Raw genomic sequence first — 56608 nt, forward strand, 5'->3', positions numbered from 1 at the left:
CGATCTGGGCGAGGTCGTGCCTGCCGTGCCGCTGCACGCAGGTGCGCGAGAACTCGGCTTTCAGGTTCGACACGAGAAGGCCCAGTGCGGAGAGAACCCCCGGGGCGGGCGGGATGAGGATCGTCTGGATGCCCATGATCCGTGCGATCGCGCTTCCATGCAGCGGCCCGGCACCGCCGAACGGCACCAGGACAAAGTCGCGTGGGTCGTAGCCGCGCTCGACGGAGAGCACGCGAATGGCGCCGGCCATGTTGTTGTTCGCGATATCGAGAATGCCGCGGGCAGCATGTTCCACCGACAGGTTCAGCGGCTTGGCAACTCGCTCCTCGATGGCGCGGCGGGCTGCCGCCTTGTCCAGGCGCAGCGCGCCGCCCAGCAGGTACTCCGGAAGGTGGCCCAGCACGATATGGGCGTCGGTGACCGTCGGCTCGGTGCCCCCACGGCCGTAGCAGGCCGGACCGGGCACCGCGCCGGCGCTGTGCGGACCCACAGCCAATGTCCCCGTCGATGTCACACGCGCGATCGATCCGCCCCCGGCGCCGATGGTGCTCAAGTCCACCATCGGCAACCCGACCGGCCAATCGCCGACCCGGCCGCCGACGGTCAGTCCCAACTCGCCCTTGTTGATCAGGCTGATATCGGCCGACGTGCCTCCGATGTCGATGCCGATCAGGTTGCGGCAACCGGCGCTGGCGCCGATGAAGTTGGCGCCGACGATGCCGGCCGCGGGACCCGAGAGTGCGGTCTCCACCGGCACCCGGCGGACGTTGCGTGCGCTCGTCACTCCGCCGCTTGACTTCATCAGCAGCAACGGTGACGCGACCCCTATCTCCTTCAACCGGGATTCGAGGCGAGCGACGTAGGTCGAGACGGATGACATGACGTACCCGTTCAAGTTGGTCGTCATGCTGCGCTCGTACTCCCGGAACACAGGCATCACATCGCTGGAAAGAGACAGCATCGCTTCGGGATGCTCCTCCAGCACGATGCGGCCCGCCCGCCGTTCGAACTCCGAATTGGCGTAGCTGTGCAGGAATACGATGGCCACGGCCGTGATGCCTTCGGCCTTGATGGCGCGCGCCGCTGTACGCACTGCCTCTTCGTCCAGCGCATCGATGACCCGGCCGTCCTGGTCCACGCGGCCGCCGATCTCCCAGATGTCCTGCGGCGGAACCGGGCGCTTCGGCTTCACCCAGGCGAGCAGGTTCGAGCCGCGCGGCACGTCTTGGCGCGCGATTTCGAGCACGTACTTGAAGCCGTCGGTCACCAGCATCCCCACCCGTGATCCCTTTTTCTCGAGGATCAGGTTGGTGGCCACCGTCGTCGCGTGAAGGACGCGTCCGATGTCGACGCTCTCGAGGCTCGCGACTTGCATGCCCTTGGCGACGCCGTCGGCAAAGCCGCGTGAGGGATCGTCGGGTGTGGAGGATGTCTTGGCCGTCCAGATGCGGCCGGTTTGCGGATCCAGGACCGTGACGTCCGTGAAGGTTCCGCCGGTGTCGACGCCGATGATGGCGCCTTGCGATGCTTGATGATTCATGATTTCAGCTTCTCAAGCGAGGGATTCGACGTAGTCGCCGCGGTGGAAAAGCTTGGTGCCAGGGCGGTCCGAGCGCACAGACCGGGTCGCTGGCTCGTCGACGCTGCGGCCGTCGGCGGCAAGCACGACGCCATAGTCGCGACGCGCACTCTCGCGACTGACGAAGCCGCCCAGCACATCCTGCAGCACCTGATGGGTTTCGCGGTCGTAGGGATGGCCCCAGCCGCCGCCACCCCCTGTCTCCAGGCGCACGACGTCGCCGCGCTTCACGATGTTGCCGTCGGAGAGCGGCTTGAGCACGCGTTCGTCGGGCCGCCCGGGGTTGACCACGCAGCGGCCGGTGCGCGCGTTCATGCCGCCGTTCGTGCCCCAGGGCGGGAAGACGACGCTGTCGATCCGCATCGAGACCATGGCCTCCGGGGCCAGCACTTCCAGTTCGCGGATCACGCCGCAGCCCCCGCGCCAGCGCCCCGGGCCGCCGCTATCGGGGTTGATCGCGTAGCGGCGAACTCGCAGCGGATACGCGGCTTCGACGAATTCGGCCGGATAGTTTTCGTTGGCGATCAGGTAGATGGCGTCATTGCCGTCGGTCGTTGGGCGCGCGCCATAGCCGACGCCGATCCCGTCGGACATCAGGAAGGTCTTGCCCTCGTCGTCCTTGCCACGGATGTAGTAGATGACGTATGCCGAGTGCGAAGCATTGGCCTGGCCCTTGGTGGCCACGTTCAGCAGGCCCAGGCAGGCCGCAACGTTGCGCATCAGCAGGATGCCGCGGAATCCGAGAGCGGCCGGAAACTTCGGCTGCAGGACGGAGCCGGGCCGCAGCTTCACCTCGTCGATCGACGTGTAGCAGCCGAAGTTCGACATGAAGTTGGCTTCGTGCCGGTTGATGTAAGCGGCCATCACCATCTGGGGGGCACGCGGGCTCATCAGAAAATTGACGGGTCCCTTGGTCTGGTCGCCCGACTCGGTGGTGTCCAGCACGAAGCGGTCGCCCCGCACCTGCAGCTTGTAGCGCAGCCGGATCGGCGCGCTGCCCTGTCCGTCGGAATCCGCCGTTTCGCAGAATTCGTAGTCGCCCTCGGGGAACAGTTTGCGCATCTCGGCGCGAACGGTCTCGGCCAGGTTGCCGATGATCAGGTCGAAGGCGCCGCTGAGCATGGTGCGTCCGAATCGCTGGCCCAGCTCCTCGATGCGGCGTTTGCCCAGGCGCAGGCACGCCATGACGGCCCGCACGTCGCCGCGCAGCATGGCCGGGAAGCGCGAGTTGCGATAGAACATGCGCAGCAGGTCTTCGTTGGTCTCGCCCTGCGACACGACCTTCACCGGCGGCACGATCACGCCTTCCTGGAATACCTCCGTGCAGTCGGCCGACAGCGAGCCCGGGCGCATGCCGCCGACGTCGTTGAAGTGGGCCCAGGTGAGCGCGAACGCCGTGAGCTGGCCTTCACAGAAAACAGGGGCGATGAAGAGCTGGTCCGGCGTGTGCGAAATCGCGCCCTTGGTGGCGTAGCAGTCGTTGGTCCAGTAGATGTCGCCATCCCGCATGGTTTCGAGCGGAAACTGTTCCACGAAGGCCGGCAGCATGTCATTGCCGGAGGGCATCGCGGTGCCGGCGACGAGGCGGCCCTGGCCGTCGTAGATCGCGGCGAAATAGTCCTTCTTCTCGCGGATGAAGGGCGACATCGCGGTGCGCTCCACCACGGCGTCCATCTCGCGCTGGACAGAGCGCAGCGCCCCTCGCACGATTTCCACCGTGATCGGATCGCACTTCGCTGCCAGTCCATGCTGTTCGGGCATCGTGGTCGTGTTCATGCTCTGGCTCCGTTGTTCTTGAGGTGCTTGAGCAGGCCGCCGGCTTCCAGCGTCTGCATCTCGCTTTGGGCGAGGGGCTCGAACGGCAGTTCGATCCCACGGGTGAGGTTGCGCACACGGCCCGCTTGCCAGTCGACCTCGAGTTCCTCCCAGCGGCTCACCGCCTCGAGGATGCCTGGGCAGCTCACCTGCGGGAAGCCCTTGGAGATTTCGCCCAGCCAGTAGCCAGGGGAAAAGGATTCGCCGATCACTCCGGCGATGCCGAGGTGCCGCATCGCGATCATGCAGGGATAGTGCGGATGCCCGTACCCGAAGTTGCGCCCCGCGACAATCAGGTCACCCGGCCGCAGCCCGGCTTCGAATTCGGGGCCGCACCACTGCAGCGCGAACTTCGAGAGCTGGACCGGGTCGGTCACCTTGAGATTGGCGATGCCGGTGATCTGGTCGACGTCGAAGTCGTCCTCGGGCAGCAGGAGCGCGGCGCGTCCCTTCAGATTCTTCAGTGCCATGGCTGTGGGAATGGAAAAGGTCGGAGCGAGAGGTCAGAAGAACGCGCGCGGGTCGGCAACCGCGCCGTCGATGGCTGCCGCCGCCACGGACGCCGCGCTGCCGATGTAGATCTCGGAGTCCACGCTGCCCATGCGGCCGCGCACGTTGAGTGTGCCGGTGGAAAGCGCGCGTTGCCCGGCCAGCATCCCGCCCAGTGCGCCGTAGCAGAAGCTGCAGGTCGGCGAGGAAATGAAAGCGCCTGCCTGCATCAGCGTGGCGAGCAGGCCTTCCTGGGTGGCCTGGAGCATGATCTCGTTGCTGGAGGGCACGACGTTGAGCTGGAAGCCCGGCTTCACCCGCCGGCCTTTGAGCACCTGGGCGGCTGCACGCAGGTCCTCGATGCGCCCTGACGCACAGGAGCCGATGTAGCCCACGTCGATGTGCAGGCCGAGGAAGTCTTTCAGCGGCCGCGTGTCGGCGGGGCTGGGCGGCACCACCAGGACCGGCTCGACTCCGTTCAGGTCGATGTGATGGACCGCGGCATAGGTTGCGTCCGCGTCGCTCCAGACCGGGTCGATCTTGATCTTGGCGCGGGGAAGTGCGTAGGCCAGGGCCTCCGGCGTGGGATTCACGATGGCGCCGACCGCACCGGTGAACATGGCCAGGCCGGTGATGCCCTGCAGGTCCCCGATGCTGAACTCGGAAAGGCTTTCGCCACCCAGCTCCATGATGGTGTTGCGGCAGGCGCCCGCACCGAGCTTGCCCACGATGTGGTGAAACACGTCGCGCGCCATCACGCCGGGACCGAGCTTGCCGCTGAATTCGATCCGGGTGGTAGCGGGCACCTTGATTGGGATGTCCGGGCGGACGAACGCTTCCAGGATGTTGAAGCGAATGCCCATGGCAAGCGTGCCGAGCGCGCCCAACTGAGTCACGTGGCCGTCGAAGTGGACCGCAAACGCCCCCGGCGTGCCGTAGCCCACTTCGGCAGCCACGAGGTGACCGATCCCTTGCCGTTCATAGAGCGCGACGCCTTGCTTCAGGCACCACTCGCGGGTGGCCTGATGCATCTTCTCGTTCTTCTCCGTGGTGGCCGGAATGTTGTGGTCGATGAAGATGGCGTAGCGCTGCGGATCCGGCAGTTGTTCGACGCCGAACTCCTTCTTGATCGTCTCGAGATACATCTCGGCATAGCCGACCGCCGCGTAGGCGAGCACGAAATCCGGCGTCACCCTGAGCTCGTCGCCCGCACGCACGGGACGCCCAGCCAAGCGGCTGAGGATTTTTTCAGTGATGGTGGATGCCACAGGACCTCAAATATTGACGGACAGTCCGACTACAATATGGCGACTAGCGGGTTCTGTCAACCCGCCCACATCCTATTTGGTGACATCAAAACCATTTGACGAATGTTCTTTGTCGGACAAAAATATCTCATGCGCTCTCCCGAAGTCTTCACTGCCGAGTCCGCCTCGCTGCCGGCCGGTGTGCAGCTGGCCCCTCCTGGGGCCCCGGCTCCGCACGACTGGTCGCGCGTAGGCGATTACTTGGCGGCATGTGGCTTCCCGCTCGACCCGGGGTTCACTCCACGCCGCTTTGCCGGCGGCTTGGCGAATCTGAATTTTCTGCTTCGGATGCGCAACGGGGAATGGGTTGTCCTGCGGCGCCCCCCCGCCGGCCCGCTGCCTCCTGGCGCTCACGACATGGCCCGGGAACATCGCATCCTGGAGCGTCTGTGGCGACAGTTGCCGCTGGCGCCGCGCAGCTATCACCTGTGCGAGGACCTGGCAATCGCCGGTGCACCGTTTCAGCTGCTTGAATATCGTTGCGGAATCTCCATCCGGGGGGATTCTGTGGCGCCGTTGGCCGAAACCGCGCAGACGGGAGAGGCGTTGTCACGCCTGCTGGTGGAAGGTCTGGCGTCGATCCACTCGGTCGACCCCGCCGAGGCAGGGTTGGCCACGCTGGGCAAGCCCGAAGGCTTTCTCGCCCGTGCCGCGCGCGGCTGGATTTCCCGGGCCGGCCTGGTTTGCGATCCAACTTCGCCGACGGTGTCGGGACTTGCCGCGTGGCTCGAGCAGCACACCGCCGGTCTCGGCGGCGACGGCACGCTGCTGCACAACGATTTCAAGCTCGACAACCTCCTGCTCGACCCGGCCACACTTTCCCCGGTTGCGGTGCTTGACTGGGACATGGGAACACGCGGGGACGCCTTGTTCGACCTCGCGACGATGTTGAGCTACTGGAGCGAGGCAGGCGACCCCGAGTGCATGACTCAGCTCGCGCAGATGCCGACCGCGCGCCCGGGCTTTCTCACGCGCGAGCAGGCTGCTGTCGCGTACAGCCGGCGCACGGGCCGTCCGCTTTCGGATTTCAAGGCGTACCGCGTGATGGCCATGTTCAAGCTGGGGGTGGTCTTTCACCAACTGTATTCGCGCTATCGCAGCGGCGAAGTGCAGGACGAGCGCTATGCGGGATTCGGCCGGCTTGCCGATGGCTTGCTGGAGTTCACCCAGGCCATCGCCGACGACAAGTATTTCTAGGAACGCGTCGATATGGACTTTGCCCTCAGCTCCCGCATGCAGGACCTGCGCGATCGCACGCGCGCCTTCATCGCCGAGAAGATCATCCCGCTCGAAAAGGACGCCCGCCGGACCTCGCACGGCCCGACCGATGAATTGCGGCTGGAGATGAACGCCTTGGCGGGCGCTGCCGGCCTGTTGAGCCCGCACGTTGCCGAGCAATGGGGCGGACTCGGCCTGAATCACCAGGAACGCGCCATCGTTTTCGAGGAGGCCGGCTACTCGATGCTCGGTCCGGTGGCCATGAATCTGGCCGCGCCCGACGAGGGCAACATGCACATGCTGGCCGAAGTGGCTACGCCGCAGCAGCAGGAGGAATACCTGCGCCCCCTCGCGTCCGGGCGCAAGCGTTCCTGCTTCTGCATGACCGAGCCGTCGCCCGGCGCCGGGTCCGACCCGTCGGCCATGCAGACGACGGCGGTGCGCGATGGCGACGACTTCGTCATCAATGGCACCAAGTGGCTGATCACCGGGGCCGACGGTGCGGGGTTCGCCATCGTGATGGCGCGCACGATCGTCGACGGCAAGGACGTCGGCGCCACCATGTTCCTCGCCAACCTCCCGTGCCAGGGCTTTCGCATCCACCGGCTGATCGACAGCATGGACTCCAGTTTCACCGGCGGCCACGCGGAAGTGCGCCTGGAAAACATGCGCGTGCCCGCGAGCAGCGTGCTCGGGGAGATCGGCGCCGGATTCCGGTATGCCCAGGTACGTCTGGTGCCGGCGCGCCTGACCCATTGCATGCGCTGGCTGGGCGCCGCGCGGCGCGCCCATGACATTGCAGTGGAGTACGCCGGCCGTCGCGCGGCGTTCGGGCAACCCATCGCCCGGCACGAGGGGATCGGATTCATGCTCGCCGACAACGAGATCGACATGCATACGACGCGGCTGGGCATCTGGCATGCGACGTGGCTGCTCGACCACGGTGGGCGGGGCAACAAGGAGAGCAGCATGATCAAGGTGCATGCGTCCGAAGCGATCTATCGCGTCGCGGACCGCTGCGTCCAGGTGCTGGGCGGCCTCGGGTTGACCGCCGATACCGAAGTGGAGCGCATCTTCAAGGACGCACGCGCATTCCGCGTCTACGACGGTCCCTCCGAAGTGCACCGCTGGAACATCGCGCGACGCCTCGCGGACAAGGCGGCTGCATGACACAGGGCGCGGTGCCGGTTGCTCAGGGCGCGGCGTTCGACTTCACCGGGCGGGTGGTCGTCGTCACGGGCGGCGGCCGCGGGCTCGGCCGTGCCATTGCCGAAGGCTTCGCGCACGCGGGCGCCAAGGTGGCCATCGCGGGGCGCGGCGCCGGCATCGAGCAGGCGGCCGCGGAAATGGGGCCGGCCGTGCGCGGCTACGCGTGCGACGTGGCCAACGAAGAGGCCTACACGAATTTCGTGTGCAGAGTGGCGGATGAGCTGGGCGTGCCGGATGTTCTGGTGAACAACGCGGGCGTGAATCCCTGGTACAAGCGGCCGGAGGATACGCCGCTTGCGCAGTGGCAGGAGATCATCGGCGTCAATCTAACCGGCGTGTTCCTGGGCTGCAAGCTGTTCGGCACCCAGATGCTCGCGCGGGGCAGCGGCTCGATCATCAACATCAGCTCGGTGGCCGCCCGCTCGGGCCTGCCGCGGACGGCTGCGTATTGCGCGGCCAAGGGCGGCCTGGAAGCGCTCACGCGTTCGCTGGCCGTCGACTGGGCGGAAAAGGGCGTGCGGGTCAACAGCGTCGGACCCGGATATTTCGAGACCGACCTGACCTCGGGCCTGCGCAGCAACGACAGCCTCTCGTCGATGGTGCTCGCCCACACGCCCATGCGGCGCTTCGGCAGACCGCAGGAGCTGGTGGGCATCTGCCTGTATCTCGGCTCTGGCGCGGCCAGCTACGTCACGGGTCAGTCGATGATGGTCGATGGCGGTTGGACGGCGCAATGACGAACAACACGGGCAGCAGAAAGAAGAACATGGCAACAATGGCACTCGAAGGCATCAAGGTCCTGGACCTCACCCGGCTGCTGCCGGGCGCGTTTTGTTCGCAGATCATGGCGGACCTCGGCGCGGAGGTGATCAAGATCGAGCAGCCGGATGGCGGCGATTACAACCGCGCCTTCCTTCCGCTTGCAAAGACGGAGTCCGGCTCGTTCCTGCTGCTGAACCGCAACAAGAAGAGCGTGGCGCTGAACCTGAAGCACGAGGAAGGCAAGGAGATCCTGCGCCGGCTCGTGCGCGATGCGGACGTGCTGCTCGAGGGATTTCGACCCGGTGTGATGGAACGCCTCGGGCTTTCCTACGAAAAGCTCGCCGAGATCAACCCCAAGCTGGTCTACTGTGCGATCTCGGGTTATGGGCAGAACGGCCCGCTTCGGCTGGCGCCGGGGCACGACCTCAACTACCTGGCGATGGCGGGCGCGTTGCAGCTGTTCGGCAAGGCGGGGGAGGACCCGATCGTGCCGGGCCTGTCGATCGCCGACGTCGGCGGCGGCTCCCTCATGGCCTCCACGGGAATCATGGCCGCGCTCATTGCGCGAGGCAAGACGGGTCGCGGCCAATTCGTCGACATCTCGATGTTCGACGGGGCCGTTTCCTGGCTCGCGTATCACGGCGCCGACTACCTGTTCGGCGACATCGAGCCGCGCGGCGGCGAGCGGCCCTTCATCGGACAGGCGGCTTGCTACAACGTGTACCGCTGCGCGGACGGCAAGCATGTGGCGTTGGGCATCATCGAAGAGCACTTCTGGCATCGCTTTTGCGACGCCGTCGGCATGCCGCAGCTGAAGGAGAAGCAGTGGCCGACGGGCGAAGAAGCAAGGCAGCAAAAGGACGAGCTCGACGGCCTGTTCGCGCAGCGCACGCGGGACGCGTGGCTCGAGTTCCTCGCGCCGGCCGACATTCCGTTTTCGGCGGTCTTCGACATGCAGGAAGCCTTTTCACAACCGCACTTCAAGGCGCGTGAGTTGCTGCAAAGCGTGGAGCATCCGGTGGAAGGCACCGTGCCTCAACTGGGCTTCCCGATCAAATTGTCCGCAACGCCGGCCAGTATCCGTACGCCGCCCCCGCTCCTTGGGGAACACACGGCCGAGATCCTGGGCGGCGTCGGGTACACGCGCGGCGACCTCGAACGCCTGGAGGCAGGTGGTGTGGTGAAGTCGCCGGAACGAGACCTGCAGGAGACCTGAAATGGGCCAGAACGACATTCGCGACTACGCCAGCGAATACCGCGCCTTCCGCTGGCAGGTGCCGGCGCAATTCAACTTCGGGGCCGACGTCGTGGACCACTGGGCGCGCACCGCCGACGGGCCCGCGCTGGTGTGGTGCAACGCCGCGGGCGAGGAGCGGCGTTACTCCTTCTCCGATATCGCGCGGTTGACCGCACGCCTGGCCTGCGGTCTGCGGCAGCGCGGCGTGCGCAAAGGCGACCGCGTGGTCGTCATGCTGCCGCGCATCCCGGAGTGGCAAGTCGCCATGGTGGCCTGCATGAAACTCGGCGCGGTGCCGATTCCCTGCATCGAGATGCTGACCACCAAGGACCTCGCCTACCGCATCGACAACGCCGGGGCGGCGGCGGTCATCGCCCGGGCGGATCACGCGCACAAGTTCGAATCATTGCTGGGTCAGCTGCCGGTGCGCGTGAGCGTTGGTGACGCCAAGGGTTGGGAATCCCTGGACAGCGTGATGCGGGATGGCCGAGAGGACTTCGTGCCGGAGAAGATCGCGTCTGAAGACCCTGCACTCCTGTACTACACGAGCGGGTCCACCGGAAACCCGAAAGGGGTGCTGCACGCGAGCCGCGCCATCCATGCCTGGCGCGAAGTCGCGCACACGTGGCTCGATCTCGGCCGTGACGACACCATCTGGTGCACGGCCGACACCGGCTGGAGCAAGGCGGGCACCAGTATCCTGATCGGGCCATGGAGCATGGGCGCCTGCGCATTCTTCCACGACGGCCCATTCGATCCGAAAGAGCGCCTTCGCCTTCTCGCCAAGTACAGGGTGACCGTCTACTGCGCGCCGGGCACCGAGTTGTTCCGGCTCGTCGACGAGGATATCGGCAGCTTCGACCTTGGCGCGCTGCGCCACGTGGTCTCCGCCGGGGAATCGCTGAACCCCGTGGTGGCGCAGCGCTGGGAACAGGCGAGTGGCGTGCCCGTGGCCGAGGCCTACGGCCAGACCGAAACGCTGATGACGCTCGTGAACGTGCCGCGCACGCCTTACAAAGTGGGCTCGATGGGCGTGCCCAACGTGGGTTCGGTCCTTGAAGTGGTCGACGAGCAGGGCAACGTGTTGCCGCGCGGCGAGGAGGGCGACGTCGCGCTGCTCACCCCCAATCCGCAGCTCATGCTGGGTTACTGGAAGGACGAGTCCCGTACCGAGCAGTCGTATCTCACCGCCCCCGACGGTCGCCGCTGGTTCATCACTGGCGACCGCGGGGTCCGCGACGCGGACGGGTTCTTCACCTACCGTGGACGGCGCGACGACGTGATCAGCTCCGCGGGCTACCGCATCGGCCCGTCGGAAGTGGAGAACGCGATCCTGGACCATCCGTCGGTGCTGGAAACCGCGGTGATCGGCGTGCCGGACCGCGAGCGCGGTGAACTCGTGAAGGCTTTCATCGTGCTGCGGCCCGCCTTCACGCCCTCCGATGCCCTCAAGAAGGAGCTGCAGGAACACGTGAAGCGAACAACGGCGCCCTACAAGTACCCGCGCTTGATCGAGTTCATCGGGGAGTTGCCCAAGACGATGACGGGCAAGATCCAGCGGGTGGCGCTTCGTACAATGGAAAGAGAACGGGCGGCCGCCAAGGCGGATTGACACGGATTGAGAAAGACGGAGCAGTAATCATGGCACTGAACCTTGGCAAGATCCAGGCGGAACGCACGTACCAGATGGTTGCGCGCTCCATCGAGGAAGAGATCCTGAGCGGCCGGGTGCCGCCTGGCGAGTCGCTTCCTTCGGAGGAGAAACTGGCTGTGCAGCTGGGTGTGAACCGTTCGACGGTGCGCGAGGCCCTGCGCGTGCTGGAGCAGCATGGCCTCGTTCGGCGCGAACCGGGCCGCAAGAAGCTGCTCGCGAGCATTCCGCGCCACAGTGAAATCTCCAAGCCGTTGTCGGCGGCAATGATCCTGCACCAGGTGACCTTCGAGGAGTTGTGGCAGGCGATGCACGCGCTCGAGCCCGCCACGGCGGCCGTTGCGGCGACCAAGGTGACGCCTGCGTTGCTCGCCTCGCTCGATACCAACCTGCAGGCCACTCGCAAGGCCATCGCGGACGCCGACAGCAACGGCCTGGTTGCGCTCGACATCGAGTTCCACAACCTCATCGCCGAAGCTTCGCAGAACCGGGCGATCCAGCTCGCGCGCCAGCCACTCAGCGAATTCTTCTATCCGGCCTTCTACGCCGTGATGACGCGCCTGAATGCGGGTGAGCGCCTGCTGGTCGCCCACGAGCATATCGTCAACGCGTTGAAGAACCACGACGTGCGAGATGCCACCTCGTGGATGGACAAGCACATTGCCGACTTCCAGCGTGGGTTCGAGCTGGCCAACCTGGACATCACGCAGCCGGTGGCACGGCGTGAGGAGAATGGCGACGTTCGTCCATTCCGAGACGCTCCCGCAGCAGGGGCCGAGCCGGCGGCGAACGAGCCAAGAGTCGAGCTGGCCTGAGCGGCGCATCTCGAAGGCTCCACTCACTCGGGCTTGTAGCCGCTTTCCTGGATCAGGCGCTGCTCGCTCGCATAGAGGCTTGCAGCGTAGGCCCGATACGCATCGGGTGACAGGTTCCGCAACGGGTAGCCGTTCGATCGCAGCAAGCGCAGTTGCGATGCCCGAGCACTGCCCGGGTGGCCGCAAGCGTCATGGGTTTTGGGCCGCCAGTCGGACGGGAATGGTGTTTTCCTAGCTTGACACTTCAGAGGTAATCGCCAATTATAGTCGTACTGTCCGACAATTAAAGGTAAGCCATGACCCATCCCCGTGTGCAAGGCAGGATTGCGATCGTGACAGCGGCCGCCAACGGGATCGGTCGAGCCACGGCGCTGAAGCTCGCGCAGGAAGGCGCCGCGCTGGTCGTCGCCATCGACTTGGCGCCTGAGCTGGAGGACGCTTGCGCTGCCATAGGGGCGGCTGGCGCCGAAGTGCTGCCCGTTCGCCTTGACGTCACCGACGAAAGTGCGGTGTCTCTCGCGTTCGAGGGCATCCTTGCTCGAACCGGACACATCGACCTGCTGGCAAATTGCGTGGGCGGTGGCGCCCGCGAACTCGCGACGGAGTTTCATCTCTCGCAGCCGGCCACGTGGCGCATCGTGATCGACCGGTCCCTCGTCAGCACGATGCTTTGCACGCGCCAGGTCGTCGGCGGCATGCGGGAGCGCAAGTACGGAAAGATCGTCAGCGTTTCGTCGACCCAGTGGCTGGTGCCTTCTCCGACGATGGTCGACTACGGCACGGCCAAGTCCGCGCTTCTCGGCTTCACGCGCAGTCTTGCCATGGAAGTCGCGCCGCTCGGGATCAATGTGAACCTCGTCTCGCCCGGACCCATCCGCACTCCGGGGTTCAACAAGGCGATCCCGCCGTGGCAGCAGGAGCTGAATGCTTCGCGCGTGCCAATGGGGCGCCTCGGCGAGCCCGAGGAAGTGGCCAACGCCATCGCCTTTCTGCTCAGCGACGAAGCCAGCTACATCACCGGCCAGCATCTGCTGGTGAGCGGCGGCAAGGGCCTCAACTGACCCGCCGCGCGCCTCGCGTTCCTCAACCTGGAGACCACCCCGTGCCGAATCGTAGAACCGCCCTTGCCGAACTGTGTGCCGCCATTGGCGCGGCCGTGTTCCCCGAAGCCGTGCTGGCCCAACCGCAAGGTTGGCCGGATCGGCCCCTGCGCCTGATCGTCCCGGTGCCCCCCGGGGGCCTCGCCGATATCCTGGCGCGGTCCCTGGCGCTGCGGCTGGGCGAGACATTGGGTCAGACCGTGATTGTCGAGAACAAACCCGGTGCCGGAAGCCTGATCGGCACGGACTATGTGCTGAAGCAACCGGCCGACGGGTACACGATGCTTCTCACCTGGACTGCCATCGTGCAGAACCCGCTGCTGCTGCCGAATGCCCACTACGACCCGGTCAAGGACTTTGCGCCCGTGGCGCGCCTCGGCGGGATCAGTGCAGTCTTCGCAGTCGGCAGCCATGTCAACGCGAGCAACTTGAAGGAGTTCATCGCTTTGGCCAAGGGTCCGCAGGCCATCACCTATGGCGTGCCCGGCATTGGCTCGGCGGCACACTTCTACGGCGAGATCATGAGCCGCACGCTGGGATTGAACATGAGCCACGTGCCGTACAAGGGCGATGCGGAGATGGTGCCGGACTTGCTGAACCAGCGCGTCGACGCCGCGTTCGTGCAGGCTTTGTCCGTGGATCAGCATGCGAAGCAAGGCAAGGTGAAGGTGCTCGCCGTCACGGGGCCCAAACGCATCAATCTGATGCCTTCGGTGCCGACCTTTCAGGAGCAGGGCGTCCCGGGATTGGACGACGACCGGTGGTTCGGCATCTTCATGCGTGCGGGCACGCCTCAGCCCATCGTGGACCGAATCTCCGCAGAAACCGAAAAGTGGGTGGCGCTGCCCGCGACACAGGAGCGCATGCGAACGGCGGCCATGGATCCTGGCGCAATGAACGCGGCGGACTTCACGGCCGCTGTCGCGAAGAGCCAGCAGCAGTGGCGCGACATCGTCAAGCGCGTGCCGATCAAGCTGAATTGATCACGGCGGCGGTATCGCGGGCTGCCCGGGTTTGCTGTCGTGTTCAAGTTCGACCAGCAGTTCGCGAAAGCGCCGCGCCGCGGGCGGCTCGGTGGTGGGGTGCGTGGCGACGGCGATGGCCACCGCAAGCCTGTCGCCGCTGCCGGTGAGGGCCCGAAACACCAGGCTGCGGGAGGCCTGCGATTGGCAGGAAGAAGGCACCAGCGCCACCCCGAGGCCACTCTCCACCAGGCTCAGGATCGTCTGCACTTGCACGGCTTCCTGTGCGATCGCCGGAGTGAAGCCCGCAGCCTGGCAGGCGGACAGAACCTGCGCGCGCAGGTTGAGCGCAGCAGTGCCTGCATAGGCGACGAAGGGCTCGTGCTCGAGATCTTTCAGCTGCAAACGCCTGCGCGTTGCGAGTCGACTGCCCGACGGCATCACGGCAACGAGCTGGTCGTGCTCCACGGGCAGCAGGTCGGCGGACGTGTCCTCGATCACGGGGTAGCGCACCAGGCCGACATCGAGCACCCCTGCCTCGATCTCGCGCAGGATTTCGCGTGTGGTGCGTTCGCGCAGGTCGAGGGTCACGCGCGGATAGCGCGTCCTGAACGCCGGTAGCACGCGCGGGAACAGCCTGTAGGTGGCGGAGCCGATGAAGCCCACGCGCAGAACGCCGCCAATCCCGTCGGCGGCATCGGCTGCCGCCTTGCGCAGTTCTTCGGAGTGGAAAGCAATCTGGCGCGCGTGGGCCAGGATGGCTTCGCCCGCGGCCGTCAGCCGCAGCCCCCGGCGTTGCCTCAGGAAGAGCGCAGAGCCAAGGTCCTCTTCCATGCGCTTGATCGAAACCGACAGGGGTGGCTGCGCCATGTGCAGGCGCTCGGCGGCCTTGCGGAAGTTCAGGGTTTCGGCCACCGCGAGGAACTGTCCGACCTGGCGCAGATTCATCGACGGAAATCGTATCACCAAACCGAAAAAACGGTATTGGACTCGTATGGCTGCCGATCCTATATTCGACGCTGTCCACCCGCTCGACCGCCCCTTTGGAGACACCATGACCGACGACCGCGAAGAAACCCTCGAACTGCTGGTGGAGGCGTGCCGACGCTTCGCTCGCGAGGTGCTCCTGCCTGCGGAAAAAACCGTGCAGGAGACGAACGAGATTCCGGACCATGTGGTGCGCGGCCTGCGCGAGCTGGGCCTGTTCGGCATGACGGTGCCGGAGGAATATGGCGGGCTGGGCCTCAGCGTGTACGAGGAAGTGCGCCTCGTGTTCGAGATCTGCTACGCGCAGCCGGCTTTTCGCTCCTTCTTCGGCACCACCAACGGTGTTGGCACCCTGGGCATCATCCACTACGGGACCGAGGAGCAGAAGCGCAAGTACCTCCCCAAGCTCGCGAGCGGCGAGATGATGGCTTCGTTCGCTCTCACGGAACCCGACTCCGGGTCCGATGCCGCATCCCTCACGACCAAGGCCGTGCGCGACGGTGACCACTACGTGATCAACGGCACGAAGCGGTTCATCACCAACGCGATCCATGCGGGCGTGTTCACCGTGTTCGCCCGCACGGCGCCGAAGGAAGCGGGCTCCGGCGGCATTTCCGCTTTCCTGGTGGAGCGCAACACCCCTGGCTTGAGCGTGGGCAAGCCCTACGAGAAGATGGGTTTCGCGGGCTCGCACGAATCCGACGTGATGTTCGAGGACGTGCGTGTTCCGGCCAGTGCGATGCTCGGTCCGGAGGGCACGGGCTTCAAGAACGCGATGAAGTCGCTGGACCATGCCCGCCTGCACATGTCGGGCGTGGCCACCGGCTTGTGCCAGCGGCTGCTCGACGAAGGCATGCGGTACGCAACGGAGCGCAAGCAGTTCGGCAAGCCCATTGCCCAATTCCAGCTCATCCAGGCCCTGCTGGCCGACAGCCAGGCCGAAGCCTACGCTGCCCGCGCCATGGTGGAACGCGCGGCGCGCGACATGGACTCCGGCAAGAAGATCACCAAGGAGGCGGCGTGCTGCAAGTACTTCGCCACGGAGGCCGCGGGCCGGATTGCCGACCGCATGCTGCAGATCCATGGCGGCAACGGCTACATCAAGGAGTACCCGATCGAGCGGCTGTACCGCGATGTGCGGCTGCTGCGCATCTACGAGGGCACGAGCCAGATCCTGCAACTGATCACGGCGCGCGAGATGCTGCGCGAGTTCGAAGGCTGAGGCCATGAGCGGACCCCTCGCCGGCATCCGGGTGCTCGACCTCACCTCCGTGGTGATGGGGCCCTACGCCACGTCCGTTCTCGCCGACTACGGCGCGGACGTGATCAAGATCGAGCCGCCCGATGGCGACGTGATGCGAAAGTCCGGGCCGATGCGCAACACCGACATGGGGCACTTCTACCTCGCCCTCAACCGCAACAAGCGCTCGGTCGCGCTCGACCTGAAGAAGCCGGAAGGCCGTGCCGTCCTCTTGCGCATGGTGAAGGACGCCGACGTCCTCGTCTACAACATCCGCCCGCAGGCGATGGCGCGCCTCGGTCTGGGCTACGAGACCTTGAGCGCGATCAACCCGGGGCTGATCTATGCAGGCGCGTATGGATTCAGCCAGAAGGGGCCGTATGCCGCGAAGCCGGCTTACGACGACCTGATCCAGGGCATGTGCGGCATCCCGTGGCTGTCGCAGGAGGCCGGCGCGGAGAAGCCCCGCTACGCGCCCATGGTGCTCGTCGACCGCATGGTGGGGTTGCAGTTCTGCACGGCCATCACGAGCGCACTCGTGCATCGCGGACGCACGGGTCGTGGCCAGCAGGTCGATGTGCCGATGTTCGAAGGCATGCTGTCGGTGGTGCTGGGCGAACACCTGGCCGGCCATCAGTTCGTGCCGCCGCAAGGCAAGGCAGGCTACCAGCGGAGCCTGGCGCACGACCGTCGGCCGTATGCGACCAGCGACGGCCACATCTGCGTGCTGGTCTACAACGACAAGCACTGGCGCAGCTTCTTCGACGCCATCGGGCGGCCCGAAGTCTTTCGCGACGACGCTCGCTTCCAGAGCCAGAACCAGCGCCTCGAGAACATCGACTACGTTTATGGTTTCCTCAGCGACATCATCGCCACCCGCAGCACGGCCGAATGGCTGGCGCTGTTCGAGAAAGCGGACCTGCCGGCCGCCCGCATGTACGGCATCGACGACATCCTGAACGACGAGCACGTCGTCACCACCGGGTTCGTGCAGACCGTGAAGCATCCGACGCAGGGCGAACTGCGGATCACCGCGATCCCGACGGAGTGGTCCGATTCGATTCCGCAGAACCGGTATCACGCGCCCGAGGTGGGCGAGAACACCCGCGAAGTCCTCACGGAGTTCGGGTATTCGGAAGACGAAATCGGTCGCCTGCGAGCAAGCGGCGCGATCGATCGAGGAGCGCGCAAGTGATCGCAGAGATCAGAACCTACATTGCCAATCGCGGCATGCTCGACGGCCTGATCGCCACCCTGAACGAAGTCGTCTTTCCGAATCACGCGGCATTTGGAATCCAGGTGGTCGGCCTTTGGGCCGACCGCAAGCAAAACGAGGTGACCTGGATTCGCGTCTTCGCATCGCCTGAAGACCGCGACGCACGCCTGGCGGCCTACGAGAGCTCCGACGGGCGCAAGGCCAACTTGCCGCGCATGGTGTCGCACCTCGCTCGCCCGCCGGAGGTGAGAATCATGGAAGATGTATTCGCCCTCGGCACGATGACCGAAGCGGGAAACGCAAGGCCGGGTTGAGCGAGGTCACGCGATGCTGAGCACGACCTTGCCGAAACCCGCGTTGGATGCCACTCGCTGGTGCGCGGCCTCGGCCTGCGTGATCGGGAAGACGGCATCCACCACCGGTTGCAGCCTGCCCGTTGCGAACTCTGCAAGCCAACGATCGGCAAACCGTCTTGTCATGGCGCACTTCTCGGCCAAGGGGCGGCTCTTCATCACCGTACCCATGATCTTGAGGTGGCGGGATACGAGGCGGCTCATCGGCAATGGCTGGCTTGCGTTTCCGTCCATCAGACCGGCCTGAACGAGGCGCCCGCCGTACGCGAGCGAGCGGATGTTCCGCTCGACATACGAGGCACCGACAAAGTCGAGAATGACGTCGACCCCCCGGCTTTCCGTCAGGGACGCGACGACAGGCTCGAAGTCTTCCGCGCCGCGATCGATGCAGTGGCTGACGCCGAGCTCCATCAGGCGCGCGTGCTTCGAGGCGCTGGACGTTGCAATGACGCGCGCGCCGATGGCACGGGCGAGCTGCACGGCCGCCGTCCCCACGCCGCTCGCTGCGGCGTGCAGAAGCAGGGTTTCGTCCTGTCGAAGCTCCCCCAGGTGGCACAGCGCTTGGTGCGCGGTGATGAAGACCTCGGGAATGGCCGCCGCCTGGATGTCGTCCATGCCTGCGGGAATGGGCATGAGCATCCGATGGTCCACCCGGGACAGTTGTGCATAGCCGCCGCCTCCCACGACGGCCATCACGCGATCGCCGGTGCGCCAACCCGCGACATCGGAGCCCAGGGCAACGATTTCGCCCGCCACTTCCAGTCCGATCAGGGGCGAATCGCCCCAGTCGGCATCGCCATGAGCGCCACGCCGCAAGGAGAGGTCCGTGCGGTTCACGCCGGCCGCGCGATTGCGCACCAGGACATCGGAGGGGCGAAGAATGGGGTCCGGAGTGTGGGCGAAGCGCAGCACGCTCTCGGGACCGACATTGTCGACGTGGATGGCCAGCATGCTCGGCTTCAGGTTGGGACGGGGGTGCGTCAGGCGTGCTCGAGGAAGAGTTGTACCAGGCCCTCAGGCAGGGTCACCATGGCGTCGTGCCCCGTGGGCAGCGTCTCGTACGCAGTCCATCCGGCTTGTTGCTTCACCTTGGCCTTGAAGGCATTGACCGAGCCCATTGCGGGCTGGTTGCAGTCGATGTAGACCTTGGGGACACCATTGCCCAATGGATTGCGCAACACCAAGGGCTGGTCGAACGTGTGCACCGGCTGCAGGGTGAGGCGCGGCGCCAGCCATGCCTGGTCTTGCGGCTCGAGCACACCGAACGCCTCCGGAGGAAGGGCAGGCAACCCCAGGCCCCGGCCTTGCTCGCGCACGGCTTTCAGACGGTTTTCCCAGCTGGCGCCGCTCAATGCCGCAATGCTCTGGCCGCTGTCCAGGACCAGTGCGTCGAGATAGATCAGCTTTCGCAAGCGCGGTGCAATGCGATCCGCCACCCCGCTCACGACGAGGCCGCCGTAGCTGTGGCCGACCAGCACCACGTTCTGCAGTCGGCGCGATTCGATGTACTGGACGACGTCGGCGATGTGCGTCTCGAGGTTGACGTCGGCCGACAACTCGGCGGCCCGTTCGCCTTGACCCGGCAGCGTGGGTGTGAAGACGCGATGCCCTGCCTGCCGCAGGATCGGAGTGACACGGTCCCAGCACCACGCGCCATGCCAGGCACCGTGGACCAGCACGAAATCAGGCTTGGTCGAGGGAGTGGCACACCCGACGGTCCAGGTGGCGGCCCATGCGGCGGCGGCCGTGAGTGCGACGCGGCGATTGCAGACCATCAGATCTCCTCGATCAGTCAATGTTTCAAATAATCGTACCACTGTCCGACAAAAGGGAATAAAATTTTTGCGGATGGGAGGCTCGGACGGGGTCGGCCGGCCCTCTCGACCCAACCCATCGAACGCGCCGGCATTCCGGGGGACAGCGTCGCCCTGCGTTCGCGCGGCGCAACTCGTGGGTCGCTTCGCTCTGCATCGGCGGTGGCGAGGCGACGGCGATTGGCGTCGAACTGCTTTGATTCAGCAAGGAAAACCAGATGACCGTTGCAGCCGCAAAACCCAGGATTCATTCCGAGCCCATCGTGGGGCCGAGCGTGTGGGGCGCATCGAACTTCAGTTCGGAAGAGGAACTCCGGATTCCCACGCCGCCGCACGTCGTGCGCGAGTTGCTCGACGCGATCGCGCAAAACGGCAACAGGCCATTCCTGGAGGTCACGGCCAACACCTTCCACTTGCCCCGAACCGCGGCCATGATGGCTCGTGTGCGCGACGAACTCTGGAACGGACGGGGCTTCGTGATCACGACGGGGCTGCCGGTCGAAGGCCTGAGTGTCGAGCAGATGGAGCTGTGCTACTGGCTCCTCGGCCTGCAGATGGGAAAGCCCGTTTCGCAAAGCGCGGCGGGTGAGCGCATCGCGCACGTCAAGGACCGCACCCAGCCCGGCCAGCAGCAAGCGGCCCGGGGCTACACGAGCAGGCGAGAGCTTCCGCTGCACACGGACCAGGGCGACTACATGGGCCTGTTCTGCGTGAACGCCGCGAAGAGTGGCGGGTTGAGCCTGGCTTCGAGCGTCCACGCGGTCTTCAACACGATCCTCGAGCGTCGTCCCGACCTGCTGGAGCCACTGTTTCGCGGGTTTCCCTACCACCGGAAGAACGAGCAACCCGACGACCAGCCGGCGATCACGCCCTTCGACGTGCCCGTGCTGGGCTATGTCGACGACCGTCTTGCGGGCCGGTATGTCCGCGCGTCGATGAACGTCGCCTACGACGCGATGGGCAAGGAATGGGCACCGAAGGATCGCGAAGCGCTCGACATGTTCGACGACGTCTCGTGGGACGACGAGCACCTGATCAAATTCCAGCTGCGCCGCGGCGAGATCTACTGGGCGAACAACTGGTTGACCTTGCACAGCCGCACGGAGTTCGAGGACTACGAGGAGCCGGAGAAAAAAAGGCTGTACCTGCGCATGTGGCTGCAGCGCGAGAACCCGCGATCGCGCGTCCCCGCCGAGATGTGCAACTGGCAGAACCCATCCGGGGATCTCGGAATCGATGCCAAACCCGGGGGCAAGCCGGCGGACGCGGAGTTCCTGCGCACATTCAAGCAACGCACGCTATGACCGCGGCTCGATCCGGCATGGCGGTCGGACTTGTCGGCCTCGGCGCGATGGGCGCACCGATGGCTCGCAACATCCTGAAGGCGGGGCTGCCACTGGTGGTCTATGACATCGATGCCGCCAAGTGCGAAGCGCTTCGCGCGCTTGGCGCAACAGTCGCAGCGTCGTCCTCCGATCTCGCCGGCCAGGCCGCGCGGATCATCTGCATGGTGGAGACGACCGCGCAGGCGCGCGCGGTCGTCACCGGCGCTGGTGGGCTTGCGGAAGGCGCCGTGCCAGGCCACCGCATTGCCTGCATGAGCACCATCGCACCGAGGGACATCCGCGAGATGCAAGTCGAGCTGGCGGCGCGGCAGGTGGGGTTCATCGACGCGCCCGTCAGTGGCGGCACGGAGCGGGCCATCGCGGGCAGCCTTTCGATCTTCGCCAGCGGCGAGGACGCCGTCATCGATGCCTTCGAGGATGTCTTCGCCGCGGTCGGCAAGACGGTCTTCCGGCTCGGCGCGATCGGACAGGGCACGATCGTGAAACTGATCAACAACATGCTGATGCAGGTGAACGCGGTCGCCGTGGCCGAAGGCATGGCCATGGGCATGAAGGCCGGCATCGACCCGCAGATGCTCCATGAGATCGTGAAGGCCAGCACGGGCTACAGCGTGGCGTGGGAGATGCGCGCGCCCCGGATGATCGCGCGGAATTTCGCACCCGGCGGCACCATGGACATCTCCTACAAGGACCAGGAGCTCGAAACGGCCCTGGCCAAGCAGCTCGGTGTGCCGGTGTTCCTCGCGGCGGTGTCCCAGCAGGTGTACCAGATGGGCCGCAACATGGGTTATGCCAAGGAAGATGGCTCCGCGCTGATCAAGGTCTACGAACAGCTGGGCAACATCGCGAGCTGAAGCAGCCGCACTTTTGGAAGGACAAACGATGTCGACATCCCGTTTCACCCAGGAAGACCTGCACGCGCGCGGCGAGGCGGTGCGCCGCGAACTCGTCGGCGAAGAACGCTTTGCCAAGAGCGGCTCGGGGACCTACGCCGATCCGATGATGAAGGAATTCCTTCACGTGGCGACCACCTCCGTCTTCGGCAACATCTGGGCGCGGCCAGGACTGGACTTGAAACTGCGGGTGTTGATCGTCTGCATCTCGGACATCGCCACCGGCGCTTTCGACGAACTCGAAATCCACTTGCAGATGGCGATCCGTCAGGGCTGGACGCGCGAGGAACTCATGGAAGCGATCCTCCAGCTGCTTGGCTACATCGGCGCCCCTTCGACCCGCGAGGCCATGAAGGTCTGCAGTGAAGTGTGGCATCGGCACGAAGCGGGCACGCCCAACCTGGACTGAGGCGCCCAAAGGCCCGGCCCGAGCCCCGCGCGCCGCGCCCTCGTCACTCCGGCTTCAACCCTGCGGCCCGGACCACCTTGCCCCACTTGGCGTAGTCGTTGCGGATGAAGGTCTTGAATTCGGCCGGCGACATGGTCCATGGCTCGTACGCCATGGTCTTGATCGTCTCGATCATCTCGGGCTTTCGCACGGCCTTCAGCGTTTCCGCATGAATGCGCTCCAGCAAGGCCGGCGCAAGGCCTGCAGGGGCGACGATGCCGAACCAGAGGTCGCTGCCCGCTTCTTCGAAGCCGGGGTATCCCGCCTCGCGCAAGGTCGGCACGTCGGGCAGCGCGCTGCTGCGGCGAGAGCTGAGGATTGCGAGCGGCCGGATGCGGCCGCTCTTGGCGTGGGGCATCACCGTCACCGGGATGTCGAACATCGAAGCGATGTTGCCCGCCACGACATCGGTCATCGCCGGGCCGCTTCCCTTGTAGGGCACGTGCACCAGTGGGGCCCCGGTGAGCACCTTCAGCAGCTCGCCCGCGAGGTGATTGGTGGTTCCGTTGCCGCCGCTGCCGTAGGTGGCTGCATTCGGATTCGCCTTGGCCCAGGCGACGAACTCCTGCACGTTCCGGGCGGGCACCTTCTCGTTGACGACCAGGACGTTGGCGTATGCAACGATGGGCGTGACCGGCGTGATGTCCACCAGCGGGTCATAGGGGTACTTGGCCATCACGTGCGGATTGATCGCCGTGGTGCCGGTGTGCGCGAAGCCGAGTGTGTAGCCATCCGGTGCAGCCTTCGCCACCGCATCGATGCCGATGGCCCCGCCCGCGCCGCCGCGGTTGTCGACGATCACCGGCTGGCCCAGATTCTCGGACAGGCTGCGAGCGAAGGCGCGGGCCAGCACGTCGCTGGGGCCCCCCGCGGCGAACGGAACGATCAGGCGCACCGGCTTCTGGGGCCAGGCCTGCGCATGCGTGGCGAACGGCAACGCGGCCAAGGCCACGAAGGCCGCGAACACGCTGCGGCGTATCAAAGTCGACATGCGGGAGCTCTGCATGGGGTTTTCCTTTCGATTTCAGGTGAGGCGCCCGCCGGTCACGTACATCAGGTCGCCTGTGATGAAGCCGGATGTGCGCGAAGCGAAGAACAGCATGCCGTTGACGATATCCGAAGGCTGGGCGGCACGCTTGATGAGCTGCCGCTGCTGGGCCCGTTCGTTCAGGCCTTCATACCCGGGCTGTGCGAGAACTCGCTCGGTGCGCACGATGCCGGGGGCGATGGTGTTCACGGTGATGTCGTGCACGCCGAGTTCGACAGCGAGAGCGCGGCTCAGGCCCAGCACACCGGCCTTGGCGGCGCAGTAGTTGGCCTTGTTGACCTCGCCCAGATGCGCGCGCGATGCGATGTTGATGATGCGCCCGTACTTCTGCGCGATCATGGTCGGTGCCACGGCGCGAGCGCAATAGAAGGGGGCGGTCAGGCAGACGTTGAGCACGCGGTCCCACTGTTCATCCGTCATGTCGACAAGCGGTGCGTCGTCGCCGAAAGCGGCATTGTTGATCAGCACATCGATGCGGCCGAAAGCTTCGAGCGCTCTCGCGACGCCCGCTTCCACTTCCTGGCGGACGCCAACCGACCCGCCGAGCGCCATTGCCGTGCCTCCAGCCTTCGTGATGCCGGCGACGACCTCGTGCGCGAGCTCGACGTCCTTGTCCCAGGCCACGACCCGGGCGCCTTCCGCGGCGAACGTGAGGGCGGCTTCGCGCCCGATGCCGCGCCCCGCGCCGGTGATGACGACGACCTGATCCTTCAATCCCAAATCCATGTGGTGTTCCCCGTTTTCGCCCGCGCTGAGGGAGAGGCGCGCAGGTTGACGGCGCCGGCGCGGGACGGGTATGATCTTAAAACGCGAATTATCAATTCGCAAGTCAAATTGAGGAGACTGCGGATGAGAAGCGTCGTGCTGGCCGTGGCGGCCACAGGGTCTGTCGCCGAGGGCGGGACACAGGCTGAATTCACCCGCTTCGTCGAGTCGCGGAAGCGGCGCATCTCGCCCGTGGTCCAGGCGGCGAACATCCGGGCCGACTGACCCGTGAGAACCGAATTCGCGGACGTCATCGTCGTGGGCGGCGGCGGCTCGGGCATGGCCGCCGCCATATCGGCCGCCGAGTCCGGTTTGAAGGTCGTCGTGCTGGAGAAGAACCCCCATCTCGGCGGAACGACGCGACTGTCGGTCGGATCCATCACCGCCGCGGGCACGCGCTTCCAGCGGGCCAAGGGCATTCACGACACGCCGGACGAGCACTTCAACGACATGTCGCTGTTCCTGCCGCCGGAACTCCAACCCAAGGAGAACCTCGAGCTGCGCCGCATCCTCGTGGACAACGTGCCCGAGACGCTGGAATGGCTGATCCGCATCGGGCTGGCCTTCTACGGCCCGATGCCCGAGCCCCCGCACGGCAAGCCCCGCATGCACAACGTGCTTCCCAACTCGCGGGCGTACGCCTATTACCTCGAGAAGGAGTGCCGTCGCCTGGGCGTCGACCTCCGCCTGAACGTGAGGCTTGGTGACCTCGTCGTCGAGGACGGCCGCGTCACCGCGATCGTCGCCGACGCCGGCGATGGCGAGACCGCGTTCAAGGCGACTTGCGGGGTGGTGCTCGCGACGGGGGACTTCAGCGCGGGTGCGCCGCTGAAGGCGATCCACGTGCCGCATGCCGCTCACGTGAACGCGATCAATCCGGCCAGCACCGGCGACGGCCACGTGGTGGCCCAGAAAGTCGGTGGCTGGATCCGCAACGCGGAAGTGATGTGGGGCCCCAGCATGCGCTTCAAGGCACCCCCGGTGGAAACGCTGCTGCGGAGGCTGCCGCCTTATCGATGGCTCACACGGCCCATGCAGTTCGCGTTGACCTATCTGCCGATGTGGATGTTCCGCCCCTTCATCACGCGTTTCATGACCTCTTCGCTGGCACCGGAGCCTTCGATGTTGCGTGCCGGGGCGATCCTGGTGAACCGTGATGGCCGCCGTTTTGGCGACGAGCTGGCCAAGCCCGAGTTGAAGGTGCCGCACCAGCCGGGCGGCGATGCCTTCCTCGTTTTCGACGAGGCCGTGGCGCGCCAATTCCGGGCTTGGCCGAATTTCGTCTCCACCGCGCCCGGCATCGCCTATGCCTACCTCGATGACTACAAGCGCACGCGGCCGGATCTTTATCACCGGGCCGAATCACTCGATGCCTTGGCGAGGTCGCTGCGCGTGCCGGCCGAGGCGCTGAGGAACAGCGTGGCGGAATACAACGCGGGCCTGGCGGCAACGGCCCCGGGCGGACGGCAGGCGATCGGCGGCGGTCCGTACCATGCGCTCGGCCCCGTGCAGAGCTGGATCGTCTTCACGGAGGGAGGACTCGCGGTGTCGTCGCGCCATGAAGTCATCCGCCGCGACGGCACCCCGGTGGAGGGCCTGTACGCCGTCGGCTCGGCCGGACAGGGGGGCGCCATTCTCGCAGGCCACGGCCACCACATCGGCTGGGCAATGACATCGGGGCGGCGCGTGGGGCGGATCCTCGCGGCGGCCCATGCCTCGCCGCGCAAACCTACCTTGGCAATGACACCATGAGGGATCCGTCGGACAGGCAAATCGACGAGGTCGACCTGCTGGTCTTCGGGGCAGGCGCGGGCGGAATGTCCGCAGCGCTCGCGGCGGCCATCATGGGACTGGAAGTCCTGGTGTGCGAGAAGTCGTCGCAAGTCGGTGGGACCGCGGCCACTTCGGCAGGGACCATCTGGATTCCGGAAAACCGCCAAAGCCGCGAGGCGGGGTTTCACGACACGCGCGAAGCTGCACGCCGCTACTTCCGCGAGTTGCTGCCCGACGGTGACGACGGGCAGGCACTGCGCGAGGCCTATCTGCAGGACGGACCCGACGTGGTCGACTGGTTCGAAGCGAATTCCGAAGTGAGGTTCGTGCCTTCGGGCATGCATCCGGACTACCAGGACCTCGATGGTTCCGCGCCTTCGGGGCGGGCGATGTCGCCACTGGAGTTCGACGCGCGTGTCATGGGGCCGGCATTCAGTCATGTTCGCGCGCCGATCCCGGAGTTCCTCGTGTTCGGCGGCATGATGGTGGGCAAGGCAGACATCCCGCGCCTGGTCGGGCGGTTCGAGTCGGCGGGCAACTTCCTGCATGCGGCCAAGCTGTTCCTGCGCTTCGTCGCGGACCGCTTGCGCTACCCGCGCGGCACGCGCCTCGTCATGGGCAACGCGTTCGTGGCACGCCTGTACCACAGCCTGCGGCTGCGGCACGTGCCGGTGCTCCTGGAAACGAAGCTGGAAGAGGTGGTGATCGAGGCAGGCCGGGCGACAGGGGCGATCGTGTCATGCGGTGGCCGCCGGCGGATGGTCCGCGCGCGCAAAGGCATTGTCCTGGCAACCGGCGGCTTCGCGCACAACGAGGCGCTGCGCAAGGAATTCATGCCGGCGCCCACGCCGATGGACTCGATGGCTGTTCCTGCCAATCAGGGCGATGGGATTGCCGCCGCCACGCGTATCGGCGCGTCGACGAAGCCGGCGCACCATGGCACGGGCGCGTTCTGGTCGCCGGTATCGCGCACCGGCTCCGGCGAATGGGCGGGCCTGTTCCCGCACCTGTCGCTCGACCGTGCCAAGCCGGGTTTGCTGGCTGTCAACGCCGCGGGCAAGCGCTTCGTCAACGAAGCGGTTTCGTACCATCACTTCGTCGAGGCGATGTTCGAGTCACACAAGACCACGCCGACGATTCCCGCATGGTTGATCTGCGAGAGCAGCTTCGTACGCAAGTACGGCTTGGGCAACATTCGCCCGGGAACAACCCGATTGGCGCCGTTCGAGCGCGACGGGGAGTTCGTTTGCGCTCTCACGCTCGACGAACTCGCACACAAGACGGGCGTCGACACGGCGGGTTTGAAAGCGACCGTGGCGCGCCACAACGGCTTCGCCGCGACCGGAGTCGACCTGGACTTCGCCAAGGGCACCACGCAGCTGAACCGGTTCAACGGTGACCCCGCCCATGGCCCCAACCCCTGCATCGGACCGTTGGGCAACGGGCCGTATTGCGCGATGGCGGTGTGGCCGGCCGAGATCGGCTGCAGCACGGGGCTGGAAACCGACGAACATGCGCGGGTGCTGGACGCGGGGCAACAACCGATTCCCGGCCTGTACGCCTGCGGCAACGACCTGGCGTCGATCATGCGAGGCACGTATCCGGGTCCGGGAACGACGCTGGGGCCCGCGCTCGTCTTCGGCTACCGGGCCGCGCTGCACGCCCGAGGCGCCGGCGCGGCCCCTGGAAGTCAGACCACCAGCGGCGTCACCGCTCCGTCCATCGAAACGATCGCGCCGGAAATGTAGCTCGCCCGCGGCGAACACAGGAAGAGCACCGCATTGGCGATCTCTTCCGGCGAGGCAACTCGCCCCAGCGGCATGCGTGCGCTCGCCTTCGCGAGCGCTTCTTCCTTGGTGATGTTGTTCAGCCGCGCATCGGCCGCCAGGCCCTCGTCCATGCGTTCGGTGAGGGTCAACGCGGGATTCACCGCATTCACGCGCACGCCCTTGGGGCCGTAAGCCGCGGCCAGGCCCGCACTCATCAGCATCAGTGCGGCGTTGGCCGATCCTCCCGCGAGATGGGTAGGACTGGCCACCTTGCCGCCCATGCCCACGATATTGAGAACCACGCCGGCGCCGCGCTGCGCCATGCGCTTGACGAGGGGATCCGTCATGTTGACGTAAGTGAAGAACTTGGCGTCCATCGCGTCGCGCCAGTGCTGCGGGGTGAGTTCGGCCGGCGGCGTGCGCCGGGCAGCGCCGGCGGAATTGACGAGCACATCGACGGGCCCCATCGCCTGCTCCGCGTCCTCGATGGCGGCGAGCGCGGCCGCGGCAACCTTGAGATCCGCGCTGCAGACATGCACCTTGCCGCCGGGAAACGCTTTCAGCAACGAGTCTCGCGCCGCGTCCAGCGTGGTGCGGTCGCGCGATACCAGCGTCACGTGCGCGCCTTCGGCCAGGAAGCCGTTGGCGCACGCCAGGCCGATGCCCTTGCTGCCGCCGGTGATGAGAACGTGCCTGCTCGCGAGCTGGAGGTCCATGAGGGGTGCCCCTGGTGAGTGAAGTCGGCCGATGCAGGCGCCGCTGCGATGGTGCGCGTTGACGACGCAAGGCGTGTGGGATGGGATCATAGCACCTGCAAATAGATAATTTGCAGTGCAAGTAGCATCGCGAGGCACGAATGCGATTTCGGGATCACCGGCCAGACTACAACGCCTCCTTGTCGGGCGGCGCCGCAGTCTCGCCGCCGCGCAGCGCAGGGAGCAAGCCTTGGCCCATCACGCAGGCGCCGTTCCACGCGCTGGAGATCGCGGCGGGCATCACGTACACCATGGGCGGCATCGCGACCGGCGCGAACGCGCAGGTCCTGGACACGCAAGAGATGCCGATCGAGGGCCTCCATGCGGCCGGGACCTGCGCCGGCGGGCTGGAAGGCGGTGGATTTGCCGGCTACTCGGGCGGGCTCACCAAGTCCAGCGTCTTCGGGCTGTTGAGCGGCGAGCGATCGCCAAGGCTAACCTCGCGCAGGCCTGAAGCGGCTCAGGGCTGCCTGGCCGCCAGGCTCGGGACGCCTTCGCGCGGAGCCGATGCGGGATGCACGTCGGCCGTGGCAAGCATCATCGCGACGAGTGTGTAGTAACCACACACGCCGACCAGGTCGATGAGCTGACGCTCGCCCAGGACGGAACGGGCCCGCTCGAACGTGGCGTCGGACAGGCGATGACGGCTTTGAAGCTCGGTCGCGACTTCGAAGACGATGGCCTCATCGGCCCTCATGCCGGCGGGCGTGTGGCCGGCGTTCACGCCATCGACCACTTCCCTCGCCAGGCCCGCATCGAGCGCCGCAGCGCAATGTGCGTGCCACTCGAAGTCGGAATCCCAATGCCGGGCGACCACGAGGATCGCAAGTTCGTTCAGGCGCGGAGGCAAGGCGGTGCCGTCTCTGAAATAGTTGCTCACGGCGCCCAGGCGCCCGGCCAGTTCGGGGCTGCGAAGCGTGGCGTCGAATGGCCCTCCCAGGCTGCCGTCGGCATTGGCGATCGTGGTGCGCCATCCGGTTCGATAGCTCGAGGCGAGGTCGCGCTGGGCGGGTGTCATGTCGTTCGGCGCGACAGGCGGAAATCTCATGAGGCCCACTTTCCTTGTGCGCGTTCCACGTTCTTGGTCATCTTCGTCCTGAATCGTCCGCGCCAGGAAACCACGGCCCAAGTGCGCTTCAGGCCTGGCGCCCGGCAAGTGCGACGGTGATCTTGCGGCTGAGTCGAGCGATTTCGGGCCCGATCTCGGCCTTCATGAACTTGAGCTTGAGGTTGAGGCCGCCGCAGGTGACGACGAATTGGGGCTTGCCCTGCTTGTCGAAGGCCGGCGCTGCGACCGCGATGACATCGGGATGGAAGAAGCCCTCGTTCAGTACGAAGCCCGAGGCCGGAAGCGTCGCCGCCGCCGATTCGATGGCAGCGCGCAGCGTTGCCCACTTGCCTTTGTACTGGTACTTGAGCTTTTGCAGCTGGTTGTCTCGCACGTCGGGAGGCAGGCTCGCAAGATAAGCCCATCCGGCCGACGACGTGGCCATGGGCAGGCGCGAGCCGACTCTCATGTTGACGAGCAAGGCCGCTTCGCCCTGAGCGCGGGCGACGATCAGGATGTCGTCCTGGTCCGCGACGCCCATCGACACCGCCGCACCGGTCCGCTTGCTGATCTGCATCAACTCGGGCTGCACCATTTCGCCGATGTCGGCGGTGCCAAGTGCGTACTGCCCAAGACCCAGAACCGCCATGCCGATCCGCAACTTGTCGCTGTCCGGTGCCGGCACGAGGTACCCGAGTTGCTGCAGCGTGTAGCACAGGCGCCAGACCGTGGGCTGCGGCAGCTTCGTCATCTGCGCGATCTCGGTGGTGCCCAGTTGCGGATGGGTTGCGTCGAAGCACCGCAGAACCGCGAGCCCCCGGCCCAGCGCGGTCACGAATTGCCTGTCGCCGGCGCCCTTCGATGCGCGTGCGGTAGCGTTTTTCTTCGAGGCAGTGGCAGTCATGGGGCGGCAGTGTACTCAACGGTTCAAGCGTCACGAGGCATTCACGATCGCGCGGCCGAGACGCCGTCACTCCTCGGCCAGCGCGGACGAGCCCCCGTTTTCATTTGCACTGCAAATTGTTTATTCAATAATCTTACCGACCCGTGTTGCCCGGGTCAATCCTCGCGGGTCCAGGGGCCACACGTGTCCCGCATTGACCGCGGCGCGACGCCGTTCTATCATGAGTCTATGTGCGAATGAAATATTCGCATAGCAAATTGAAGCAAGCAGCGCCTTCCTGTCGGCGCACCCACCCACCCCGGAGACGCGGAAATGGAACAGATCAACGGCGCCGAGACCCTCGTGCACACGCTCCTGGAAGGCAAGGTGGATGTGTGCTTCGCCAATCCCGGCACGTCCGAGATGCAGTTCGTCGCCGCGCTGGACAAGGTGCCCGGGATGCGCTGCGTACTGGGGCTGTTCGAGGGCGTGGTGACCGGTGCGGCCGACGGGTACGCGCGAATGGCCGACAAGCCGGCCAGTACCTTGCTGCACCTTTCGTTCGGGCTCTCCAACGGGTTCGCCAACCTGCACAATGCCAAGCGCGCGCAGGTGCCGCTGGTCAACATCGTCGGCGAGCACCGCCAGGGGCACAAGGAAGTCGACTCGCCCCTGGTGGGCGACATCGAGACCGTGGCGAGGAGCATCTCCGACTGGACCCGCACCACCACCTCGGCGGACAACATCGCGGCGGATACGGCCGAGGCAATTCGCCAAGCCAATACCCATCCGGGGCGCATCGCCACCCTGGTCTTGCCCGCCGACACGGCCTGGTCGATGGCCAAGCCGCACGCGAAGCTGGATTTCACGACGCCCGCGGCAACGTTGCCGGCGAGCACGAAATTCGACAGTGCCATCAACGCGCTCAAGTCGGGTGAGGAAGTGATCCTCGTCCTGGCGGGGCGGGCCCTGCGCGCGGCTTCCTTGGCTTTGGCCGACCAGATCTGCCAGCGCACGGGCGCGAAGATGCTGACCCAGTACTCCAATGGACGCATGGAACGCGGAGCGGGCCGCGTGGCGATTGCCCGCACACCCGCTCCGGTGGACCAGGGGGTTGCTGCATTCAGGGACGCGAAGCACGTGATCCTGGTCGGCGCGAAGCTGCCCGCACCGCTGTTCGGCTATCCCGGCAAGCCCGATCGCCTGATGGCACCGGGCTCCAACCTGATCGAGCTGACGTCGCCCGGCGATGATCTGCATGCCACGCTGAAGGAACTCGCGCAGCGCCTGGGCGCCCTCTCCCTCGCCGCGCGGGTCGAACTGCAGAAGGAACTTGCCGTCGGCAGCGGCCCGCTGACCCCGGACGCGACGCTGCGCACCATTGCCGCGCTTCTTCCGGACAATGCCATCGTCGTCGACGAGTCGATCAGTGCCGGCCGCAATTTTTTCCCGGCTTCGCAGGGTGCGAAGGCGCATGACTACCTGCAGCTCACGGGTGGCTCCATCGGCGCCGGCCTGCCACTGTCGGTCGGGGCCGCCATCGCTTGCCCGGACCGCAAGGTGATCAACATGGAGGGCGACGGCAGTTCCATGTACACCATCCAGGCGCTATGGACCCAGGCGCGTGAGCGGCTGGACGTCGTGACCGTGATCTTCGCCAACCGTGGCTACCAGATCCTGAAAGCCGAGCTCGTGGGCGTTGGCGCCAAGGAATGGGGCGCGCGCGCCGAGAGCATGCTGTCGATCGCGGATCCGGACATCAGCTGGGTGAAGATGGCGCAGGGGATGGGCGTGGAAGCCGCGGCGGCAAGCACCTGCGAGGAACTTGCCAAGCTGCTGAAGCACGCGGTGGAGCGCCCAGGCCCCTTTCTCATCGAGGCGCAGATCGGCCGCTGAGCCATCGAGGTTCGGCTGGGTGTGTCCCTTGCCACCGAGGCCACTCGAATTTCGAACCATCCCTCTCGAGGACATTCATCATGTATCCGACCCAGCATCTCTACATCAACGGCAACTTCCTCGATGGCGAGGGGCGCAAGAGCCAGCCCATCTTCAACCCCGCGGACGACAAGGTGCTGGGCCATCTTCCGCATGCGGGCAGCGCCGACCTCGACACTGCACTGGAAGCCGCGCAGAAGGCCTTCGAGTCCTGGCGATGGACGTCGCCGCTGGAGCGCTCGGCGCTGCTGCGCCGCGTGGGCGCACTGATTCGCGAACGCTGCGACGACATCGCGCGCGCGCTCACCCTGGACCAGGGCAAGCCACTCGCCGAAGCGAAGGCCGAGATCCTGTCTTGCGCGGACCACGCCGAATGGCACGCCGAGGAATGCCGCCGCATCTACGGCCGCACCATTGCATCGCGCCGGCCGAACGTGCATCAGACCGTGATGCGCCAGCCGGTCGGCGTCTGCGCCGCATTCACGCCCTGGAATTTTCCGTTCAACCAGGCGATCCGCAAGACCTCCGCTGCGCTGGGCGCCGGCTGCACCGTCATCCTCAAGGGCCCCGAAGACTCGCCGAGTGCCGTGCTGGCCCTCGCCCGCATCTTCCACGACGCAGGCTTGCCGCCGGGTTGTCTGAACGTGGTCTGGGGAGTCCCTTCGGAAGTTTCCGAATACCTGATCGCGTCGCCGATCGTGCGCAAGATCTCGTTTACCGGATCGGTGCCGGTAGGCAAGCAGCTCGCCGCCATTGCGGGTCGCCATATGAAGCGCATGACGATGGAACTGGGTGGGCATTCGCCCGTGCTGGTCTTCGACGACGCCGACATCGATCGTGCGGCCGCGCAGCTGGCTGCGTACAAGTCGCGCAATGCGGGCCAGGTCTGCGTGGCGCCCAGCCGCTTCTACGTCCAGGAAAAGGCCTACGACCGGTTCGTCGACAAGTTCACGTCGGCCTATGCGGCGCAGCAGCTTGGCGACGGCCTTGCCGAAGGCACGACGATGGGACCGCTTGCGCACGAGCGCCGCGTCGAGTCGATGACGCGCTTCGTCGCGGACGTGGTGGAGCGCGGCGGCAAGGTCGTGACAGGGGGCGAGCGGGTCAAGCGCGCCGGCAACTTCTTTCCGCCGACGGTCGTGACGGGAATGCCCGACTCCTCGCTCATCATGACCGAAGAGCCATTCGGGCCTGTGGCGCCGATCACGCCCTTCAGGACACGCGAGGAAGCGGTGCAGCGCGCCAACAGCCTGCCGTTCGGACTTGCTTCGTATGTGTTCACGGAGTCGCTGTCCAATGCACGTTTCGCCGCCGACAGAATCGAATCGGGCATGGTCAACGTCAACCACTTCGGCATCGCGCTGCCGGAGACGCCATTCGGCGGTATCAAGGACAGTGGCATGGGCGCCGAAGGCGGCCAGGAGACCTTCGACGGTTATGTGGTGACCAAGTTCGTTTCGGAAATGTCCTCGCCGTACTGAGTGGCCGATGACATCGATCCCGCCGTCGACCTGCCGGCTTGGCACGAGCGAGAGCACGTCCACACCATCCACCACATGAAGGCAATTCCTTGCTGGCGATGCCGGGAGGGTAGGGAACCTCCAACGCACAGTCACGCTAGAGCAGTGAAGCGAAGATGCGCCGGGCGGTCTCGAGTTCGGGGAGGAGCTTTTCGACGACCTCGTCCCGGTTCAGGCGGCTCGTCGCCACCGACAGGCTGATCGCCGCCATCAGTTCTCCGGCGCCGTTGCGGATCGGCACTGCGATCGAACGCAACCCGATTTCCAGTTCCTCGTCGTTGATCGCGTAACCCTGCGAGCGGGCGAGCTTGATCTCCCGCACGATGTCCTTTGTCGATGTGCGCGTGTGGGGCGTAAAGGCCGGACGCGACATGCGGTTCAGCAGGAATCCCACCTCAGCCGGTGCCATTTCGGACAGAAGGACCCGGCCAGTGGCACTGCAGTACGCGGGCAGTCGTGCACCGACCCCCAGTCCGCTGGACAAGCTGCGGCGATGCGTCGAACGCGCGACGAACACGGCGTCCTGCGAATCGAGCACGGCGATCGACGCGGACTCCGCCGTGCGCTCGCTGGTCATTTCGAGAATCGGCTGGGCTACCTTCGCCAGTGCGTCGGATGCGACGTAGGCATGTCCGAGGCGCAACGCGCGCGCAGCGAGACTGAACTCACGGCCTTGTTGCCTGGCATAGCCGAGTTCGCACAGGGTGATCAGGCTGCGTCGAATCGAGGCTTTCGAGTGCCCCGTCACTTCTGCGGCCCGGGTCAGCGTCAGAGGGCCTTTTACGATGCCGAAGGCTTCGATGATCGCCAGCCCCTTCTCGAGGCCCATGACGTACTCGCGATCGGCCGACCTGTCGTTCCGCGTCTTTTCGAGTCGCGTCATCTTCTCGAGTTCGATGTTCGGTATGCGAACAATATAGTCGAATTCGTTGACGTGGATCAACGCAGATCCGACACTTCACCCGACCGAGTTTGCGAGGCGCAGACCACGTCGAACCTCCTTTCATTGGAATCATCATGAGACCCATTACTTGGCGCCGCGTGGTGTTGGCGCTGGGTGCCGCGCTGGTAGCCGGTGCCGCAGGCATTGCGAATGCGCAGCCGACGAAGCCGCTGAAGCTGATCGTGCCGTTCCCGGCAGGCGGCACCGCGGACGTGTTGCCGCGCATCCTCGCGGAAAAAGTGCGTGTCGCGTATCCCGCCGGCGTGGTGGTCGAGAACAAGGCAGGCGCGGGTGGCAACATCGGTGCTGACTTTGTGGCGAAGTCGGAGGCGGACGGCACGACGTTGCTCGCGTCGCCACCGGGGCCCATCGCCATCAATCACCATCTCTACAAGTCGCTTCCCTTCGACCCCACCAAGTGGGTTCCGGTCACTGTCATCGCCACGGTCCCGAACGTGCTCGCGGTCAGCAACAAGCTGCCCGTCAAGGACGTCGCGGAGTTCATCGCTTACTTGAGAGCGAACCCGGGCAAGGTCAGCTACGCGTCGCAGGGCAATGGGTCCACGTCGCACCTCACGGCAAGCCTCTTCATGCAGTTGACCGGCACGAAGATGATCCACGTTCCCTACAAAGGCACGGCCCCCGCGCTGGTGGATCTCGTTGCGGGCAACGTGGACGTGTTCTTCGACAACATCAGTTCTTCGGCGGCCTTCCACACAGGCGGCAAGCTGCGCGTACTGGCCGTCGCAGACGACGAGCGGTCCCCCGCGCTGCCGAATGTGCCGACGTTCGTCGAGGCGAAAGTGCCCGGCATGGAAGCCGTTACCTTCTTTTCCATCGTCGCTCCGCCGGGGACGCCGCGCGACGCGGTGGCCTACGCATACAAGGCTTTCGCGGCCGCGCTGGCCTTGCCCGACGTGAAACAGCGATTCGCCGAACAGGGCGCCATTCCCGGGGGAGCCTCCCCGGAGAAAACGGGGCGGTTCATCCAGGAGGAGTCGGACCGGTGGAGCAAAGTGATCAAGAGCGCCGGCGTGACCGTGGATTGACGACATGCAGGAACAGACGATTCAATGGAAAAGTGCGGGGTTGACCCGTGTTCCTTTTCAGCTCTACGACGATGGCGTGGTGGCGCAGGCTGAGCAGGAGCGCATCTTTCGCGGCGCGACATGGAACTACCTGTGCCTCGACGCCGAGCTGCCGGAGGCCGGAAGCTACAGGACCACATTCGTCGGCGAGACGCCGGTGGTGGTCGTGAAGGACGACGACGGCGAAATCTACGCCTTCGAAAATCGGTGCGCACACCGGGGCGCGCTCATCGCGCTGGAAAAGTCCGGAAGGGCCGGCAGCTTCCAGTGCGTCTACCACGCCTGGAGCTACAACCGCCAGGGCGATCTCACGGGCGTCGCGTTCGAGACGGGCGTCAAGGGGCAGGGCGGCATGCCCACTTCGTTCTGCAAGGAGGAGCATGGCCCCCGCAAGCTGATGGTGGCGGTGTACTGCGGGCTGGTGTTCGCCAGCTTCAGCGACGAAGTACCTCCCATCGAGGAATACCTGGGGCCCGAGATCTGCGCGCGCATCGAGCGGGTGCTGAACAAGCCGGTCGAGGTCATCGGGCGCTTCACCCAGGCGTTGCCCAACAACTGGAAACTCTACGTCGAAAACGTCAAGGACAGCTACCACGCGAGCTTGCTGCACCTGTTCTTCACGACCTTCGAGCTCAATCGCCTATCGCAAAAGGGCGGCGTGATCGTCGACGAATCGGGCGGCCACCATGTGAGCTTCTCGATGATCGATCCGGCGGCGGCCGACGAGTCCTACAAGGAACAGGGGCTGCGTTCGGACGACGCGAGGTACCGCTTGAAGGATCCGAGCGTCCTGGCCGGGTTCAGGGAGCGTGACGATGGCATCACTTTGCAGATTCTCTCGGTGTTCCCCGGCTTCGTGTTGCAGCAAATCCAGAACTGCCTCGCCGTGAGACAGGTCCTGCCCAAGGGGGTTGGCCGCACCGAGCTGAACTGGACGTACCTCGGATATGCGGATGACACGCCCGAACAGCGCATCGCGCGCCTGAAGCAGTCGAACCTCGTAGGACCGGCGGGCTTCATCTCGATGGAAGATGGCGCCGTCGGCGGTTTCGTGCAGCGCGGCATCGCCGGCGCGCACGACCTGGATGCGGTGGTGGAAATGGGCGGCGACGACACCGGGTCCAGCGAAGGCCGCGCCACCGAGACCTCGGTGCGCGGCTTCTGGAAGGCCTACCGCGCACGGATGGAGGCCCCAACATGATCGACCTCCTGTCGATTTGCTCTTTCAATGCCGCCTACGCGGAGGCCATCGACAGCGATGCGCTGGAGCAATGGCCCGCTTTCTTCGCGCAGCAGTGCCGCTATCGCATCACGAACGTGGAGAACGAACGCGACGGCCTGGCCGCGGGCATCGTGTACGCCGATTCGCGCGCGATGCTGGAAGACCGCATTGCCGCGCTGCGCGAAGCCAACATCTACGAGCGGCACCGTTATCGCCACCTGCTGGGCATCCCGCTCGTGCAAGAGGCGGATGCGCAGGCAGCGGTTTCGCGCACTCCATTCATGGTCGCGCGCATCATGCACACCGGAGAGACGATGGTGTTCGCCACGGGCGTCTACGCCGACCGCTTCGTGATGGTGGATGGCAAACTGCTCCTCGAGGAGCGAACGGCCGTGTGCGACAGCACCGTCACGGACACCCTGCTGGCGCTACCGCTGTGACGCGCCGTGTTGCTCTCACCTGTGGCGATCCGAACGGGATTGGCCCCGAGATCGCGCTCAAGGCCCTGGCTGCGCTCGAGGACGATGGTTCGATCGGCTTGACCCTCTTTGGCCCGCGTGAAGCCTTCTTGGGCGCTGCGCGGAATCTTGGATTCGTCGATCTGCTCGAGCGAACGCCCTTGCGGTGCGTCGGCAAGCTCGAGCCAGGTGCCTTTCAACCCGGGACGGTCAGCGCAGCGGCCGGTGCGAGCGCCGTCGCCTCCGCTACGGCGGCCATCGAAGCTTGCATTTCCGGCGAATTCGACGCGGTGGTTGCCGGTCCTCATCACGAGACCGCCATCGCCCAAGCCGGCATTTCCTTCAGCGGCTACCCGTCGCTTGTTGCGCGTGTGTGCGGGCAATCCGAACACAGCGTATTCATGCTTCTCGTAGGCGGGGGGTTGCGCATCGTCCATGCGACCCTGCACGAAAGCGTGGCAACGGCGCTGTCCCGGATCACACCCGACCTCGTCGTCGCGGCGACCGAAGCAGGGTTGCGAGCCTGCCGTGCGATGGGCATCGGGCAGCCGAAAGTCGCGCTGTTCGGAATCAATCCTCATGCTTCGGAGGGCCGCCTCTTCGGTCCCGAAGATGAGGAGCGGGTCGTGCCAGCCGCGCAGATGCTGCGTGCCCGGGGCGTCGACGTCACGGGGCCGCTGGGCGCCGACGTGCTGCTTGCCGATCGCAAGCACGACCTTTATGTGGCCATGCTGCATGACCAGGGCCACATTCCGGTGAAGCTGCTCGCGCCGCAGGCGGCCAGCGCCATTTCGATCGGCGCCGGTGTGCTGCTTGCCAGTACGGGCCACGGCAGCGCGATGGACATCGCGGGGCAAGGCACGGCTCGTCCCGATGCATTGCTGCGCAGCCTGCGCCTCGTGGGCGGAATTTGCCGACCGGCGGAAGCCCGATGACATTCACCATCCGCATCGCGGACACCGATGTCCGTTTCGGGTGCGAGTCCGGGCAGAACATTTTGGACGCAGCGCTCGAGGCCGGCATCGAAATGCCCTACTCGTGTCGCAAGGGCGTATGCGGCAACTGCGCGGGGCATGTACGCGCCGGGCAGGTGCGATGTCCCCAGGCAGGCGAGTCGACACCGCCCGGAATGCACCTCTTTTGCCAGTGCACTGCCGCTTCGGATCTGGAGATCGTTCCGCAAGCGTGGCACCGCCTGGACCCATCGGCGAGAAAGACATTCACCACCAAGGTGTTCCGCAACACCCTTGCCGCTCCCGATGTCAGTGTGCTGCAACTGCGTCTGCCGATCGGGCGGCGCGCCCGTTTCAAGGCGGGACAGTACCTGCAGGTCGCTCTCCCGGATGGAAGCAGGCGTTCGTACTCGATGGCGAGTCCGCCGCACGAGAGCGATATGCTGCAGCTCCATATCCGCCACGTGCCGGGCGGGCAGTTCACACAGCTGGTTGCGAACCTGAAGGCTGGCGACACCTTGGTGGTCGAACTGCCGTTCGGCAGCTTTGAATTGCAGCAGGAGTCGCAGGCCCCGATGCTTTGCATCGTAGGCGGCACGGGCTTCGCGCCTGTGAAGTCGCTGCTGGACGACATGGTGAAGAAAGGCGTGCGACGCGCGGTGACCCTGATATGGGGCGGCCGCAACCGCGACGGCCTGTACCTGATGCCGGCGGTGGAGCGCTGGAAAAAACTGTTGCCCGGCTTCGAATTCATCCCTGCCGTGGAGAACGCAGCGGACGCGGCGGCATTGCAAGGCTTCGCAGGCCGTGTGGACCAAGCCGTTCGCGAGCGATTCCCGACGCTCGCAGCCCATGAAGCCTATTGCTGCGGCTCGCCGGGGATGGTGGCTGCCGTGAAGAGCGCCTGCGTCGCCGAGCGCGGGCTGGATCCGCACCGCTTTTTCAGCGACGTTTTCGTCCCCGGTCCCGCTGCGGGAATCTGACGGGGCGCTACGAGGTATCAAGGATGCAGTTTCACCATAACGGATTCAAGGCGGGCGATCCCCATCGAGCGGAAGCTGACCCGGGCGCGCGGCACGACCCCGGGGCCGTGCCTTCGCACGTCGATGTGCTTATCGTGGGTTGCGGGCCCGCCGGTTTGACTCTTGCCGCACAGCTCGCGGCATTCCCCGACATCAGAACGTGCATCGTCGAACAGAAGGAAGGTCCGCTCGAACTGGGTCAGGCCGACGGAATTGCTTGCAGAACCATGGAGATGTTCGAAGCCTTCAACTTCAGCGAGCGGGTGATGAAGGAGGCGTGCTGGATCAGCGAGGTGACGTTCTGGAAGCCAGATCCGCAGGATCCCGGCAAAGTCATGCGCCATGGCCGCGTGCAGGACACGGAAGACGGCCTGTCCGAGTTTCCCCACGTCGTCCTGAATCAGGCTCGTGTGCACGACTTCTACCTGGAGCTCATGCGCGATTCGCCGAGCCGGCTGGAGCCGCATTACTCACGCCGCTTTGTCGACCTGGCGGTGTCCGGCAGCGCTGCCGACTACCCGGTTGAAGTTCGGCTCGAGCGAACCGATGCAGATGGCCGCAAGCGCCTGGAAACGGTACGCGCCCGGTATGTCGTGGGTTGCGATGGCGCACGAAGCGGCGTGCGCAAGAGCATGGGCCGGCACCTGGCCGGCGACTCGGCGAACCAGGCGTGGGGCGTGATGGACTTGCTCGCCTTGACCGACTTCCCGGACATCCGCTACAAGTCGGTGGTCCAGTCGGGCAGCGGCAACCTCCTGGTGATTCCGCGGGAGGGAGGTTATCTCGTGCGTCTCTACGTGGAGATGGACAAGCTCGCGGACGACGAGCGCGTTTCCAGCCGCGGCATCACGCTCGACAAGCTCGTCGCGGCGGCGCAGCGGATTCTGCATCCCTACACGCTCGACGTGAAGGAAGTCCCGTGGTGGTCGGTCTACGAGATCGGCCAGCGCATCTGCGACAAGTACGACGACGTTCCCGCGGGGGAGGTCGCGCGGTCGCCCCGCGTGTTCATCGCGGGCGATGCCTGCCACACGCACAGTCCGAAGGCGGGGCAGGGCATGAACGTGTCGATGCAGGACACTTTCAACCTGGGCTGGAAACTCGCGGCGGTGCTGCGGCGGCAGTGCGGTCCCGAATTGCTGCATACCTATTCGGCGGAGCGACAGGCCGTCGCGCAGGAGCTCATCGACTTCGACCGGCAGTGGGCCAGGATGTTCAGCGATCGCCCCAGGGAGGGCGAGGACAGTGGGTCCGGCGGTGTGGACCCGAAGGCTTTTCAGGACTACTTCGAGCGGCATGGGCGTTTCACCGCCGGCATGGGGACCCACTACGGCGTCTCGAAGATTCGCGGTGAAAGCACGCACCAGAGCCTCGCAACGGGCTTTGTTGTCGGCACGCGCTTTCATTCGGCGCCCGTGATTCGCGTCTCGGATGCCAAGCCGTTCCAGCTCGGCCACGCGGGCAAGGCGGACGGCCGCTGGCGCATGTATGCCTTCGCGGGAGCCGAAGACGATGCATGCGATGGGAAGGGGATACGCGCACTGTGCTCGTTCCTGGAAACGTCCGACGCCTCGCCTTTTCGGCGGTACGCGCGGCCGGGCCAGGACGTGGACGCGGTTTTCGACCTGCGAGCGATCTTCCAGCAGCCGCACGCCGCGATCGCGATCGAGTCCTTGCCGGCCCTTCTGCTGCCGCGCAAGGGCCGGTATGGCTTGCGCGACTATGAAAAGGTGTTTTCGCCCGATCTGAAGAACGGCCCGGACATCTTCGACCTGCGAGGCGTCGATCGCGCGAAAGGTGCCCTCATCGTCGTCCGCCCGGATCAGTACGTCGCGCACGTGCTCCCGCTGGAGGCGCACCAGCAGTTGGCCGACTTCTTCGCCGGCTTCATGTCATGTGACCGAGCACGACTTCCTTGACGAACAGGTCGAAAGCATCCGTTCAGGTAAAGCGGATCGCGCCTTGCGGCAGCAGGTAGAGCACGAGCGCGCGGCCCCCCGTGACTGTGCGATTTTGGCTTGCGCCGCACAACTTGATGCATTATTGTGCCTTTGACTGTACGATCCAGGTCATGAGCATGTCAAGCAAAATAATGCCTGTTGACGATGCCGTCCTGCCCAATCTGGAGCCGGTGGTCCTGAGCAACGAAGAACTTGCCAGTGGCAAGCATCCGTTTCTGGTCCAGCTTGGGGAGCGGGTGCGAGGGGTGCGAAACCAGCGTGGAATGACGCGCAGGAGTCTCGCCCTGGCGGCTGGCGTATCCGAACGCCACCTCGGCAATCTCGAGCTCGGGGTCGGGAATGCGTCCGTGCTCATCCTTCTGCAGGTCGCCAAGGCTCTGAGGTGCACGGTCGCCGAATTGCTCGCCGAGGAAGCCCGTTCGCCCGAGTGGCTCCTGATCCGGGAATTGCTCGAAAACCAGGACGAGGAGACGCTCAAGCGCGTGCGTCAGGCCGTCTTGCCGCTCGTTGGGGCCGCACCTCAAGGCGATGCCCGGCCGCCGCGGATTGCGCTCATCGGCCTTCGGGGCGCCGGCAAGAGCACCCTTGGCAAGATGCTTGCCGAGGACCTGGGCTTTCCGTTCCTCGAACTAAGTCGCGAAATCGAAAAGCTGGCCGGCTGCACGGTCAATGAAATCCAATCGCTCTATGGCCAGAACGCCTACCGCCGATACGAGCGGCGCGCCGTGGAAGAGGCCATCCAGATCCACCCCGAGGCGGTCATTGCCGTGCCGGGGGGGCTGGTCGCGGAACCTGCGACCTATAACCTCCTGCTGTCTCATTGCACAACGGTCTGGCTCCGTGCGCACCCTGAAGACCACATGAAAAGGGTTGCGGCGCAGGGCGATATGCGTCCCATGGCGGGCAACCGCGAGGCCATGGACGACCTCAAGGGAATCCTTGCACACCGGACGCCGTTTTACTCCAAGGCCGAAATGCACCTCGACACGAGTTCCCGGCCTCTGGACCAGACGTTCCTGTCGCTTCGGGCGATGGTTCGGGGGGCTTTGCAGCTGAGTGCAGCTGAGTGAAGCAAGGCAGATGCAATTTAGTGCTTGCCTGTTCTCCAATACATGCACTATGATGCCAATTGACCTGCAAGCATGAACACGCACTGCCGTGCATCGAATCTGGAGAGACAAGTGACCGAAACCCCCCAAGCCGCTCTGCCCGCGGTCGACTACGAGACCCACCCCTCCCGCTATCGCCACTGGAAACTCACTTTCGAGGGACCCGTGGCCAAGCTCACCGCGGACTTTGACGAAAACGCAGGCTTGCGTCCGGGTTACAAGCTCAAGCTGAACAGCTACGACCTCGGTGTCGACATCGAGCTGAACGACGCGGTCAATCGCATCCGCTTCGAGCACCCCGAAGTGCGCACGGTCGTGATCACCAGCGCCAAAGAGAAGGTGTTCTGCTCGGGCGCGAACATCTTCATGCTGGGCGTGTCCAGCCACGCGTGGAAAGTGAACTTCTGCAAGTTCACCAATGAGACGCGCAATGGCCTGGAAGACTCGTCCCGGCACAGCGGCCTGAAGTTCCTGGCTGCGGTCAACGGCGCTTGCGCCGGCGGTGGCTATGAGCTTGCCCTGGCCTGCGACGAAATCGTCCTGGTGGATGACCGCAACAGCGCCGTGAGCCTGCCGGAAGTGCCGCTGCTCGGGGTTCTTCCCGGCACGGGCGGTTTGACCCGCGTGACCGACAAACGCCACGTCCGTCACGACCTCGCGGACATTTTCTGCACCACGGTGGAAGGCGTGCGCGGCCAGAAGGCCGTGGAATGGCGCCTTGTCGACGAGGTCGTCAAGCCGGCGCAATTCGCCGCGCGCGTCCAGGAGCGGGCGCTGCAGCTGGCCGCGACCAGTGATCGACCGGCGGACGGGAAAGGCGTGACACTGACGCCGTTGGAACGCAAGATCGAACCCGATGCATTGCGCTACTCGCACGTGACCGTGGAAATCGACCGGGCACGTCGCGTCGCCACATTCACGGTGAAGGCGCCGGCGATGCCGGTCGAAAGCGACGTGGCCTCCATCGAAGCGAAGGGCGCGAATTGGTACCCGCTGCTGCTTGCCCGCGAACTCGAGGACGCGATCCTTTCGATGCGCACCAACCAGCTGGACATCGGAACGTGGCTGATCAAGACGCAGGGCAGTGCGGCCCATGTGCGCTCGATGGATGCCGCACTCCTTGCGAACCAGGGTCATTGGCTCGTGCGCGAAACGATCGGCCTGCTTCGCCGCACCTTCAGCCGCCTGGACGTTTCCAGCCGCAGCCTGTTCGCGTTGATCGAGCCGGGTTCCTGTTTCGTCGGCAGCCTGCTCGAACTGGCCCTGGCATGCGACCGCAGCTACCAGCTCGCTCTGCCTGCCGACCCGGCGACGGCGCCCAGGATCGAAGTGGGCGAAACGAATTTCGGGCTCTTCCCGATGGTGACTGACCAGAGTCGCCTGCAGCGCCGCTTCTACGGCGAGGCCCCCGCACTCGACGCCGTGCGCGCGATGGCCGGCCAGCCCCTCGATGCCGACGCCGCATTCGCGCTCGGCCTCATCACGCTCAACCCGGACGACATCGACTGGCCGGACGAGACCCGGCTGGCCATCGAGGAGCGCGTGGCGATGAGCCCGGATGCCCTCACCGGCATGGAGGCGAACCTGCGTTTCAACGGCCCCGAAAACATGTTCACGCGAGTGTTCGGCAGGCTCACTGCCTGGCAGAACTGGATCTTCCAGCGGCCCAACGCGGTCGGCGACAAGGGTGCCCTCAAGGTGTACGGCAAGGGCGACCGCGCCCAATTCGATTTCAACCGCGTCTGACAGCGAGCAAAGACATGAGCACGATCAACTACAGCGAAAAGATTCCCAACAACGTCAACCTGAGCGAGGACCGGACGCTGCAGCGTGCGCTCGAGCAGTGGCAGCCGAACTACCTGAGCTGGTGGAACGACATGGGCCCCGAAGGCAGCCAGAACTTCGATGTCTACCTCCGCACGGCGGTGAGCGTGGACCCGGAGGGCTGGGCCCAATTCGGCCACGTGAAGATGCCCGACTACCGCTGGGGCATCTTCTTGAACCCGGGTGACGCGAACCGTGAAATCCATTTCGGCGATCACAAGGGCGAGAAGGCCTGGCAGGACGTTCCCGGCGAGTACCGCGCCAACCTTCGCCGCATCATCGTCACACAGGGCGACACCGAGCCGGCTTCCGTCGAGCAGCAGCGCCATCTCGGCCTCACCTGCCCGAGCCAGTACGACCTGCGCAACCTGTTCCAGGTGAACGTGGAAGAGGGCCGCCACCTGTGGGCCATGGTGTACCTGCTGCACAAGTACTTCGGCAAGGACGGTCGCGAAGAAGGTGAAGCTCTGCTCGAGCGCCGCAGCGGCAACGACGACAACCCTCGCATCCTGCAAGCCTTCAACGAGAAGACGCCGGACTGGCTGTCGTTCTTCATGTTCACGTATTTCACCGACCGCGACGGCAAGTTCCAGCTCTCCGCTCTGGCCGAGTCGGCTTTCGATCCGCTCGCCCGCACGACGAAGTTCATGCTGACCGAAGAAGCTCACCACATGTTCGTCGGCGAGTCCGGTGTGAGCCGCGTGATCCAGCGCACCTGCCAGGTGATGAACGAATTGAAGACGGATGACCCGAAGAAGCTGCGTGAAGCCGGCGTGGTTGACCTGCCCACGCTGCAGCGCTACATCAACTTCCACTACAGCGTGACGATCGACCTGTTCGGCGCCGACGAATCGAGCAACGCGGCGACGTTCTACAGCACGGGATTGAAGGGCCGGTTCGAAGAAGGCAAGCGCGCGGACGATCATCGGCTGCGCGGGCAGACCTACAAGGTCCTGCAAGCGGCCAACGGCGTGCTCAGCGAACGCGAAGTGCCGATGCTCAACGCGCTGAACGAGGTGCTCCGTGACGACTACATCAAGGATAGCGTCTCCGGTGTCGGCCGCTGGAACAAGGTGATCGAGAAGGCGGCGATCCCGTTCAAGCTGACCGTTCCTCACAAGGCTTTCCACCGCAACATCGGCGCACTGGCCGGCGTGAACGTGTCGCCCGAGGGGCGTGTGGTCGGCGAAACCGAGTGGAACCAGAAGGTTGCCGAATGGCTGCCGACGGCCGAAGATCGCGCGTATGTGGCGAGCTTGATGGGACGCGTCGTCGAGCCCGGCAAGTTCGCGAACTGGATCGCGCCGCCGGTGATGGGCGTGAACCGCCAGCCGACGAATTTCGAATACGTCCGCTTCGCCTGAACCGCTTGCCGGGAGCTTGCCATGGGCGCATCGGAAATCCAGGTCATCAAGCAGCACCTGATCGACCCGGAAATCTGCATCAGGTGCAACACCTGCGAGTCGGTGTGTCCCGTCAAGGCGATCACGCACGACAGCAGCAACTACGTTGTCGATGCGTCCGTCTGCAACTTCTGCATGGCTTGCGTCTCGCCGTGCCCCACCGGCAGCATCGACAACTGGCGGACCGTGCCAAAGGAGCGTGCCTACACGCTCGAAGAGCAGTTCAGCTGGGAGGAGCTTCCGCCGCCGCTGCCGGAGGCTGAGTTGGCCGGCGCCGGCGTGGCGCCAGCCGAAGCAGCCGCGAGGGCCGACATCACGCCTGCGCCGGTGGCGGGCGAAGCCCCGTTCAACAGCGCCGCATACGGATCGACCGTGCCGCCTTGGTCGGCTGCGCATGCTTTCACCAACCTGTACGGCCCTCGCGCTCCCGAGAAATACGTCACGGCCACCGTCACGGGCAACGTGCGCGTGACGGCGGTCGGCAAGGAATACGACACGCACCATATCGTCCTGGACTTCGGGCGCACCCCTTTCCCGGTGCTCGAAGGCCAGAGCATCGCCGTGATTCCTCCGGGCGTCGACAGCGACGGCAAGCCGCACCATCCCCGGCAGTACAGCATTGCGAGCCCGAGAAACGGCGAGCGGGCCGGCTACAACAACCTGTCTCTCACGATCAAGCGAGTCCTGGAAGACCACGCCGGCAACCCCGTCCGCGGCGTGGCCAGCAACTACATGTGCGACCTGAAGGTCGGAGACACCGTGCAGCTGATCGGCCCGTTCGGTGCGAGCTTCCTGATGCCGAACCACCCGCGCAGCCACATCGTGATGATCTGCACCGGAACCGGTTCGGCACCGATGCGCGCCATGACCGAGTGGCGGCGGCGACTGCGGCAGTCGGGCAAATTCGACGGCGGCAAGCTCATGCTGTTCTTCGGTGCCCGGACGCAAGAAGAACTGCCGTACTTCGGCCCGCTGCAGAACCTGCCCAAGGACTTCATCGACATCAACCTGGCCTTCAGCCGCACACCGGACCAGCCGAAACGATACGTGCAGCACGCTATGCGAGAACGCGCGGCGGACCTTGCGCAGCTTCTCGAAGACCCGGCCGCACACTTCTATGTCTGCGGTCTCAAGGCGATGGAAGAAGGCGTCGTGCTCGCATTGAAGGATATCGCCCAGGGCGCCGGCCTCGACTGGGAAACGGTCGCCGGTGCGCTCAAGCGCGAAGGCCGACTCCATCTGGAGACCTACTGAGTTCAACCTGCTTTCGACAACCGGAGCATCCGGCGGGTCTCCACGAACCCCCGGCCAGCGCAAGCAAGCTTTATCATCGCAAGCCATGCATCCCGGTCCCCGCGACGTCGCCCAGGTCCGCCTGGACAACGCGCTCGCATTGTTCGATGAGTTCGTCCGCAGCACGGTGAAGCACCCCGACGCGGCGACGCTGCGAGGCCTGGAGCGCCGCTTCGCCGAGCGGCTGCAGATTCAGCCAAGCTACTGGAGCCAGATCAAGAGCCGCTCGCGCCAGATCGGCGAGCGCCTCGCGCGCCAGTTCGAGCACCTCTCGCACAAGCCCTTCGGCTGGATGGACGTGCCGCACGGCCCCGGTTCCGCAGAAGGCGCGGTTTCCGCCACCGCACCGGCGGTGGCCGTCGCGCCGCAGCCCGTGGAGAGTCCGCTTCCGCAGGACGACGACGAACGCTTCATCGTGGGACTCGTGCTCACCTACTACCGGCGGCACCCGCAGCGTGCACGCACGCGCCTGCTCGATTTGCTCGGCGAAGTGCTGGCCCCGACGCCCGCACCTGCCGTCCAGCAACAGCCGCAGGGACCTTTGCGCAAGCCTGCCGCGGGCAAGCAGGTCGCGGGCAAGCAGGGCGCGCCGGACGACGAACCGCACTCCCTCTGGCAGCGTTCGCAGCAAGGCGTCGCGCCCCTCAAGCGCAAGCGCTGATGTGGCGCGCACGAAACGCCGCAGCGCGCATCCGATAAACGGTAGTTGCGCTTGATAATCGAGTATTTATCATATGCGCAAGTCGAACGATTCACCGATGAGAAGATGCATCGATGACTCTTCGATGACGCCCCCACCGATCCACCCCGTGTTTGCAGCCATGACGCCCTTCATTGCCTTCGCCGCCGCCGCCCAGCATTCCTCGATGAAGGAATGCGGTGCCGTCGCCGTGCGAATCGGCGGTGCACTGCGCGTGCTGCGCGCACACAACCCGGGCAACGCGCCCCCGCCGGGCTGACGGTTCATTCCACAGTCGGCGCGAGCGGCCCGGGGTTTTGACAGAACCCCGGGCCGCTCGGTTTTTTGGCCACCCATTTCTGGAGATTTCGATGACGAGAACCCTGCCCTGGGCCGCCGGAGAAACGGCCCGCCCCCTGAGTGCCACGCTGCTCTACCTCGCAGCGGCGGTGCTGCAAACCGCAAGCGGCGTGCTCGCGCGCGTCGCGGCGAAGCTGGCGCAAGCCGAGCGCGCCGAGCCCGCGCCGCACGTCGTGGAGTTCCATCCGATCTACCGCGACAGCGGCGCGCCCGAAGGCGCGCTGTATGTGGACGGCAAGCTGGTGGGCATCGTCGAAGGCGTCACGCGCCTTTGACGTGCCTTCGATGCATGGACCGAAGCGGCCGATGCGCCCGGCAGCTCAGGCATCCAGCGCTTCCACGGGCCGCACGGTGACGTAGACCGGCGCGGCCAGCCCCGGCCGCAGCAGCTTCACCATGCAGTCGCGGTGCACACGTTCCTCGGTAAGCAGCTGATGGAGCTTGTCGACGGAGTCCACGTCGACGCCGTCCAGGCCGACGATCACATCGCCGACCTTCAGCCCGGCCCTGGCGGCCGGGCTTTCGTTTTCCACGTTCAGCACGCGCACCGCGTGCGTGGGCACGCTGCCCGCCTGCACGATGGTGCGGCGGTCGAGCGCCAGCGTGCTGCCGCCCACACCGAGGTAGCCTCTTCGCACGCGGCCGTGCCGCATGAGCTGCGGAATCACCCACGCCGCGATGTCGATCGCCACCGCGAAGCAGATCGACTGCGCCTGCGGGATGATGGCCGTGTTCACGCCAACGACTTCCCCGCGCGAGTCGACGAGCGGCCCGCCCGAGTTGCCGGGGTTGAGCGCGGCATCGGTCTGGATCACGTCCGGGATCAGCCGCCCCGTGTTCGCGCGCATGCTGCGGCCGAGCGCGCTCACGATGCCGGAGGTGACGGTGTGCTCGAAGCCGAGCGGATTGCCGATCGCGATGGCGATCTCCCCGCGCCGCAGGTCGGCCGAACGGCCGAGCGGCGCGGGCGTCAGCGCGCCTTGCGAGAGGCCGTCGACCTGCAGCAGTGCGAGGTCGGTGTGCGGGTCGTCGCCCACCCACCGCGCGACGAAGTGGCGGCCGTCGCTGAAGGATGCGTGCAGCCGCGTGGCGGGGGGCGGCGCTTTGCGGCCGCCCGCGCGCACGACGTGCGAGTTGGTGAGGAGGTAGCCGTCGGCGGTGAAGATGAAGCCCGATCCGCTGCCTTGCGTGCGGCCGTTGCCGTTTTCGACTCGGATCGCGGCGACACTCGGGCCGACCCTTTCCGCGACGGAAACGATCGTGCGTGAATAGGCATCGAGGAGGTCGAGATCGCGCGCGCCCATGCAGGCGCAGTTGGGGTGGGGCGTGGAAATTCCAAGGGGTCCGATCGAATCCACCACCTTACGAGAGGGTTGTGGGCGATCCGGAGGGGGCTTACTCCAGGCGCATCAACATGCGGCACCGTCTTGTCTACGAGATTTTCAAGAAGGAGCGAACGGTTCGAGTCCTTCGAATGTGGACGCACGACGAGTGAGGCTGGCGTCTCGGCAGTCCATGTCGAGGCCGCATGGCGGGCCCGGACCCGTTCACGCCTTCACCGCTCGCAGCACGTTTTCCGCCGTCGCGGGCGCATCCATCCGCACCGCATGGCCACCCCGCGCCGCGCAAGCCGCGTCGCGCAGTGCCTCCCACACGCTGATCGCCAGCATGAAGGGCGGCTCGCCCACGGCCTTGCTGCCGCCCACGTTGTCTTCGCGATTCGCCTCGGGCCACAGCTCGATCCTGAAGTGCTCGGGCACGTCGCCCGTCGCGGGGATCTTGTACGTGCTCGGCGCGTGCGTCGCGAGGTGACCCTTGTCGTTCCACACGAGCTGCTCGGTCGTGAGCCACCCCATGCCCTGGATGAAGCCGCCTTCGATCTGGCCGATGTCGATGGCCGGGTTGATCGAGTGGCCGACGTCGTGGAGGATGTCCACTTTCAGCACGCGGTTCTCGCCGGTGAGCGTATCGATCGCGACTTCCGTGCACGCGGCGCCGTACGCGAAGTAGTAGAACGGCCGGCCCGTGAGGGTGTGCTTGTCGTAGTGGATCTTCGGCGTCTTGTAAAAGCCGTCGCTCCACAGTTGCACGCGCGACTTGTAGGCGTCGTCGACAAGCTGTTCCCACGCGATGTGCGTGGTGGGCGTGCTCACCTGGCCATGCGCGAAGATCACCTGCGAAGCCTCGCAGTGATTGCGCTCGGCGACGAAGGCCGCCAGCCGCTCGCGCACCTGGCGCGCGGCGAACTGAGCCGCGCGGCCGTTCAGGTCCGTGCCGCTCGAGGCCGCCGTCGCGCTCGCGTTCGGCACCTTGCTCGTGTCGGCTGCGGTCACGCGCACGGCATCGAATGGAACGCCCAGTTCATCCGCGACGATCTGCGCGACTTTCGTGTTCAGGCCCTGACCCATCTCCGTGCCGCCGTGGTTCACCTGCACGCTGCCGTCCGTGTACACGTGCACCAGCGCGCCCGCCTGGTTGAAGAAGGTCGCGGTGAACGAGATGCCGAACTTCACCGGCGTGAGCGCGATGCCGCGCTTGATCACGGGACTTCGCGCGTTCCAGCGCGCGATGCGCTCGCGCCGTTCGCGATACGAGGACGTCTCCTCCAGCCGCGAAACGAGCGGCGCGAGGATGTTGTCCTCCACCTTCATCTCGTAGTGCGTGACGTTGCGCTCCTCGATGCCGTAGAGGTTGCGCTTGCGCACGTCGAGCGGGTCGAGGCCCAGCTCGCGCGCGATGTCGCCCATGATCGCCTCGATCACGATCATCCCCTGCGGCCCGCCGAATCCGCGGAACGCCGTGTGGCTCTGCGTGTTCGTCTTGCAGCGGTACGAGACGATCTCGACGTCGCCGAGGAAGTAGGCGTTGTCCGCGTGGAAGACGGCCCGGTCGGCCACGGGGCCGCTCAGGTCCGCGCTGAAGCCGCAGTTGGTCGAGAGCACGAGCTTCAGTCCGCAGATGAGGCCGTCGTCGTCGAAGCCGACTTCGTAGTCGTATGCGAAGGGGTGGCGCTTGCCCGTGATCATGAAGTCATCGTCGCGGTCCAGGCGCAGCTTCACCGGTCGGCGCAGCCGGTTCGCCGCGACGGCCGCCCACACCGCGATGTGGCCCGACTGCGTTTCCTTCCCGCCGAAGCCGCCGCCCATGCGGCGGCACTCGACCGTCACCGCGCTGTTGGGAAGGCCGAGCGCGTGCGAGACCCAGTGCTGGATTTCGCCGGGATGCTGCGTGCTCGAATACACCCACCATTGGTCCTGCTCCAGCGGCAGCACGTAGCCCACCTGGCCTTCGAGGTAGAAGTGTTCCTGCCCGCCGACGTCGAGGCTGCCTTGCAGGCGATGCCGCGCGCCGGCGATGCCCTGTTCAGGGTCGCCCCGGCGAACCGTGACGGGCGGCAGCACGAAGCTCCGCTCGCGCGCCGCTTCGCGCGGGTCGAGGATCGCGGGCAGCGGATCGACGTCGAGCTTCACCTTGCGTGCGGCGCGCCTCGCCTGCATCACGGTGTCCGCGACGACCACGCCCACGACCTGTCCGATGAATTCGACCTTGTCGACGGCGAAGATCGGCTCGTCGTGCACGAAGGTCGCGAGGAACTTGTCGCCGGGAACGTCCCTCGACGTGAACACGCCGCGCACGCCTTCCATCTTCAGCGCCTCGCTCGCATCGATGCCTTTGAGCATGCCGTGCGCGACGTTCGACAGGATCGGCGCCGCGTGCAGCGTGCCTTTCACTTCCGGGATGTCGTCGATGTAGGTGGCGGCGCCCGCAACCTGCGCGCGGGCGCTCTCGTGATAGTGCGAAGTGCCCGTGGCGGGCTTCGCCGCCGCGGTCTGCGCGAGGAATGTGTCGGGTGCGTTCATTCGGTCGCCTCCTCGAGCCGGAAGCGCTCCAGGTTGATCTGCGAGCGTCCCTGGCTTTCCAGCCAGAAGCGCTGCATGAGGTTGCCGAGCACTTCCGAACGATACTGCGCCGATGCGCGCATGTCGCCGATCGGGTGGAACTCTTCGCGCAGCTGCTTCGTCGCGCGATGGACGGTGTCGAGGTTCCATGGCTGGCCGAAGACGGTGGCTTCGGTCCGGATCGCCCGCGCGGGCGTGGCAGCAACGCCGCCCGCGCCGATGCGAACGTGCCGCACGATGCCTTCGGTCACTGTCATGTTGATGACAAGGCAGACGGCGGAGATGTCGTCGTCGTAGCGTTTGCTGATCTTGTAGGCGCGGAGGAACTCCCGACCCTCACCCCAACCCTCTCCCGCAAGCGGGAGAGGGAGAGGGAGAGGGCCGGGGTGAGGGGCGGGCCGCGGCACCTTGATCCACGCGAGCACCTCGTCCGCCGCCAGCACGTTCTTCCGATAGCCCGTGTAGAAATCCTCCAGCGGCAAATCGCGATGCCCCCGCTCGCTCATGAGCACCACGTGCGCACCGAGCGCGATCAGAAGCGGCATCGAGTCGCCGATGGGCGAGCCATTCGCCACATTTCCGCCGAGGGTGCCCGAGTTGCGCACCGGCAAGCCCGCGAAGCGGTTGGCGAACACCTCGAGTTGCGGCCGCTCGGCGACGAGCGCACCGAACGCGTCGGAGAGCGTCACGGCCGCACCGATGGCAACGTGGTTCTCGTACGTCTCGATCCTGCGCAATTCCTCGACCTGCGTCACGTCGAGCACCTTCGCGAAGCGCATGTGCATCTTCGTCACCCAGAGCCCCACGTCGGTGCAGCCCGCCACGATCTGCGCATCGGGATGCCTGGCGCGCAGCGCGAGCAGTTCGCGCAGCGAATGCGGCAGCAGGTAACGGCCCGAAGCGGGCAACGACGCGCGCTCGCGCGCGAGCGAATTCAACTGCGCGGCGACGTGCGCTTCATCGATCTGCACCGCGGGCAGCTTCTCCATCCGCTGCGCGGCATCGAGGATCGGCCGGTAGCCGGTGCAGCGGCACAGATTGCCGGAGAGTTCCTCCTGAGCCAGTTCGCGGGTGATGGTCTCGCCGCGGCACACATGGTTCTGGTACATGCCGAAGAGGCTCATCACGAAGCCCGGCGTGCAAAAGCCGCATTGCGAGCCGTGGCACTGCACCATCGCCTCCTGCGCGGGGTGCAGCCGGCCCCCGGCATCGGCGAGGTCTTCGACCGTCCACAGCGCCATCCCGTCGATCGAGTGCGCAAGGCGGATGCAACTGTTGATCGCGCGATATTCGAGCGCGTCGCCGCGCGGCTCGCCGAGCACGACCGTACAGGCGCCGCAGTCGCCTTCGCCGCATCCCTCCTTGGTTCCGGTGCACCCGAGGTCTTCGCGCAGCACTTCCAGCAGCGTTCTATCGGGTGGTACATTGCCCAGGCTCACGAGTTCGCCGGCGCGCCAGAACCGGATCGTCTTTGCTTCCATCGTCTTCATCTTCAGTGCAGGATTCGTTTTCCCGGATGGCCCGAGGGTAGGGGTCAACCCTGAGTCCCGGCATATGGGCGCCCGTATGGCTTCAATGCAGGACGAGGTATGAGAGACCAGGCGCTTTTCGACAAGATAGACCTCCACTTGATCAGGGTCTTGCATACCGTGCTCACCGAACGAAGCGTCTCCAAGGCAGCCCTGCGGCTCGGCATGCATCAGCCGGCCGTGTCCGCGTCGCTCAAGCGCCTGCGCGAGCTGGCCGGTGACCCCCTGCTGGTGCGTTCCGGCGCCGGCATGGTGCCCACCGACGCGGGGCTGCGCATGATCGAGCCGAGCGCGAGCATTCTTCGTGCCGCCGAAATGCTGTTCTCCGACACGCGCGGCTTCGAGCCTCAGCATGCGGCGTGCACCTTCCGCGTCGCGGCGAGCGACTATCTCGATCCGCTTTTCCTGCCGCAGCTCGTTTCGCAGATCAAGTCGAACGCGCCGCTTTGCCACATCGAAATCCATCCTCTGTCGGCGGATTCGGATTATCACGCGCACCTCGGTCAGGGCGACTTCGACGTGGTGATCGGCAACTGGCTGAAGCCGCCGCAAGACCTGCACCTGGGCAAGCTCTTCGCCGACGACGTTGTGTCGCTCGTGTCGAACGACCACCCGGCCGTGCGCCGCGGCTGGGATGCGGATGCCTGGCTCGAATCCGAGCACATCGCGCCCACGCCGACGCACCCCGGGGCGAAGGGCGTGATCGACGATCACCTCGAAGGTCTCGGCCTGAGCCGCAACATCACGGCGCGCTGCCCCCACTTCGGGCTCATTCCGCGCATGGTGGCATCGAGCTTGCTCGTGCTCACCACCGGCCGCCAGTTCTGCGAACGTTTCACCGACAGGCTGCCGGTGAGGGTGCTCGCATGTCCCATCGAATTCCCGCAGCTCGTGTACTACCAGCTGTGGCACGAACGCTCGCACGCATCCGCTTCGGCGAAGTGGCTGCGCGAGCGCATCAGGAACGTGGCCGCTTCCCTGCAAAAAACAACAATGAGCCACACCGATTTCACAGGAGACACGCTCAAGTGAGCATTCCGAGATTGCAGCTCGCGCACATCACGAAGCGCTACCCGGCGGTGGTGGCCAACGACGACGTGTCGCTCACCGTGCAGCCCGGCGAGACGCACGCCGTGCTCGGCGAAAACGGCGCCGGCAAATCCACGCTGATGAAGATCATCTACGGCACGGTGAAGCCCGACGAGGGCAGCGTGATGGTCGACGGCCAGCCCGTTCATATCCGCAACCCGCAGGAGGCGCGTCACCTGGGCATCAGCATGGTGTTCCAGCACTTCAGCCTGTTCGACACGCTGACCGTGGCCGAGAACGTGTGGCTCGGCCTGGACAAGTCGCTCACGCTCAACCAGGTGACGCACAGCATCAGCGCGAAGGCGGCCGAGTACGGGCTCGACGTCGATCCGTCGCGCCCCGTGCACACGCTGTCGGTGGGCGAGATGCAGCGCGTGGAAATCATCCGGGCGCTGCTCACGAATCCGAAGCTCCTGATCCTCGACGAGCCGACGTCGGTGCTCACGCCCCAGGCGGTGGAGAAGCTCTTCGTCGTCCTGAAGAAGCTCGCGGGCGAAGGCTGCAGCATTCTCTACATCAGCCACAAGCTGCACGAGATTCGCGAGCTGTGCACGGCGTGCACCGTCATGCGCGGCGGCAAGGTGACCGGGACGTGCGATCCCGGACGCGAGACGAATGCGTCGCTCTCGCGCATGATGATCGGTGCGGAGCCGCCCGAGCTGGAGCACCACGAGCGCACGCCGGGCGACGTGGTGCTGAAGGTGAATGCGCTCACGCTGCCGCGGGAAGACCAGTTCGGCGTCGACCTGGACGGCATCGCGCTCGAAGTGCGCGCGGGCGAAGTGGTGGGCATCGCGGGCGTGTCGGGCAACGGCCAGCGCGAGCTGCTCTATGCGCTCTCAGGCGAGGACACGCGCGCCGTGCCAGAGATGATCCAGGTGGCCGGCAAGGCGGCGGGGCGATTCGGCCCGGCGCATCGTCGCCACCTGGGCCTGCATTTCGTTCCCGAAGAACGGCTCGGCCGCGGCGCGGTGCCCACGCTCAGCCTGGCGAAGAACCTGCTGCTCACGCGCACGGACGCCGTGCGCGCGAGCGGCTGGATCGATGTCGGGGGCTTGCGCCGCCAGGCCGAGGACATCATCCGCCGCTTCAACGTGAAGGCGGGCGGCGCCGACGCGGCGGCGAAGTCGCTTTCGGGCGGCAACCTGCAGAAGTTCATCGTCGGCCGCGAGATCGACGCGAAGCCGCGGCTGCTCGTCGTGTCGCAGCCGACGTGGGGCGTGGACGTCGGTGCCTCCGCGCAGATTCGCGGGGAGATCCTCAAGTTGCGCGACGCGGGCTGCGCCGTGCTCGTCGTGAGCGAGGAACTCGACGAACTCTTCGAGATCTGCGACCGGCTGCACGTGATCGCGAAGGGGAGGCTCTCGCCGTCGGTGGAGCGCTCGCGCGCCTCGATCACGCAGATCGGCGAGTGGATGAGCGGGCTGTGGGTCGTGCATCCGCTGCGCGAGACGCCGCCGCCACTCACGCCGACCCTCTCTCAAAGGGAGCGGGAGCAAAACCACGGAGCCACCGATGCTTAAGCTCGAACCCCGTCCGCAGACTTCGAAGTTCTGGGGCATCGCCTCGCCGATCCTCGCGCTCGCGATCACCGTGGTGCTGGGCACGCTGCTTTTCATCGCGCTCGGCAAGGACCCGGTGAAGGGCCTGGAAGTGTTCTTCTGGGAGCCGATCAAATCGAGCTACGCCATCGGCGAGCTGATGGTGAAGGCGACGCCGCTGCTGCTCATCGCGCTCGGCCTCGCGGTGTGTTTCCGCTCCAACGTGTGGAACATCGGCGCCGAAGGCCAGTTCGTGATCGGCGCGGTGTTCGCGGGCGGCGTGGCGCTGCTCGCGGAC

The 56608-nt window shown here is 65.8% G+C and carries 53 protein-coding genes (2 of these 53 cut by a window edge); 36 read left to right on the forward strand and 17 right to left on the reverse strand.

Going from position 1 to position 56608, the window contains the following annotated elements; translation table 11 throughout:
• The 4 genes in view from VHA82_RS15535 to VHA82_RS15550 are tightly spaced (at most 33 nt apart) and all read right to left on the reverse strand, a layout consistent with a single transcriptional unit that may run on beyond the window.
• Nucleotides 1-1540: the 5' portion of a hydantoinase/oxoprolinase family protein gene (locus tag VHA82_RS15535; protein WP_325545283.1), read on the reverse strand. 533 nt of this gene lie to the left of the window's left edge; the window shows 1540 of its 2073 coding nt (coding positions 1-1540); it begins with the start codon at nt 1538-1540; its stop codon lies off the left edge, out of view.
• A 12-nt stretch (nt 1541-1552) separates the two neighbouring features.
• Nucleotides 1553-3355 (reverse strand): hydantoinase B/oxoprolinase family protein, encoded by a 1803-nt coding sequence (locus VHA82_RS15540; protein ID WP_325545285.1) that lies wholly within the window; start codon nt 3353-3355, stop codon nt 1553-1555.
• Nucleotides 3352-3864 carry a 3-isopropylmalate dehydratase gene (locus VHA82_RS15545; protein ID WP_325545287.1) on the reverse strand — a complete coding sequence of 171 codons (513 nt, stop codon included), beginning with the start codon at nt 3862-3864 and terminating at the stop codon, nt 3352-3354. Before VHA82_RS15545 ends, VHA82_RS15540 begins: the two co-directional genes overlap by 4 nt.
• A gap of 33 nt (nt 3865-3897) precedes the next feature.
• A complete protein-coding gene (locus VHA82_RS15550; RefSeq protein WP_325545288.1) occupies nt 3898-5151 on the reverse strand; it encodes a 3-isopropylmalate dehydratase large subunit in 1254 nt (417 codons plus the stop codon).
• Nucleotides 5152-5253: 102 nt separating this feature from the next.
• On the opposite strand from VHA82_RS15550, the gene VHA82_RS15555 reads away from it, so the two are divergent.
• From VHA82_RS15555 to VHA82_RS15580, 6 genes are read left to right on the forward strand one after another with little or no spacing between them, the layout of a single operon-like run.
• Entirely contained in the window at nt 5254-6387 is a 1134-nt protein-coding gene (locus tag VHA82_RS15555; RefSeq protein WP_325545290.1) for a phosphotransferase family protein, read from the forward strand.
• 12 nt (nt 6388-6399) lie between these two features.
• On the forward strand, nt 6400-7578 hold the full coding sequence (locus tag VHA82_RS15560) for an acyl-CoA dehydrogenase family protein (RefSeq protein ID WP_325545292.1): 1179 nt from the start codon (nt 6400-6402) through the stop codon (nt 7576-7578).
• Nucleotides 7575-8354, forward strand: a complete 780-nt coding sequence (locus tag VHA82_RS15565; protein ID WP_325545294.1) for an SDR family oxidoreductase — start codon at nt 7575-7577, stop codon at nt 8352-8354. The genes VHA82_RS15560 and VHA82_RS15565 overlap by 4 nt, the downstream gene beginning before the upstream one ends.
• Before the next feature lie 29 nt (nt 8355-8383).
• Nucleotides 8384-9595: a CaiB/BaiF CoA-transferase family protein gene (locus VHA82_RS15570; protein ID WP_325545296.1), complete on the forward strand. Its 1212-nt coding sequence runs from the start codon at nt 8384-8386 to the stop codon at nt 9593-9595.
• Between the two features lies 1 nt (nt 9596).
• Complete coding sequence (locus VHA82_RS15575; protein ID WP_325545298.1) at nt 9597-11228, forward strand: acyl-CoA synthetase; 1632 nt, start codon at nt 9597-9599, stop codon at nt 11226-11228.
• A gap of 29 nt (nt 11229-11257) precedes the next feature.
• On the forward strand, nt 11258-12082 hold the full coding sequence (locus VHA82_RS15580; protein WP_325545300.1) for a FadR/GntR family transcriptional regulator: 825 nt from the start codon (nt 11258-11260) through the stop codon (nt 12080-12082).
• A gap of 23 nt (nt 12083-12105) precedes the next feature.
• Here VHA82_RS15580 and VHA82_RS15585 read toward each other — a convergent pair whose 3' ends face one another.
• Nucleotides 12106-12228, reverse strand: a complete 123-nt coding sequence (locus VHA82_RS15585; protein ID WP_325545302.1) for a hypothetical protein — start codon at nt 12226-12228, stop codon at nt 12106-12108.
• Between the two features lie 150 nt (nt 12229-12378).
• On the opposite strand from VHA82_RS15585, the gene VHA82_RS15590 reads away from it, so the two are divergent.
• Nucleotides 12379-13143 carry an SDR family oxidoreductase gene (locus VHA82_RS15590; RefSeq protein WP_325545303.1) on the forward strand — a complete coding sequence of 255 codons (765 nt, stop codon included), beginning with the start codon at nt 12379-12381 and terminating at the stop codon, nt 13141-13143.
• Nucleotides 13144-13184: 41 nt separating this feature from the next.
• On the forward strand, nt 13185-14165 hold the full coding sequence (locus tag VHA82_RS15595; protein ID WP_325545304.1) for a tripartite tricarboxylate transporter substrate binding protein: 981 nt from the start codon (nt 13185-13187) through the stop codon (nt 14163-14165).
• On the opposite strand, the gene VHA82_RS15600 is transcribed toward VHA82_RS15595, so the two are convergent.
• Entirely contained in the window at nt 14166-15092 is a 927-nt protein-coding gene (locus VHA82_RS15600) for a LysR family transcriptional regulator (RefSeq protein WP_325545306.1), read from the reverse strand.
• A gap of 106 nt (nt 15093-15198) precedes the next feature.
• On the opposite strand from VHA82_RS15600, the gene VHA82_RS15605 reads away from it, so the two are divergent.
• From VHA82_RS15605 to VHA82_RS15615, 3 genes are read left to right on the forward strand one after another with little or no spacing between them, the layout of a single operon-like run.
• Nucleotides 15199-16353, forward strand: a complete 1155-nt coding sequence (locus VHA82_RS15605; RefSeq protein ID WP_325545308.1) for an acyl-CoA dehydrogenase family protein — start codon at nt 15199-15201, stop codon at nt 16351-16353.
• 4 nt (nt 16354-16357) lie between these two features.
• On the forward strand, nt 16358-17566 hold the full coding sequence (locus VHA82_RS15610; protein WP_325545310.1) for a CoA transferase: 1209 nt from the start codon (nt 16358-16360) through the stop codon (nt 17564-17566).
• Nucleotides 17563-17901, forward strand: a complete 339-nt coding sequence (locus VHA82_RS15615) for a hypothetical protein (RefSeq protein ID WP_325545312.1) — start codon at nt 17563-17565, stop codon at nt 17899-17901. The genes VHA82_RS15610 and VHA82_RS15615 overlap by 4 nt, the downstream gene beginning before the upstream one ends.
• 6 nt (nt 17902-17907) lie before the next feature.
• Here VHA82_RS15615 and VHA82_RS15620 read toward each other — a convergent pair whose 3' ends face one another.
• Together VHA82_RS15620 and VHA82_RS15625 are read right to left on the reverse strand one after the other, a co-directional pair.
• Nucleotides 17908-18891, reverse strand: coding sequence for an NAD(P)H-quinone oxidoreductase (locus VHA82_RS15620; protein ID WP_325545314.1), 984 nt, complete (start codon nt 18889-18891; stop codon nt 17908-17910).
• Nucleotides 18892-18920: 29 nt separating this feature from the next.
• Nucleotides 18921-19715: an alpha/beta fold hydrolase gene (locus tag VHA82_RS15625; RefSeq protein ID WP_325545316.1), complete on the reverse strand. Its 795-nt coding sequence runs from the start codon at nt 19713-19715 to the stop codon at nt 18921-18923.
• Nucleotides 19716-19972: 257 nt separating this feature from the next.
• Between VHA82_RS15625 and VHA82_RS15630 the strand changes: the two genes are divergently transcribed.
• The 3 genes from VHA82_RS15630 to VHA82_RS15640 are packed head-to-tail and all read left to right on the forward strand — an operon-like array spanning nt 19973 to nt 22402.
• A complete protein-coding gene (locus VHA82_RS15630; RefSeq protein WP_325545318.1) occupies nt 19973-21058 on the forward strand; it encodes a TauD/TfdA family dioxygenase in 1086 nt (361 codons plus the stop codon).
• Nucleotides 21055-21954, forward strand: a complete 900-nt coding sequence (locus tag VHA82_RS15635; protein WP_325545321.1) for an NAD(P)-dependent oxidoreductase — start codon at nt 21055-21057, stop codon at nt 21952-21954. The genes VHA82_RS15630 and VHA82_RS15635 overlap by 4 nt, the downstream gene beginning before the upstream one ends.
• A 28-nt stretch (nt 21955-21982) precedes the next feature.
• Entirely contained in the window at nt 21983-22402 is a 420-nt protein-coding gene (locus VHA82_RS15640) for a carboxymuconolactone decarboxylase family protein (protein ID WP_325545323.1), read from the forward strand.
• 43 nt (nt 22403-22445) lie between these two features.
• On the opposite strand, the gene VHA82_RS15645 is transcribed toward VHA82_RS15640, so the two are convergent.
• Together VHA82_RS15645 and VHA82_RS15650 are read right to left on the reverse strand one after the other, a co-directional pair.
• Nucleotides 22446-23447 (reverse strand): tripartite tricarboxylate transporter substrate binding protein, encoded by a 1002-nt coding sequence (locus VHA82_RS15645; protein ID WP_325545325.1) that lies wholly within the window; start codon nt 23445-23447, stop codon nt 22446-22448.
• An 18-nt stretch (nt 23448-23465) separates the two neighbouring features.
• The gene (locus VHA82_RS15650) at nt 23466-24215 is read right to left on the reverse strand and encodes an SDR family NAD(P)-dependent oxidoreductase (protein ID WP_325545327.1); all 750 of its coding nucleotides are present in this window, start codon (nt 24213-24215) and stop codon (nt 23466-23468) included.
• A gap of 123 nt (nt 24216-24338) precedes the next feature.
• Here VHA82_RS15650 and VHA82_RS15655 point away from each other — a divergent pair, with 123 nt between their 5' ends.
• From VHA82_RS15655 to VHA82_RS15665, 3 genes are read left to right on the forward strand one after another with little or no spacing between them, the layout of a single operon-like run.
• Nucleotides 24339-24479: a hypothetical protein gene (locus VHA82_RS15655; RefSeq protein ID WP_325545329.1), complete on the forward strand. Its 141-nt coding sequence runs from the start codon at nt 24339-24341 to the stop codon at nt 24477-24479.
• Nucleotides 24480-24482: 3 nt separating this feature from the next.
• On the forward strand, nt 24483-26006 hold the full coding sequence (locus VHA82_RS15660; RefSeq protein ID WP_325545332.1) for an FAD-dependent oxidoreductase: 1524 nt from the start codon (nt 24483-24485) through the stop codon (nt 26004-26006).
• Nucleotides 26003-27775 carry an FAD-binding protein gene (locus tag VHA82_RS15665; RefSeq protein ID WP_325545334.1) on the forward strand — a complete coding sequence of 591 codons (1773 nt, stop codon included), beginning with the start codon at nt 26003-26005 and terminating at the stop codon, nt 27773-27775. Before VHA82_RS15660 ends, VHA82_RS15665 begins: the two co-directional genes overlap by 4 nt.
• Here VHA82_RS15665 and VHA82_RS15670 read toward each other — a convergent pair.
• Nucleotides 27718-28512 (reverse strand): SDR family oxidoreductase, encoded by a 795-nt coding sequence (locus VHA82_RS15670; protein WP_325545336.1) that lies wholly within the window; start codon nt 28510-28512, stop codon nt 27718-27720. The genes VHA82_RS15665 and VHA82_RS15670 overlap by 58 nt on opposite strands.
• 140 nt (nt 28513-28652) lie before the next feature.
• Here VHA82_RS15670 and VHA82_RS25240 point away from each other — a divergent pair, with 140 nt between their 5' ends.
• Nucleotides 28653-29108, forward strand: coding sequence for an FAD-binding protein (locus VHA82_RS25240; protein WP_414708656.1), 456 nt, complete (start codon nt 28653-28655; stop codon nt 29106-29108).
• Here VHA82_RS25240 and VHA82_RS15680 read toward each other — a convergent pair.
• Complete coding sequence (locus VHA82_RS15680) at nt 29012-29599, reverse strand: carboxymuconolactone decarboxylase family protein (protein WP_325545341.1); 588 nt, start codon at nt 29597-29599, stop codon at nt 29012-29014. The two genes, VHA82_RS25240 and VHA82_RS15680, sit on opposite strands and share 97 nt — an antisense overlap.
• Before the next feature lie 88 nt (nt 29600-29687).
• Nucleotides 29688-30434, reverse strand: a complete 747-nt coding sequence (locus VHA82_RS15685; RefSeq protein ID WP_325545343.1) for an IclR family transcriptional regulator — start codon at nt 30432-30434, stop codon at nt 29688-29690.
• A gap of 390 nt (nt 30435-30824) precedes the next feature.
• On the opposite strand from VHA82_RS15685, the gene VHA82_RS15690 reads away from it, so the two are divergent.
• Both VHA82_RS15690 and VHA82_RS15695 read left to right on the forward strand, forming a co-directional pair.
• Complete coding sequence (locus tag VHA82_RS15690) at nt 30825-32378, forward strand: acetolactate synthase large subunit (RefSeq protein WP_325545865.1); 1554 nt, start codon at nt 30825-30827, stop codon at nt 32376-32378.
• Nucleotides 32379-32458: 80 nt separating this feature from the next.
• Nucleotides 32459-33898 carry an NAD-dependent succinate-semialdehyde dehydrogenase gene (locus VHA82_RS15695; RefSeq protein ID WP_325545345.1) on the forward strand — a complete coding sequence of 480 codons (1440 nt, stop codon included), beginning with the start codon at nt 32459-32461 and terminating at the stop codon, nt 33896-33898.
• Between the two features lie 136 nt (nt 33899-34034).
• Here the strand turns inward: VHA82_RS15695 and VHA82_RS15700 are convergent, their stop codons facing one another.
• Nucleotides 34035-34880 (reverse strand): IclR family transcriptional regulator domain-containing protein, encoded by an 846-nt coding sequence (locus VHA82_RS15700; protein WP_325545347.1) that lies wholly within the window; start codon nt 34878-34880, stop codon nt 34035-34037.
• 101 nt (nt 34881-34981) lie between these two features.
• Between VHA82_RS15700 and VHA82_RS15705 the strand changes: the two genes are divergently transcribed.
• The 13 genes from VHA82_RS15705 to VHA82_RS15765 all read left to right on the forward strand — a co-directional run bounded on the left by VHA82_RS15705 (nt 34982) and on the right by VHA82_RS15765 (nt 48527).
• A complete protein-coding gene (locus VHA82_RS15705; RefSeq protein WP_414708657.1) occupies nt 34982-35929 on the forward strand; it encodes a Bug family tripartite tricarboxylate transporter substrate binding protein in 948 nt (315 codons plus the stop codon).
• 4 nt (nt 35930-35933) lie between these two features.
• Nucleotides 35934-37169, forward strand: coding sequence for an aromatic ring-hydroxylating dioxygenase subunit alpha (locus VHA82_RS15710; protein WP_325545349.1), 1236 nt, complete (start codon nt 35934-35936; stop codon nt 37167-37169).
• The gene (locus VHA82_RS15715; protein WP_325545351.1) at nt 37166-37630 is read left to right on the forward strand and encodes an aromatic-ring-hydroxylating dioxygenase subunit beta; all 465 of its coding nucleotides are present in this window, start codon (nt 37166-37168) and stop codon (nt 37628-37630) included. Before VHA82_RS15710 ends, VHA82_RS15715 begins: the two co-directional genes overlap by 4 nt.
• Nucleotides 37627-38583 (forward strand): PdxA family dehydrogenase, encoded by a 957-nt coding sequence (locus VHA82_RS15720; RefSeq protein WP_325545353.1) that lies wholly within the window; start codon nt 37627-37629, stop codon nt 38581-38583. The genes VHA82_RS15715 and VHA82_RS15720 overlap by 4 nt, the downstream gene beginning before the upstream one ends.
• On the forward strand, nt 38580-39584 hold the full coding sequence (locus tag VHA82_RS15725; protein ID WP_325545355.1) for an FAD-binding oxidoreductase: 1005 nt from the start codon (nt 38580-38582) through the stop codon (nt 39582-39584). The genes VHA82_RS15720 and VHA82_RS15725 overlap by 4 nt, the downstream gene beginning before the upstream one ends.
• A gap of 23 nt (nt 39585-39607) precedes the next feature.
• A complete protein-coding gene (locus VHA82_RS15730) occupies nt 39608-41542 on the forward strand; it encodes an FAD-binding monooxygenase (RefSeq protein ID WP_325545870.1) in 1935 nt (644 codons plus the stop codon).
• Between the two features lie 158 nt (nt 41543-41700).
• Entirely contained in the window at nt 41701-42654 is a 954-nt protein-coding gene (locus VHA82_RS15735; RefSeq protein WP_325545872.1) for a helix-turn-helix transcriptional regulator, read from the forward strand.
• 72 nt (nt 42655-42726) lie between these two features.
• Nucleotides 42727-44439 (forward strand): 2,3-epoxybenzoyl-CoA dihydrolase, encoded by a 1713-nt coding sequence (boxC, locus tag VHA82_RS15740; RefSeq protein WP_414708658.1) that lies wholly within the window; start codon nt 42727-42729, stop codon nt 44437-44439.
• Between the two features lie 14 nt (nt 44440-44453).
• A complete protein-coding gene (gene boxB / locus VHA82_RS15745; protein ID WP_325545359.1) occupies nt 44454-45881 on the forward strand; it encodes a benzoyl-CoA 2,3-epoxidase subunit BoxB in 1428 nt (475 codons plus the stop codon).
• 21 nt (nt 45882-45902) lie between these two features.
• Nucleotides 45903-47174 carry a benzoyl-CoA 2,3-epoxidase subunit BoxA gene (gene boxA, locus VHA82_RS15750; protein WP_325545362.1) on the forward strand — a complete coding sequence of 424 codons (1272 nt, stop codon included), beginning with the start codon at nt 45903-45905 and terminating at the stop codon, nt 47172-47174.
• Nucleotides 47175-47259: 85 nt separating this feature from the next.
• Entirely contained in the window at nt 47260-47874 is a 615-nt protein-coding gene (locus VHA82_RS15755; protein ID WP_325545364.1) for a hypothetical protein, read from the forward strand.
• A 73-nt stretch (nt 47875-47947) separates the two neighbouring features.
• Complete coding sequence (locus VHA82_RS15760; protein WP_325545366.1) at nt 47948-48172, forward strand: hypothetical protein; 225 nt, start codon at nt 47948-47950, stop codon at nt 48170-48172.
• A 91-nt stretch (nt 48173-48263) separates the two neighbouring features.
• Complete coding sequence (locus VHA82_RS15765) at nt 48264-48527, forward strand: hypothetical protein (protein WP_325545368.1); 264 nt, start codon at nt 48264-48266, stop codon at nt 48525-48527.
• Nucleotides 48528-48572: 45 nt separating this feature from the next.
• Here the strand turns inward: VHA82_RS15765 and VHA82_RS15770 are convergent, their stop codons facing one another.
• From VHA82_RS15770 to xdhA, 3 genes are all read right to left on the reverse strand, one after another.
• Nucleotides 48573-49556, reverse strand: coding sequence for a S1C family serine protease (locus tag VHA82_RS15770; protein WP_325545370.1), 984 nt, complete (start codon nt 49554-49556; stop codon nt 48573-48575).
• 243 nt (nt 49557-49799) lie between these two features.
• Nucleotides 49800-52112, reverse strand: coding sequence for a xanthine dehydrogenase molybdopterin binding subunit (gene xdhB, locus VHA82_RS15775; protein WP_325545372.1), 2313 nt, complete (start codon nt 52110-52112; stop codon nt 49800-49802).
• Nucleotides 52109-53632, reverse strand: coding sequence for a xanthine dehydrogenase small subunit (xdhA, locus tag VHA82_RS15780; RefSeq protein WP_325545874.1), 1524 nt, complete (start codon nt 53630-53632; stop codon nt 52109-52111). Before xdhA ends, xdhB begins: the two co-directional genes overlap by 4 nt.
• A 108-nt stretch (nt 53633-53740) precedes the next feature.
• Here xdhA and VHA82_RS15785 point away from each other — a divergent pair, with 108 nt between their 5' ends.
• The 3 genes in view from VHA82_RS15785 to VHA82_RS15795 are tightly spaced (each overlapping or abutting the next) and all read left to right on the forward strand, a layout consistent with a single transcriptional unit that may run on beyond the window.
• Nucleotides 53741-54712 (forward strand): LysR family transcriptional regulator, encoded by a 972-nt coding sequence (locus tag VHA82_RS15785; RefSeq protein ID WP_325545374.1) that lies wholly within the window; start codon nt 53741-53743, stop codon nt 54710-54712.
• A complete protein-coding gene (locus VHA82_RS15790; RefSeq protein ID WP_325545376.1) occupies nt 54709-56292 on the forward strand; it encodes an ABC transporter ATP-binding protein in 1584 nt (527 codons plus the stop codon). The genes VHA82_RS15785 and VHA82_RS15790 overlap by 4 nt, the downstream gene beginning before the upstream one ends.
• Nucleotides 56285-56608 carry the beginning of an ABC transporter permease gene (locus VHA82_RS15795; RefSeq protein WP_325545379.1) on the forward strand. Its footprint extends 750 nt past the window's final position, so the window shows 324 of its 1074 coding nt (coding positions 1-324); its start codon is at nt 56285-56287; its stop codon lies off the right edge, out of view. Before VHA82_RS15790 ends, VHA82_RS15795 begins: the two co-directional genes overlap by 8 nt.

This window comes from Ramlibacter sp. (assembly GCF_035548915.1).
Taxonomy (GTDB): Bacteria; Pseudomonadota; Gammaproteobacteria; order Burkholderiales; family Burkholderiaceae_C; genus Ramlibacter.

Excerpts from the sequence above, each read along its gene's own strand:
- VHA82_RS15540 (WP_325545285.1), bottom strand. The coding sequence starts at position 3,355 with ATGAACACGACCACGATGCCCGAACAGCATGGACTGGCAGCGAAGTGC.
- VHA82_RS15545 (WP_325545287.1), bottom strand. The coding sequence starts at position 3,864 with ATGGCACTGAAGAATCTGAAGGGACGCGCCGCGCTCCTGCTGCCCGAG.
- VHA82_RS15555 (WP_325545290.1), top strand. The coding sequence starts at position 5,254 with ATGTTCTTTGTCGGACAAAAATATCTCATGCGCTCTCCCGAAGTCTTC.
- VHA82_RS15560 (WP_325545292.1), top strand. The coding sequence starts at position 6,400 with ATGGACTTTGCCCTCAGCTCCCGCATGCAGGACCTGCGCGATCGCACG.
- VHA82_RS15565 (WP_325545294.1), top strand. The coding sequence starts at position 7,575 with ATGACACAGGGCGCGGTGCCGGTTGCTCAGGGCGCGGCGTTCGACTTC.
- VHA82_RS15570 (WP_325545296.1), top strand. The coding sequence starts at position 8,384 with ATGGCAACAATGGCACTCGAAGGCATCAAGGTCCTGGACCTCACCCGG.
- VHA82_RS15575 (WP_325545298.1), top strand. The coding sequence starts at position 9,597 with ATGGGCCAGAACGACATTCGCGACTACGCCAGCGAATACCGCGCCTTC.
- VHA82_RS15580 (WP_325545300.1), top strand. The coding sequence starts at position 11,258 with ATGGCACTGAACCTTGGCAAGATCCAGGCGGAACGCACGTACCAGATG.
- VHA82_RS15590 (WP_325545303.1), top strand. The coding sequence starts at position 12,379 with ATGACCCATCCCCGTGTGCAAGGCAGGATTGCGATCGTGACAGCGGCC.
- VHA82_RS15600 (WP_325545306.1), bottom strand. The coding sequence starts at position 15,092 with ATGAATCTGCGCCAGGTCGGACAGTTCCTCGCGGTGGCCGAAACCCTG.
- VHA82_RS15605 (WP_325545308.1), top strand. The coding sequence starts at position 15,199 with ATGACCGACGACCGCGAAGAAACCCTCGAACTGCTGGTGGAGGCGTGC.
- VHA82_RS15610 (WP_325545310.1), top strand. The coding sequence starts at position 16,358 with ATGAGCGGACCCCTCGCCGGCATCCGGGTGCTCGACCTCACCTCCGTG.
- VHA82_RS15620 (WP_325545314.1), bottom strand. The coding sequence starts at position 18,891 with ATGCTGGCCATCCACGTCGACAATGTCGGTCCCGAGAGCGTGCTGCGC.
- VHA82_RS15625 (WP_325545316.1), bottom strand. The coding sequence starts at position 19,715 with ATGGTCTGCAATCGCCGCGTCGCACTCACGGCCGCCGCCGCATGGGCC.
- VHA82_RS15630 (WP_325545318.1), top strand. The coding sequence starts at position 19,973 with ATGACCGTTGCAGCCGCAAAACCCAGGATTCATTCCGAGCCCATCGTG.
- VHA82_RS15635 (WP_325545321.1), top strand. The coding sequence starts at position 21,055 with ATGACCGCGGCTCGATCCGGCATGGCGGTCGGACTTGTCGGCCTCGGC.
- VHA82_RS15640 (WP_325545323.1), top strand. The coding sequence starts at position 21,983 with ATGTCGACATCCCGTTTCACCCAGGAAGACCTGCACGCGCGCGGCGAG.
- VHA82_RS15645 (WP_325545325.1), bottom strand. The coding sequence starts at position 23,447 with ATGCAGAGCTCCCGCATGTCGACTTTGATACGCCGCAGCGTGTTCGCG.
- VHA82_RS15650 (WP_325545327.1), bottom strand. The coding sequence starts at position 24,215 with ATGGATTTGGGATTGAAGGATCAGGTCGTCGTCATCACCGGCGCGGGG.
- VHA82_RS15655 (WP_325545329.1), top strand. The coding sequence starts at position 24,339 with ATGAGAAGCGTCGTGCTGGCCGTGGCGGCCACAGGGTCTGTCGCCGAG.
- VHA82_RS15665 (WP_325545334.1), top strand. The coding sequence starts at position 26,003 with ATGAGGGATCCGTCGGACAGGCAAATCGACGAGGTCGACCTGCTGGTC.
- VHA82_RS15670 (WP_325545336.1), bottom strand. The coding sequence starts at position 28,512 with ATGGACCTCCAGCTCGCGAGCAGGCACGTTCTCATCACCGGCGGCAGC.
- VHA82_RS25240 (WP_414708656.1), top strand. The coding sequence starts at position 28,653 with ATGCGATTTCGGGATCACCGGCCAGACTACAACGCCTCCTTGTCGGGC.
- VHA82_RS15680 (WP_325545341.1), bottom strand. The coding sequence starts at position 29,599 with ATGAGATTTCCGCCTGTCGCGCCGAACGACATGACACCCGCCCAGCGC.
- VHA82_RS15695 (WP_325545345.1), top strand. The coding sequence starts at position 32,459 with ATGTATCCGACCCAGCATCTCTACATCAACGGCAACTTCCTCGATGGC.
- VHA82_RS15710 (WP_325545349.1), top strand. The coding sequence starts at position 35,934 with ATGCAGGAACAGACGATTCAATGGAAAAGTGCGGGGTTGACCCGTGTT.
- VHA82_RS15715 (WP_325545351.1), top strand. The coding sequence starts at position 37,166 with ATGATCGACCTCCTGTCGATTTGCTCTTTCAATGCCGCCTACGCGGAG.
- VHA82_RS15725 (WP_325545355.1), top strand. The coding sequence starts at position 38,580 with ATGACATTCACCATCCGCATCGCGGACACCGATGTCCGTTTCGGGTGC.
- VHA82_RS15730 (WP_325545870.1), top strand. The coding sequence starts at position 39,608 with ATGCAGTTTCACCATAACGGATTCAAGGCGGGCGATCCCCATCGAGCG.
- VHA82_RS15735 (WP_325545872.1), top strand. The coding sequence starts at position 41,701 with ATGTCAAGCAAAATAATGCCTGTTGACGATGCCGTCCTGCCCAATCTG.
- boxC (WP_414708658.1), top strand. The coding sequence starts at position 42,727 with ATGAACACGCACTGCCGTGCATCGAATCTGGAGAGACAAGTGACCGAA.
- boxB (WP_325545359.1), top strand. The coding sequence starts at position 44,454 with ATGAGCACGATCAACTACAGCGAAAAGATTCCCAACAACGTCAACCTG.
- boxA (WP_325545362.1), top strand. The coding sequence starts at position 45,903 with ATGGGCGCATCGGAAATCCAGGTCATCAAGCAGCACCTGATCGACCCG.
- VHA82_RS15755 (WP_325545364.1), top strand. The coding sequence starts at position 47,260 with ATGCATCCCGGTCCCCGCGACGTCGCCCAGGTCCGCCTGGACAACGCG.
- VHA82_RS15760 (WP_325545366.1), top strand. The coding sequence starts at position 47,948 with ATGCGCAAGTCGAACGATTCACCGATGAGAAGATGCATCGATGACTCT.
- VHA82_RS15765 (WP_325545368.1), top strand. The coding sequence starts at position 48,264 with ATGACGAGAACCCTGCCCTGGGCCGCCGGAGAAACGGCCCGCCCCCTG.
- VHA82_RS15770 (WP_325545370.1), bottom strand. The coding sequence starts at position 49,556 with ATGGGCGCGCGCGATCTCGACCTCCTCGATGCCTATTCACGCACGATC.
- xdhB (WP_325545372.1), bottom strand. The coding sequence starts at position 52,112 with ATGAACGCACCCGACACATTCCTCGCGCAGACCGCGGCGGCGAAGCCC.
- xdhA (WP_325545874.1), bottom strand. The coding sequence starts at position 53,632 with ATGGAAGCAAAGACGATCCGGTTCTGGCGCGCCGGCGAACTCGTGAGC.
- VHA82_RS15785 (WP_325545374.1), top strand. The coding sequence starts at position 53,741 with ATGAGAGACCAGGCGCTTTTCGACAAGATAGACCTCCACTTGATCAGG.